The sequence below is a fragment of the Stenotrophomonas sp. GD03654 genome (assembly GCF_029845105.1).
Lineage (GTDB): Bacteria > Pseudomonadota > Gammaproteobacteria > Xanthomonadales > Xanthomonadaceae > Stenotrophomonas > Stenotrophomonas africana.
Map to the genome: position 1 here is coordinate 1 of NZ_JAOCLC010000013.1, position 57,671 is coordinate 57,671.

General features: G+C 66.3%; 45 protein-coding genes, 6 tRNA genes and 1 pseudogene (1 of these 52 running past the window's edge). 33 read left to right on the forward strand and 19 right to left on the reverse strand.

Annotated elements, in window-relative coordinates; translation table 11 throughout:
- Positions 1–136: 136 nt before the first annotated feature.
- Complete coding sequence (locus tag N5J73_RS07250; protein WP_049448765.1) at positions 137–640, forward strand: hypothetical protein; 504 nt, start codon at positions 137–139, stop codon at positions 638–640.
- Positions 641–686: 46 nt separating this feature from the next.
- Positions 687–1,742 (forward strand): suppressor of fused domain protein, encoded by a 1,056-nt coding sequence (locus tag N5J73_RS07255; protein ID WP_049448766.1) that lies wholly within the window; start codon positions 687–689, stop codon positions 1,740–1,742.
- Positions 1,743–1,809: 67 nt separating this feature from the next.
- Here N5J73_RS07255 and N5J73_RS07260 read toward each other — a convergent pair whose 3' ends face one another.
- The 5 genes from N5J73_RS07260 to N5J73_RS07280 form a co-directional block, all read right to left on the reverse strand.
- The gene (locus N5J73_RS07260) at positions 1,810–2,421 is read right to left on the reverse strand and encodes a glutathione S-transferase N-terminal domain-containing protein (RefSeq protein ID WP_049448767.1); all 612 of its coding nucleotides are present in this window, start codon (positions 2,419–2,421) and stop codon (positions 1,810–1,812) included.
- A gap of 84 nt (positions 2,422–2,505) precedes the next feature.
- On the reverse strand, positions 2,506–2,964 hold the full coding sequence (locus N5J73_RS07265) for a cell wall hydrolase (RefSeq protein WP_004154513.1): 459 nt from the start codon (positions 2,962–2,964) through the stop codon (positions 2,506–2,508).
- Positions 2,965–3,262: 298 nt separating this feature from the next.
- Positions 3,263–5,293, reverse strand: coding sequence for an NADPH-dependent 2,4-dienoyl-CoA reductase (locus N5J73_RS07270; protein WP_049448769.1), 2,031 nt, complete (start codon positions 5,291–5,293; stop codon positions 3,263–3,265).
- Between the two features lie 139 nt (positions 5,294–5,432).
- The gene (locus N5J73_RS07275; RefSeq protein ID WP_049448772.1) at positions 5,433–6,065 is read right to left on the reverse strand and encodes a membrane protein; all 633 of its coding nucleotides are present in this window, start codon (positions 6,063–6,065) and stop codon (positions 5,433–5,435) included.
- Positions 6,066–6,251: 186 nt separating this feature from the next.
- Positions 6,252–7,271 (reverse strand): zinc-binding alcohol dehydrogenase family protein, encoded by a 1,020-nt coding sequence (locus N5J73_RS07280; RefSeq protein WP_049448775.1) that lies wholly within the window; start codon positions 7,269–7,271, stop codon positions 6,252–6,254.
- A 357-nt stretch (positions 7,272–7,628) separates the two neighbouring features.
- Between N5J73_RS07280 and N5J73_RS07285 the strand changes: the two genes are divergently transcribed.
- From N5J73_RS07285 to N5J73_RS07300, 4 genes are all read left to right on the forward strand, one after another.
- On the forward strand, positions 7,629–8,717 hold the full coding sequence (locus N5J73_RS07285) for an OmpA family protein (protein WP_049448777.1): 1,089 nt from the start codon (positions 7,629–7,631) through the stop codon (positions 8,715–8,717).
- Positions 8,718–8,935: 218 nt separating this feature from the next.
- Positions 8,936–9,442, forward strand: coding sequence for a hypothetical protein (locus tag N5J73_RS07290; RefSeq protein WP_012510168.1), 507 nt, complete (start codon positions 8,936–8,938; stop codon positions 9,440–9,442).
- 20 nt (positions 9,443–9,462) lie between these two features.
- A complete protein-coding gene (locus N5J73_RS07295) occupies positions 9,463–10,269 on the forward strand; it encodes a pseudouridine synthase (RefSeq protein ID WP_234367987.1) in 807 nt (268 codons plus the stop codon).
- Between the two features lie 86 nt (positions 10,270–10,355).
- Positions 10,356–10,691, forward strand: a complete 336-nt coding sequence (locus N5J73_RS07300; RefSeq protein WP_005412356.1) for a hypothetical protein — start codon at positions 10,356–10,358, stop codon at positions 10,689–10,691.
- Between the two features lie 82 nt (positions 10,692–10,773).
- Here the strand turns inward: N5J73_RS07300 and kbl are convergent, their stop codons facing one another.
- Positions 10,774–11,982 carry a glycine C-acetyltransferase gene (gene kbl, locus N5J73_RS07305; protein ID WP_164078516.1) on the reverse strand — a complete coding sequence of 403 codons (1,209 nt, stop codon included), beginning with the start codon at positions 11,980–11,982 and terminating at the stop codon, positions 10,774–10,776.
- Positions 11,983–12,188: 206 nt separating this feature from the next.
- Between kbl and N5J73_RS07310 the strand changes: the two genes are divergently transcribed.
- A complete protein-coding gene (locus tag N5J73_RS07310) occupies positions 12,189–12,884 on the forward strand; it encodes a TorF family putative porin (RefSeq protein WP_049447296.1) in 696 nt (231 codons plus the stop codon).
- A gap of 195 nt (positions 12,885–13,079) precedes the next feature.
- On the opposite strand, the gene tdh is transcribed toward N5J73_RS07310, so the two are convergent.
- Positions 13,080–14,102, reverse strand: coding sequence for an L-threonine 3-dehydrogenase (gene tdh / locus N5J73_RS07315; RefSeq protein WP_049447308.1), 1,023 nt, complete (start codon positions 14,100–14,102; stop codon positions 13,080–13,082).
- 399 nt (positions 14,103–14,501) lie between these two features.
- Between tdh and N5J73_RS07320 the strand changes: the two genes are divergently transcribed.
- The 7 genes and pseudogenes from N5J73_RS07320 (at position 14,502) to N5J73_RS07350 (ending at position 23,102) form a co-directional block, all read left to right on the forward strand.
- Positions 14,502–16,664: a S46 family peptidase gene (locus tag N5J73_RS07320; RefSeq protein WP_049447298.1), complete on the forward strand. Its 2,163-nt coding sequence runs from the start codon at positions 14,502–14,504 to the stop codon at positions 16,662–16,664.
- A 200-nt stretch (positions 16,665–16,864) separates the two neighbouring features.
- Positions 16,865–17,509: a histidine phosphatase family protein gene (locus tag N5J73_RS07325; RefSeq protein WP_010483945.1), complete on the forward strand. Its 645-nt coding sequence runs from the start codon at positions 16,865–16,867 to the stop codon at positions 17,507–17,509.
- 41 nt (positions 17,510–17,550) lie between these two features.
- Positions 17,551–18,822, forward strand: a complete 1,272-nt coding sequence (folC, locus tag N5J73_RS07330; protein WP_049447300.1) for a bifunctional tetrahydrofolate synthase/dihydrofolate synthase — start codon at positions 17,551–17,553, stop codon at positions 18,820–18,822.
- 81 nt (positions 18,823–18,903) lie between these two features.
- Positions 18,904–19,944, forward strand: a complete 1,041-nt coding sequence (locus tag N5J73_RS07335) for an SPOR domain-containing protein (protein ID WP_049447303.1) — start codon at positions 18,904–18,906, stop codon at positions 19,942–19,944.
- A gap of 46 nt (positions 19,945–19,990) precedes the next feature.
- Positions 19,991–20,771: pseudogene (locus tag N5J73_RS07340) on the forward strand (CvpA family protein).
- A gap of 30 nt (positions 20,772–20,801) precedes the next feature.
- Positions 20,802–22,268: an amidophosphoribosyltransferase gene (purF, locus tag N5J73_RS07345; protein ID WP_012510177.1), complete on the forward strand. Its 1,467-nt coding sequence runs from the start codon at positions 20,802–20,804 to the stop codon at positions 22,266–22,268.
- A gap of 9 nt (positions 22,269–22,277) precedes the next feature.
- Entirely contained in the window at positions 22,278–23,102 is an 825-nt protein-coding gene (locus N5J73_RS07350) for a ferritin-like domain-containing protein (RefSeq protein ID WP_049447306.1), read from the forward strand.
- Positions 23,103–23,170: 68 nt separating this feature from the next.
- Here N5J73_RS07350 and N5J73_RS07355 read toward each other — a convergent pair whose 3' ends face one another.
- On the reverse strand, positions 23,171–24,628 hold the full coding sequence (locus N5J73_RS07355) for a DUF2235 domain-containing protein (RefSeq protein ID WP_049447232.1): 1,458 nt from the start codon (positions 24,626–24,628) through the stop codon (positions 23,171–23,173).
- A 226-nt stretch (positions 24,629–24,854) separates the two neighbouring features.
- Here N5J73_RS07355 and N5J73_RS07360 point away from each other — a divergent pair, with 226 nt between their 5' ends.
- The gene (locus tag N5J73_RS07360) at positions 24,855–26,108 is read left to right on the forward strand and encodes a zinc-dependent metalloprotease (RefSeq protein ID WP_049447230.1); all 1,254 of its coding nucleotides are present in this window, start codon (positions 24,855–24,857) and stop codon (positions 26,106–26,108) included.
- An 87-nt stretch (positions 26,109–26,195) separates the two neighbouring features.
- Here the strand turns inward: N5J73_RS07360 and lpxH are convergent, their stop codons facing one another.
- From lpxH to N5J73_RS07410, 10 genes are all read right to left on the reverse strand, one after another.
- Positions 26,196–26,942 (reverse strand): UDP-2,3-diacylglucosamine diphosphatase, encoded by a 747-nt coding sequence (lpxH, locus tag N5J73_RS07365; RefSeq protein WP_049447228.1) that lies wholly within the window; start codon positions 26,940–26,942, stop codon positions 26,196–26,198.
- Between the two features lie 67 nt (positions 26,943–27,009).
- Entirely contained in the window at positions 27,010–27,549 is a 540-nt protein-coding gene (locus N5J73_RS07370; RefSeq protein WP_049447227.1) for a phosphatase PAP2 family protein, read from the reverse strand.
- Positions 27,530–28,675 (reverse strand): glycosyltransferase family 1 protein, encoded by a 1,146-nt coding sequence (locus N5J73_RS07375; RefSeq protein WP_049447225.1) that lies wholly within the window; start codon positions 28,673–28,675, stop codon positions 27,530–27,532. The genes N5J73_RS07370 and N5J73_RS07375 overlap by 20 nt, the downstream gene beginning before the upstream one ends.
- Positions 28,676–28,819: 144 nt before the next feature.
- Positions 28,820–31,744 (reverse strand): TonB-dependent receptor, encoded by a 2,925-nt coding sequence (locus N5J73_RS07380; protein WP_049447223.1) that lies wholly within the window; start codon positions 31,742–31,744, stop codon positions 28,820–28,822.
- Positions 31,745–32,080: 336 nt separating this feature from the next.
- Positions 32,081–35,047 (reverse strand): TonB-dependent receptor, encoded by a 2,967-nt coding sequence (locus N5J73_RS07385; RefSeq protein ID WP_049447221.1) that lies wholly within the window; start codon positions 35,045–35,047, stop codon positions 32,081–32,083.
- Positions 35,048–35,312: 265 nt separating this feature from the next.
- Positions 35,313–36,839 (reverse strand): exopolyphosphatase, encoded by a 1,527-nt coding sequence (gene ppx, locus N5J73_RS07390; protein ID WP_049447219.1) that lies wholly within the window; start codon positions 36,837–36,839, stop codon positions 35,313–35,315.
- Between the two features lie 437 nt (positions 36,840–37,276).
- Positions 37,277–39,364, reverse strand: a complete 2,088-nt coding sequence (ppk1, locus tag N5J73_RS07395; RefSeq protein ID WP_049447190.1) for a polyphosphate kinase 1 — start codon at positions 39,362–39,364, stop codon at positions 37,277–37,279.
- 4 nt (positions 39,365–39,368) lie between these two features.
- Positions 39,369–40,700 (reverse strand): phosphate regulon sensor histidine kinase PhoR, encoded by a 1,332-nt coding sequence (gene phoR, locus N5J73_RS07400; RefSeq protein WP_049447191.1) that lies wholly within the window; start codon positions 40,698–40,700, stop codon positions 39,369–39,371.
- Between the two features lie 106 nt (positions 40,701–40,806).
- On the reverse strand, positions 40,807–41,496 hold the full coding sequence (gene phoB / locus N5J73_RS07405; RefSeq protein ID WP_005408258.1) for a phosphate regulon transcriptional regulator PhoB: 690 nt from the start codon (positions 41,494–41,496) through the stop codon (positions 40,807–40,809).
- 116 nt (positions 41,497–41,612) lie between these two features.
- Positions 41,613–43,259: a M48 family metalloprotease gene (locus tag N5J73_RS07410; RefSeq protein ID WP_049447192.1), complete on the reverse strand. Its 1,647-nt coding sequence runs from the start codon at positions 43,257–43,259 to the stop codon at positions 41,613–41,615.
- A 142-nt stretch (positions 43,260–43,401) separates the two neighbouring features.
- On the opposite strand from N5J73_RS07410, the gene grxC reads away from it, so the two are divergent.
- From grxC to N5J73_RS07445, 7 genes are all read left to right on the forward strand, one after another.
- Positions 43,402–43,692: a glutaredoxin 3 gene (gene grxC, locus N5J73_RS07415; protein ID WP_049447194.1), complete on the forward strand. Its 291-nt coding sequence runs from the start codon at positions 43,402–43,404 to the stop codon at positions 43,690–43,692.
- The gene (locus N5J73_RS07420) at positions 43,689–44,081 is read left to right on the forward strand and encodes a carboxymuconolactone decarboxylase family protein (RefSeq protein WP_049447196.1); all 393 of its coding nucleotides are present in this window, start codon (positions 43,689–43,691) and stop codon (positions 44,079–44,081) included. Before grxC ends, N5J73_RS07420 begins: the two co-directional genes overlap by 4 nt.
- Positions 44,082–44,620: 539 nt before the next feature.
- Complete coding sequence (locus tag N5J73_RS07425; RefSeq protein ID WP_049447198.1) at positions 44,621–45,625, forward strand: isocitrate dehydrogenase; 1,005 nt, start codon at positions 44,621–44,623, stop codon at positions 45,623–45,625.
- 131 nt (positions 45,626–45,756) lie between these two features.
- Positions 45,757–46,167 carry a hypothetical protein gene (locus tag N5J73_RS07430; RefSeq protein WP_129550570.1) on the forward strand — a complete coding sequence of 137 codons (411 nt, stop codon included), beginning with the start codon at positions 45,757–45,759 and terminating at the stop codon, positions 46,165–46,167.
- Positions 46,168–46,351: 184 nt separating this feature from the next.
- The gene (locus N5J73_RS07435) at positions 46,352–47,095 is read left to right on the forward strand and encodes a cysteine hydrolase (protein ID WP_049447203.1); all 744 of its coding nucleotides are present in this window, start codon (positions 46,352–46,354) and stop codon (positions 47,093–47,095) included.
- A gap of 53 nt (positions 47,096–47,148) precedes the next feature.
- Positions 47,149–48,057 carry a LysR family transcriptional regulator gene (locus N5J73_RS07440; protein ID WP_049447205.1) on the forward strand — a complete coding sequence of 303 codons (909 nt, stop codon included), beginning with the start codon at positions 47,149–47,151 and terminating at the stop codon, positions 48,055–48,057.
- 25 nt (positions 48,058–48,082) lie between these two features.
- A complete protein-coding gene (locus N5J73_RS07445) occupies positions 48,083–48,832 on the forward strand; it encodes a sulfite exporter TauE/SafE family protein (RefSeq protein ID WP_049447206.1) in 750 nt (249 codons plus the stop codon).
- 60 nt (positions 48,833–48,892) lie between these two features.
- Here N5J73_RS07445 and N5J73_RS07450 read toward each other — a convergent pair whose 3' ends face one another.
- Entirely contained in the window at positions 48,893–49,651 is a 759-nt protein-coding gene (locus N5J73_RS07450) for a Bax inhibitor-1/YccA family protein (protein ID WP_021202979.1), read from the reverse strand.
- A 180-nt stretch (positions 49,652–49,831) separates the two neighbouring features.
- Between N5J73_RS07450 and N5J73_RS07455 the strand changes: the two genes are divergently transcribed.
- The 11 genes from N5J73_RS07455 to lon all read left to right on the forward strand — a co-directional run.
- Positions 49,832–49,908: transfer RNA gene (locus N5J73_RS07455), tRNA-Pro, on the forward strand.
- Positions 49,909–49,947: 39 nt separating this feature from the next.
- A tRNA-Arg gene (locus tag N5J73_RS07460) sits at positions 49,948–50,024 on the forward strand.
- A gap of 175 nt (positions 50,025–50,199) precedes the next feature.
- Positions 50,200–50,276: transfer RNA gene (locus N5J73_RS07465), tRNA-His, on the forward strand.
- A gap of 79 nt (positions 50,277–50,355) precedes the next feature.
- Positions 50,356–50,431 (forward strand) — tRNA-Lys (locus N5J73_RS07470).
- Between the two features lie 198 nt (positions 50,432–50,629).
- Positions 50,630–50,705, forward strand: a tRNA-Lys gene (locus N5J73_RS07475).
- A gap of 442 nt (positions 50,706–51,147) precedes the next feature.
- Positions 51,148–51,450, forward strand: a complete 303-nt coding sequence (locus N5J73_RS07480; RefSeq protein ID WP_049448005.1) for a hypothetical protein — start codon at positions 51,148–51,150, stop codon at positions 51,448–51,450.
- Positions 51,451–51,588: 138 nt separating this feature from the next.
- Positions 51,589–51,673: transfer RNA gene (locus tag N5J73_RS07485), tRNA-Leu, on the forward strand.
- Between the two features lie 189 nt (positions 51,674–51,862).
- A complete protein-coding gene (tig, locus tag N5J73_RS07490) occupies positions 51,863–53,158 on the forward strand; it encodes a trigger factor (RefSeq protein WP_049448004.1) in 1,296 nt (431 codons plus the stop codon).
- Between the two features lie 76 nt (positions 53,159–53,234).
- Entirely contained in the window at positions 53,235–53,861 is a 627-nt protein-coding gene (gene clpP / locus N5J73_RS07495) for an ATP-dependent Clp endopeptidase proteolytic subunit ClpP (protein WP_004146318.1), read from the forward strand.
- A gap of 126 nt (positions 53,862–53,987) precedes the next feature.
- Positions 53,988–55,277, forward strand: coding sequence for an ATP-dependent Clp protease ATP-binding subunit ClpX (gene clpX / locus N5J73_RS07500; protein WP_032129320.1), 1,290 nt, complete (start codon positions 53,988–53,990; stop codon positions 55,275–55,277).
- Positions 55,278–55,419: 142 nt separating this feature from the next.
- Positions 55,420–57,671: the 5' portion of an endopeptidase La gene (gene lon / locus N5J73_RS07505; protein WP_049448003.1), read on the forward strand. Its footprint extends 199 nt past the window's final position; only the first 2,252 of its 2,451 coding nucleotides appear in the window; it begins with the start codon at positions 55,420–55,422; the stop codon falls past the right edge of the window.

Below are 57,671 nucleotides of genomic sequence, written 5' to 3' on the forward strand. Positions count from 1 at the left end.
TGCGCTAAGCTCGGCCTGTCATCGACCTGCAATACGCGGCGCGCGCCGGGGAAGGCGCGTGCCGTCCGGGGATGGCACACAGGGGAGCGTGCCCGCCAGGGCGCGCCGGCATTGCGCATCGAGGGAGGGGGAGGCAATGGCATTGCTGCACGCCAAGACGGCTGCTGGCCGTCAGGAAATCGAAGACCGCGGCCGGCGCCTGCCGGCGGCACTGCGTTCGATCCTGCTGATGGTCGACGGCCATCGCGATGACACCGAACTGCGCGGCCTGTTCGAAGGGCTGCGCGCACCACCCGATGCACTGGAGCAGCTGGCCGCACAGGGCCTGATCGAAGTGATCGGTGGAAGCGCAGAGATGACACCGCTGCGTGGCATCAGCACCGGGCGCGAACAGGATCCGGCGCTGTACCAGCAGTTGTACGACGCGATGAGCGAGGCGGTGCGCCGCCACCTGGGCCTGAAGGGCTATTTCATGCAGTTGAAGATCGAACGCTGCACCGATGCGCTGGCGCTGGAGCGCTTGTGCCCGGAACTGCTGGCGGCGGTGGGCAAAGCGCGCAGCCCGGCATTGGCACAGCGCTGGTGGCAGGAAACCCAGTCGGCCGTGCTGAACGCAGGCGATGAGGTCGTGCAGGCCTGAGCCACCGCGTAAAGTGATCGGTTCACTTTCCCACAAGGAGTCCCGCGTGCAGGACGACCACGACGACACCGATACCCCCGGCTGGGACGCGATCAATGCGGCGCTGGCGCCGCTGTATGCCGGGCAGGAACCGCGTCACTTCGGCACCGCGCTGCCGTACACGCTCGGTGGCCAGGATCCGCTCGATGGCATCAGCGTGTACTGGGCAGACGCGCCGGTACCGCATTGGCACTACATCACCTACGGCTTCTCCGAGCTGTACGCCAAGGAGAGCAGCGATGCCGATGTCAGCGGCTATGGTTTCGAGCTGACCTTCCGCCTCGCTGCTGAAGCCGGTGAGCACGCCGGCAGCACGCCGCCAGTGTGGCCGATGAACCTGCTGCAGAACCTGGCGCGCTACGTGTTCAGCAGTGGCAATGTGTTCGAGGATGGCCACCACCTCAATGCCAACGGCCCGATCGCGCTGGAGACCGACACGCGGCTGTGCCATCTGGCTTTCGTTGCCGACCCGCAGTTGCCGGCACGCGACACCACCAATGGCCACCTGCAGTTCCTGCAGCTGGTCGGGCTGACCGATGAAGAGATGGAAGCGGTCAAGCGCTGGTCGACGCGCGGCGTGCTGCAGGCGCTGCAACCGGCGATGCCGCTGTGGATCAGCGACCTGCATCGCGGCAATCTGCTGGAGGATCCGGCACTGGCGGCACAGGTGCAGGCCGGCAGCGAGCGTGAGGGCTCCAGTACCGGCATGTTGTTCATCGAGACACTGGATTGGCGGCAGGAGGCAGGCGTCACCACCCTGGTGCTTGGCGCCGGCCAGGTGGCCAGCGTGTGCGAGCTGCTGCCATTGCGCCTGCGCCACGGCAAATCGCTGGAACTGGTCAGCCGCGAGCGGCAGTGGGAGTTCGTTCCGGCCGGGCGCGGTGAAGGGGGTGACGTCTCCGCCGACAGCGCGCGCTGGGCACTGGACGAGGCGGGACTGCAGGCCCTGGCGGGCGTGCGTGCCGAGCGCGGCATCTACCCGGCGGCGGTGGCGCTGCGCATCGAAGTGGTGCCGACCTACCTGCGAGATGCCAAGGGCGAAGTGATCCGCCAGATCGGTTGATCACGCTGTGGGAACCGAGGGGGCCAGATCCGTTCGCCACGCGAGCGGCTCTGGCCCCAGGGCAGGATCAGGCCAGGCCTTCGGCCTTCAGCGCGGCCTGCACGCCGGCATCGGCATCCATGCGCGCCTTGTAGGCGGCCAGGTTGTCCAGGCCGGACAGGTCGACCTTGGTGCCGGCGGCCCAGCGCAGGGTGATGTAGAAGTACGGATCGGCGAAGCTGCGGAAGCCGGCCAGCCACGGCTTGTCGGCCAGCTGCCTGTCGGCGGTCTCGAACAAGCCACGCAGGCGCTTGTGCGCGGCGGCGCGGATCGCGTCGAACTGGCTCTCATCGGCGATGAACTTGCCCGGAGCGAACAGCGGCGAGAAGGCCGGGTGCACGTCGGAGTTGACGAAGGCCAGCCAGCGGGTGGCTTCGGCACGCTGGCGCGGGCTGCCGTCACCGCCGAGGCCGGCCTGCGGGTAGGTGTCGGCGATATAGCCCATGATCGCGGCGTTCTGCAGCAGCACGAAGTCGCCATCGACCAGTGCGGGGACGGCGCCGGCCGGATTGATCTTGAGGAATTCCGGGCCCTTTAGGGTGTCCTTGTTCAGCAGTTCAACCTCGAACGGCTGGCCGGTCCACTGCAGGGCGATGTGGTCGGCGGTGGAACAGGCACCGGGCTTGCTGTACAGCTTCATGGGAACTCCAGGTGATGCGGGCGGGAAGCGCCCACTATCCCAGAGCCTGGCGGCGGGCGGCAACGCTGCCGCCAGCACGGATCGTTACGACTGGCGCGGCTTGAGGTTCTGCACCTTATAGAAGGTGTGATCGCCGATGGTGGCCACCTGGTAGGCGTTGCGCCAGTTCGGGCTGGCAATGGACAGCGCGGCGAAGTGGCTGGCACCGGGCACGATCTCGCGGCGCTCGCCGGCCGGCAGCGCCCAGTTGCGCTCGGCGTCGAAGGCCACGTTCATCGCCTCGCTCCAGGCCGCATCATTGCCCAGCTGGGTGCCGGGGGAGACGATGGTCGGCGCGAACTGCTTGCGTGCGGTGACCACCTGGCACATCGAGTCGCCCCACAGGCCACTGTCGAGGCGACGCAGGGCGACCTCGGCGACGGCTTGCTGGCCGCGCAGGGTCTGGTCGCGGGCTTCCAGGTAAACGGTGGTGCTCAAACACAATGAATCAGCGGCCGGCTGCGGCAACAACTGCGACAGCCAGAGAATCCAGGCCAGTTTCATATAACTCCTTGCTCCGTGTGGGCCGCACCCTCCAGTTCCAGCCGCGGGGGCGACAGGAGGCGGGGTACGACTTGGCGTCATGGGGAGGCGGCCATCGGGGCCGCCCCGTGGGCAGCCCCAAAAGAAACGATCAATACCGATCGAGGGGGCTGCGCCGGCTCACCGGAAACTGGCTGGTGAGCGGAAAGATGGCGCAAGGTAGGGGGGCATAGCCGAACGCATCGTGAATCGTCCGGCTTGACATTCAGGTTCGGGAGGGGTGACGGAAATCACATTCCGCCCCCCATTCAGGCGCTCATCAGAGCGAGGCGGCGACCCGGCTGCCCTGGTCGATGGCCCGCTTGGCGTCCAGCTCGGCCGCTACATCGGCACCGCCGATCAGCTGCGCGTTGATGCCGGCGGCCTGCAGTTCGGCCTGCAATGCACGGTTCGGTTCCTGCCCGGCGCAGATCACCACATGGTCGACCGGCAGCAGCTGTTCGCTGCCTTCCACGCGGATGCGCAGGCCTTCGTCGTCCACGCCCAGGTACTCGACGCCACCGAGCATGCGCACGCCCTTGGCCTTCAGCGTGGCGCGGTGGATCCAGCCGGTGGTCTTGCCCAGTCGTGCGCCGGGCTTGCCCGGGCTGCGCTGCAGGAGCCACAGTCGCCGCGGGGATGCTTCGACCTCGGGCCGGGCCAACGCACCGCGGGCCTCGAAGCTGCTGTCCACGCCCCATTCGGCCATCCAGCGCTGCGGGTCCAGCGAGGGCGACTCGCCGGCATGGCTGAGGAACTCTCCGACGTCGAAGCCGATGCCGCCGGCGCCGATGATCGCCGCATTGGCGCCCACCGTGACCCGGCCCAGCAGCACGTCCAGGTAGCTGACCACCTTGGCGTGGTCCGCGCCGGGGAAGTCGACCTTGCGCGGGGTGATGCCGGTGGCCAGCACCACCTCGTCGAAGCCGGCCAGGGTGGCGGCATCGGCACGGGTGCCCAAGCGCAGCTGCACACCGGTTTCGGCCAGCTTGTGGCGGAAGTAGCGCAGGGTCTCGTGGAACTCTTCCTTGCCGGGGATGCGCTTGGCCACGTTGAACTGGCCGCCGATCTCGTCGCCGGCGTCGAACAGGGTGACCTGGTGGCCGCGCTCGGCGGCGACGGTGGCACAGGCCAGGCCGGCCGGGCCGGCGCCGACCACGGCGACCTTCTTGGGCGCCGGGGTGGGGCGGTAGACCAGCTCGGTCTCGTGTGCGGCGCGCGGATTGACCAGGCAACTGGCCAGCTTGTTCTCGAATACGTGGTCCAGGCAGGCCTGGTTGCAGGCGATGCAGGTATTGATCGCCTCGGCGCGGCCGGCGCGTGCCTTGTTCGGCCACTGCGGGTCGGCCAGCAGCGGGCGCGCCAACGACACCATGTCGGCGCCGCCATCGGCCAGGATGCGCTCGGCGACCTCTGGCATGTTGATGCGGTTGGTTGCCACCAGCGGCACCTTCACATGCGGCTTGAGCTTGGCGGTGACACCGGCAAAGGCGGCGCGCGGCACCGACGTGGCAATCGTCGGGATACGCGCTTCGTGCCAGCCGATACCGGAATTGATGATCGTCGCGCCGGCGGCCTCGATGGCCTTCGCCTGCTGCACGATCTCTTCCCAGTTGCTGCCGTCCTCCACCAGGTCCACCAGCGACAGGCGGTAGATGATGATGAAGTCCGGGCCACAGGCCTCGCGGATGCGACGCACGATCTCCACCGCGAAGCGCATGCGCTGGCGTGCGTCGCCCCCCCAGGCGTCGGTGCGCTTGTTGGTGCGCGGGGCGATGAACTCGTTGATGAGGTAGCCCTCCGAGCCCATCACTTCGACGCCGTCGTAGCCGGCTTCGCGGGCCAGCTTCGCGCTGCGTGCGTAGTCGGCGATATGCCGTTCGACGCCACTGGCCGAGAGCGCGCGCGGGGTGAACGGGTTGATCGGTGCTTTCAGCTTCGACGGCGCCACCGACAACGGGTGGTAGGCATAGCGGCCGGCATGCAGCAGCTGCAGGCAGATCTTCGCGCCGTGCTGGTGCGCGGCGGCGGTGAGCTGGCGGTGCGGGCGCACTTCCCAGGGCCAGGACAGCTTGCCGCCGAACGGCTTCAACCAGCCCACCACGTTCGGTGCGAAGCCACCGGTGACGATCAGGCCGACGCCGCCCTCGGCGCGCTCGGCGAAGTAGGCGGCCAGGCGCGGGAAGTCGCGGGCGCGATCTTCCAGGCCGGTGTGCATCGAGCCCATCAGCACCCGGTTGCGCAGCTGGGTGAAGCCCAGGTCCAGCGGGGAGAACAGGTGCGGATAGGCGGTTTCGTTGGCTGGCGACATGGTCGATACGCTTGCGTACGGAAGCGCGAAGCGTGCCGCGAAACGGCGGCCGGGGCAAGGGCCGCTGGATCGCGCCTGCGGCGCTGCCCCCGAACTCCGGGGGCGGTAGTGCCGGCCGCTGGCCGACATACGGGGCAGCTCAGGGTGATTGCGGTTGCCGGCCAGCGGCCGGCACTACCGGAGCGGGCCGACCGATCCCGAACCAGCCCAGCGTGATCCCGCACAGCGGGCCGATCAGCAGGGCGAAGGCGAGGGTGCCGAGGCCGACGTTGCCACCCAGCCACCAGCCGAGCAGCAGCACGCTGCCTTCGATCAAGCTGCGTACCTTCCAGATCGGCCAGCCAGTGCGGGCGTGCAGACCGGTCATCAGGCCATCGCGCGGGCCGGGGCCCAGCTTGGCGCCGATGTACAGGCCGGTGGCCAGCGCGACCAGCAGCATGCCGGTGCAGAACATCGCCACCTGCCAGCCGAGGCCGACGGCTGGCGGCAGCAGCCACAGGCCGAACTGCGCGGATGGGCCGATCAGCATCACGTTGAGCACGGTGCCGACGCCCGGCCTCTGGCGCAACGGCCACCACAGCAGCAGCACCAGCGCGCCGATGACGTTGGTGGCCAGGCCGAAGGACAGCGGGGTCTGTGCGGCGATGCCCTGCGACAGCACATCCCACGGCGCCACGCCGATGGCTGCACGGATCATCAGCGATGCTCCGAAGCCGTAGAGGAACAGGCCGGTGATCAGCTGCAGCAGGCGCAAGGGCAGGGCGGTGGGCATGGCACGCTCGGGGGAGGGGAGGATCTGTTTCCACCGTAATCCCGATTCATCCGTCGCCATAGATACAGATGCCGGCCAATACGCTGCCACAGGCGGGATCTGTAGAGCCGAGCCCATGCCCGGCTGGCGGTGCCAGGCAAAGCAGCCGAGCATGGGCTCGGCTCTACGTCGGCGTTCCAGCCTGGCTCAATCGTCCCAGCCCGCCAGTGCCAGCTTGCCAAGCGTGCGCCCGCTGGCCAGGCGCTGATGCGCGATGTCGAGGTTGGTCGCATTGATCGTGCCCAGTACCTCGCTGAGAGTGCCCCGCAGCTGGCCGGCGTCGATCATGCTGGCCGCGCGGCTGAGGATGCGGTGCTGTTCGATGCGGTCGGCGGTGGCGAAGCGCGCGCGCGCGAACATGAATTCCCAGTGGATACCGATGCACTTGGCCTTGTACGGATCTCCGATGCGCAGCGCACCGCGCGGTTCGACGATCAGGCCGACATGGCCCTGCGGCGCCAGCAGCTGGCCCAGTTCATCCCAGTAGTGGTCGGTGTCGGCCAGATTGAGCGCGACATGTACCGCATCGATGCCCAGCGCCTGCAACTGCGCCAGCAGCGGTCGGTTGTGGTCGACCACATGCTGCGCACCCATCTGCCGGCACCAGTCGGCCGAGGACGCGCGGGAGGCGGTGGCGATCACCTCGAAGCCCGCATGGCGGGCCAGCTGGATCGCCATCGATCCGACGCCGCCCGCACCGCCGATCACCAGCAGGTGCTGGCCGGCATGACGACGGTCATCCAACTGCAACGGCATGCGCTGGAACAGCAGTTCCCAGGCGGTGAGCGTGGTCAGCGGCAGGGCGGCCGCTTCAGCGAAATCCAGCGTGGTCGGCTTGCGTGCGACCAGGCGTTCATCCACCCATTGGTACTGCGCATTGCAGCCCGGGCGGGTGACATCGCCGGCGTAATAGACCTCGTCGCCGGAGGCGAACAGGCTGGCCTCTTCGCCGATTGCTTCGACCACGCCGGACGCGTCCCAACCAAGCACGCGGGGCGCCTCGAGCGTGGCCGGATCAGTGGCCGCGCGCTGCTTGCCATCGACGGGGTTGACCGAGACTGCTTCGACCCGGATCAGCAGGTCACGACCGCGTGGAGGCAGGGGTGGGGGCAGCTGGACATCGCGCAGTGCGGGGGCGGATTCACGACTCAGGGCGACAGCTTTCATCTCGGCTCCGGCTGGGTTCGTGGTCTCATCATAAGGTTCCTCACGTTTCTGCAAGCGCGCTGAACTGTCTGAAGCACGCCGTTGCGGAATATGTCGCTTTTCCCGCCTAAACACCGTTAAACCCTTGCAGCGCGAAGGTCTTGCGGATTTTCATCATCCTGTATAGGGTTTCAACGTCGGACCGGTGGAGGGTCGGGCACAACACTTCACATGTTACGGGACTGTTAACATGACCTTCACCCGCCTGAGCATAATGTTCGCGGCGGTGGCGTGCTGAATCGGCTGTCGAACATCGACGCAGTAGTGCTGGCCCATGCCTCTACCGGTTTCATACCCCCGAAATAGGAGCTGTACTCAATGAACAAGAAGATCCTTACTGCCGCGCTGCTGGGTGGTCTGGCTTTCGCCCAGGCTGCCTCCGCGCAGGAGTTCGATGACCGCTGGTACCTGACCGGTTCGGCCGGCTTCAACTTCCAGGACAGCGACCGTCTGACCAATGACGCTCCGTTCGTGACCCTGGGCCTGGGTAAGTTCATCAGCCCGAACTGGTCGCTGGACGGTGAGCTGAACTATCAGAACCCGAACTTCGATTCGAACAAGGACCTGAACTGGTCGCAGTACGGCGTCTCGCTGGACCTGCGTCGCCACTTCATCAAGGAAGGCCGCGGCTGGAATCCGTACATCCTGGGTGGCCTGGGCTACCAGAAGTCGGAAGAGTCCTACCCGTTCGATGCCACCGGCCCGCGCAAGCGTAAGGACGGCAACGCTGCCGCCAAGGTCGGCGTCGGTCTGCAGACCACCTTCGAGAAGCGCGTTGCCGTGCGTGCCGAAGTCGCCTACCGCGCTGACTTCGACGACCAGAGCATTGCTGCACGTGACGAAAGCTGGTTCGGCGACGTGCTGGCTTCGGTCGGCGTCGTGATCCCGCTGGGCCCGGCTCCGGTTGCGGCTGCTCCGGCTCCGGCTCCGGTTGCCCCGAGCTGCGCCGATCTGGATGACGACGGTGACGGCGTCAACAACTGCGACGACAAGTGCCCGAACTCGCAGCCGGGTCAGACCATCGGTCCGGACGGTTGCCCGGTGCCGGTCTCCATCGACCTGAAGGGCGTCAACTTCGACTTCGACAAGTCGAACCTGCGTCCGGACGCCGTGGCGATCCTGAGCGAAGCCACCGAGATCCTGAAGCGTTACCCGGATCTGCGCGTTGAAGTTGCCGGTCACACCGACTCGAAGGGTACCGACGCTTACAACCAGAAGCTGTCGGAGCGTCGTGCTACCGCCGTGTACAACTACCTGACCAAGAACGGCGTTGACGCCGGTCGCCTGGTCGGCCCGATCGGCTACGGCGAGAGCCGTCCGATTGCTCCGAACACCAACCCGGATGGTTCGGACAACCCGGAAGGTCGCGCCAAGAACCGTCGTACCGAGCTGAACGTCCAGAACTAAGTTCTGACGCTCTGCCAGTAAGACACAGCAGGACCCGGCTTCGGCCGGGTCTTGTTGTTTCTGCCGCCGGGAATCTCGAATTTCATGCGTGAGGACAACCGTTCGTCGGGATTTTGTCCGCAAAACCAATGAGTTGCCGTATTCATTGAAAGTGGCGCTTGAAAGCTGACGCGGCATTGCTAAACTCGCCGCGTCACTTCCTTCCGTGGATGTCCCTCATGCTGCGCTCTGCATCGGCCGCCGTTCTGGCGCTGGCCCTGGTTCCCGCCGCCCACGCTGCGGTCGATTGCTCGGTCAACACCAGCGCATCGCCGCTGCCGTTGCCGGCCACGACCATCGCGCCGGTGGCCGACGAGCTGTACATCCGTGGCAATCAGCTGGGCATGCCGGCCGGCGTGCTGAGCGGCAATTACGATCCGTCGCAGTCGCTGGACCAGGTGCTGCAGCGCCTGCGCATCGATGGCTGCCAGAACATCGCCAAGGCCATCCCGAGCGCGCCGGCAGTGAAGCCGAACGACCCGGCGGCCTACAAGCCGCAGACCGAATTCGACAACACGCCCTGGCGCTTCGACATGAGCCAGAACGGCAAGCGCATGACCGCCGAAGAGTTCGACGCCTGGATGAAGGCGCGTGGCGTGCGTGTGGTCAAGGCGCGTCCGGCTCCGGCCGCCACTCCGGCCCCGGCCGAAGCACCGGCTGAGACCAAGCCGGTCGACAAGAAGTAAGCGCCGCGGGGAGCAGAGGCTTGCGCATGCGCCGCCCACCTGCCGCCCCCGCCGCCCGCTCCCACGCATCGCGTGGGCGTGCGACTCCGAATGTCTCCAGTGGCGTGCGCCATGGCCTGGCGCGCGTGCTGTCCAAGGCCGGCGTGTGCTCGCGCAGCGAGGCCGCGCGCTGGATCGCCGAAGGGCGCGTGCGTGTCTCCGGCCGCATCGTGCGTGATCCCGAGTTCCCGATTGGCCAGCCGGCGCCGCCGATCGAGGTCGATGGCCAGCCTATGGGCGCGCCGCAGCGCCTGTACCTGATGCTCAACAAGCCGCGCGGCGTGGTGACCACGGCGCAGGACGAGCGTGGCCGCGACACCGTCTACCGCTGCTTTGATGGTGCCGGTCTGCCATGGATCGCGCCGGTCGGGCGCCTGGACAAGGCCAGCGAAGGGCTGTTGCTGTTCAGCAACGATCCGCAGTGGGCTGCGCGCCTGACCGACCCCCAGACCGGCCCGGACAAGACCTACCACGTGCAGGTGGATGGCCTGCCCGATGACGCCACTCTGGCGGCACTGCAGGCCGGCGTGGAGGACGAGGGCGAGTTCCTCGTTGCCCAGGCCGTGCGCGTGCTGCGCAGTGGCGACAAGACCGCATGGCTGGAGGTGGTCCTCGACGAGGGCCGCAACCGCCATATCCGCCGCCTGTTGGCGGCCTTCGACCTGCAGGTGCTGCGCTTGGTCCGGGTCGCGATCGGTGGGCTGGCGCTCGGCGATCTCGGCAAGGGCCAGTGGCGGATGCTGGAGGTCAGTGACCAGCAGCGGCTGGGGGCCGCTGCACCGGGCTGATCATCGCCCGCGGCCGGCGGTTGCCGGCCACCGTTCCAGGCGTAGGGGGCGCCTGGTTGCTGAATTTCCCGAACGGAGCCTGCCATATGTACCACCCGACCCTCAACCAAACCCTGCGCTGCGCAGGCCTGCTGCTGCCGATGGTGCTGCTGACCGCCTGTGGTGGCCACAAGAAGGTGGCCAAGGCGGAAACGCCGGCCGAGACCCCGGTGGTGGAAGTGAAGACCCCGGAGCTGGATGGCCGCGGCAGCTACCGCTTCCTGATGAGCAACGGCGACAAGAAGATGACTGCCGACGAGTTCGATGCCTGGATGAAGGCCAACGGCATCCGCGTTGCCAAGGGCAACGGCCAGGATGCTGCCGCCAAGCCGGTGGTGGTGGCCAGCAAGGACGAGCCGAAGGGCAAGAAGAAAAAGAAGTGATGCCGGCAGGTGCCGACCTCGGTCGGCACGCCATCAGGCCCGGTAGGTGCCGACCTTGGTCGGCACGCTTTGTCCGTTGGGATCAGCCATTGATCACGCCCAGCTCGACACCGATGCGGGTGAACGCATCGATCGCGCGGTCCAGATGCTCGCGGCTGTGCGCAGCGCTGATCTGGGTGCGGATGCGGGCCTGGCCCTTGGGCACCACCGGGAAGAAGAAGCCGATCGCGTAGATGCCTTCTTCGAGCAGGCGCTCGGCGAACTTCTGCGCCAGCGGTGCGTCGTACAGCATCACCGGGCTGATCGGGTGCACACCCGGCTTCACGTCGAAACCGGCTGCGACCATCTTTTCGCGGAAGTAGCGGGTGTTTTCCACCAGGGTGTCGCGCAGGTCGTCAGCGGCGGCCAGCATCTCGAACGCTTTGATGCCGGCGGCCACCACATGCGGCGGCAGCGAGTTGGAGAACAGGTACGGCCGCGAACGCTGGCGCAGCAGCTCGATCACCTCGGCGCTGGCGCAGGTGAAGCCGCCCAGTGCACCGCCCATGGCTTTGCCCAGGGTGCCGGTGATGATGTCGATCTTCTCCAGCACACCCTTCACTTCGGCCGAACCACGACCGGTGGCACCCAGGAAGCCGGTCGCGTGGCATTCGTCGATGTGCACCAGCGCGTTGTACTTCTTCGCCAGTGCGGTGATTTCGTCCAGCGGGGCGATGAAGCCGTCCATCGAGAACACGCCGTCGGTGGTGATCAGCTTGGTCTTGCAGCCGGCGGCATCGGCGGCCTGCAGCTGGGCTTCCAGGTCGGCCATGTCGCAGTTGGCGTAGCGGAAACGCTTGGCCTTGCAGAGGCGCACACCGTCGATGATCGAAGCATGGTTCAGTGCATCGGAAATGATCGCGTCGTTCTCGCCGAGCAGCGGTTCGAACAGGCCGCCGTTGGCGTCGAAGCAGGCGGCGTACAGGATGGTGTCCTGCTTGCCGAAGAAGTCGGCGATCTGCTTCTCCAGCTGCTTGTGCAGGTCCTGGGTGCCGCAGATGAAGCGCACCGAGGCCATGCCGAAGCCGTGGGTATCCAGCGCATCCTTGGCGGCCTGGATCAGGTCCGGATGGTCGGCCAGGCCCAGGTAGTTGTTGGCACAGAAATTCAGCACCGTGCGGCCGTCCTCGAGGGTGATCTCGGCCGACTGCGGGCTGGTGATGATCCGCTCGGACTTGAACAGGCCCTGGGCGCGGATGGCGTCCAGTTCCTCGGCGTAGTGGCGGGTCAGGGCGGAGGAGGCGTCGGTCATGGCGTGGGCACGGCTCTGAACGGGGAAACCGCTGATTCTACCGGGCATCACCGCTTGCCGACCGGCCTGATCGGGGCATCGCCACGGCCGGCACATGTTGCATCGCAATAGCAAACTGGTTAAGAATTCGTGAACCGGAGCTGTCCCGCTCCGGCCGCTACGCCCGCTCCCCGCCTTCCACGCCACCGCCCCCACCGGAGACGCTCATGAAGCACGCCCGTGCCTGCCTCGCCATTGCCGCTGCCCTGACCCTGGCCGCCCCGTTCGCCGCCAGCGCCCAGGACAATGAATCTCCGTACAGCTGGAACGTCACCGCCGTTTCCGATTACCTGTTCCGTGGTGTGTCGCAGACCGATGAGGATCCGACCCTGCAGGCCGGCTTCACCTACACCAGCCCGGTCGGCCTGTATGCCGGCGTATGGGGCTCGGGCGTCGACTTCGGTGCCGGCGATCCGAAGACCGAGATCGACTACCTGATCGGCTACGGCGTGGACGTGACCGAGCGCGTCAACTTCGACGTGCTGTTGAACCGTTACACCTACCTCAAGTCCAGCCACCAGAACTACAACGAGCTGATCACCACCACTACGCTGGATGACACCTACAAGCTGACGGTGGCCTACACCAACGATGTCTGGAACAGCAGCACCGATGGCTGGTACTTCGGCCTGGGCGGCAGCTGGGGCCTGCCGAAGGACTTCACCCTGAATGCCAACGTCGGTCGCAGCACCTTCGAGGACGGCATCGCCAAGGACTACACCGACTGGAACGTCGGCGTCGCGCGCCAGTTCGGCCTGTTCAACGTCGGCCTGGGCTACTACGGCACCGACGGCAACGGCCGCGACAACTCCGGCAAGCTGGCCCACAGCCGGGTGATGCTGAGCGTCGCCGTAGGCAAGTAACGCCGCAGGCGTTACGGTAGGTGCCAGGCTTGCCTGGCACGCTTTACGAAAAAGGCGCCCATCGGGCGCCTTTTTCCGTCCCGCGGTGTTCTTGATCCCATCTGGGGAAGAGCCCCCTTGTTGTTCAAGGGGGCGCGCCGCAGGCGCGGGGATAAGGAAACCTGCACGGATTCAACGTGGCGAAGCCACGATGAATCAATTCCAGCTGAGGACCACCTTGCCGGCCTTGCCTTCTTCCATCAGGTCGAAGCCCTTCTGGAAGTCGTCGATCGGCAGCTGGTGGGTCATCACCTTGCCCAGCGGGAAACCGGACAGCACCAGCTGGGTCATCTTGTACCAGGTCTCGTACATCTTGCGGCCGTAGATGCCCTGCACGGTCAGGCCCTTGAAGATGATCTTGTCCCAGTCGCAGCCGGCGCCCTTGGGCATGATGCCGAGCATGGCGATCTTGCCGCCGTGGTACATGCAGTCGAGCATGTCGTTGAACGCACGCGGGTTGCCGCTCATTTCCAGGCCCACGTCGAAGCCCTCCATGTGCAGTTCCTTCATCACGTCCTTCAACGAGGTGTTGGCGACGTTGACCACGCGGGTGGCGCCCATGTCGGCGGCCAGCTTCAGGCGGAAATCGTTGACGTCCGTGACCACCACGTTGCGCGCACCGATGTGCTTGCAGATGCCGGCGGCGATGATGCCGATCGGGCCGGCACCGGTGATCAGCACGTCCTCGCCGATCACGTTGAACTCCAGCGCACAGTGCGCGGCGTTGCCGTACGGGTCGAAGAACGCAGCCAGCTCCGACGGGATCTGGTCCGGGATCGGCCACAGGTTGCTGGCCGGCATCACCATGTATTCGGCGAAGGCGCCGTTGACGTTGACGCCGATGCCGACGGTGTTGGGGCACAGGTGCGGGCGGCCGCCACGGCAGTTGCGGCAGTGGCCGCAGACGATGTGGCCTTCGGCCGAGACGCGCTGGCCGATCTCATAGCCGGTTACGCCCGGGCCGATTTCGGCGACGCGACCGACGAATTCGTGGCCAATGGTCAGGCCCGGCTTGATGGTGCGCTGGCTCCACTCGTCCCACAGGTAGATGTGCAGGTCGGTACCGCAGATCGCGGTCTTCTCCAGCTTGATCAGGACCTCGTTCGGGCCCGGGGTCGGCACCGGAACTTCTTCCAGCCAGATGCCCTTGGCCGCTTCGCGCTTGACCAGGGCCTTCATCGTTTGCTGCGCCATCGGGGTGGAACTCATCAGGGGGAAAGCGCGGATTATAGGGTGCCGCGCGGATTTCCCATGTTGCGCTGCGGGTGCAGTGGTGGAACGAAAGGCGTGCGCCGGCGGGCGTTTCGAACGTACTGCGAACAGCGGCGCCTCCCTGATCCGGGAAAGGGGGCGTGGTCACCCTGGCCGGGACACGCAAAAGCCCATCCATGGTGCTCGATGGCGCCATCCATGGCGCCAACGGTCCCGTCCAGGGTGACCACGCCCCCTCTGGACGATTTCCGTGTGCGCGGCCGACGTGCGCGTGGCAGAGCAAGAAGCAGGCCCATGACTTCCGGGGTTCGGGCCGGGGCAGGGCCGCGGGCTACAATCGAGGGTTCCACTACCAGGGGCCGCTCCATGCGCTCGAACCTGCTTGCATTTTCCATCGTCGCCAGCCTCGGGCTGGCCCAGGTCGCCCATGCCGCTGAAGGCATGTGGGTGCCGCAGCAGCTGCCGGAAATCGCCGGCCCGCTGCAGAAGGCCGGCCTGAAGCTGTCTCCGGAACAGCTGTCCAACCTGACCGGCGACCCGATGGGCGCGGTCGTCGCCCTTGGCGGCTGCACCGCCAGCTTCGTCTCGCCGCAGGGCCTGGTGGTCACCAACCACCACTGCGCTTATGGCGCCATCCAGCTGAATTCGACCGCGCAGAAGAACCTGATCAAGGACGGCTTCAACGCGCCGACCCTGAAGGACGAACTGAGCGCCGGCCCGAACGCTCGCGTGTTCGTGCTTGACCAGATCACCGACGTCACCGCCCAGGCCAAGGCCGCCATTGCCGGCGCCGGCAACGACCCGCTGGCCCGCAGCCGCGCGCTGGACGCCTTCGACAAGGCCCAGGTCGCCGCCTGTGAAGCCGATGCCGGCTTCCGCTGCCGCCTGTACAGCTTCTCCGGCGGCAACACCTACCGCCTGTTCCGCAACATGGAAATCAAGGACGTGCGCCTGGTCTACGCGCCCCCGGGCAGCGTCGGCAAGTTCGGCGGCGACGTCGACAACTGGATGTGGCCGCGCCACACCGGCGATTTCTCGTTCTACCGCGCCTACGTGGGCAAGGACGGCAAGCCGGCCGCCTTCGCCGCCGACAATGTGCCGTACCAGCCCAAGCACTTCCTGAAGTTCGCCGACCAGCCGCTGGGCGCCGACGACTTCGTGATGGTGGCCGGCTACCCGGGCCGTACCAACCGTTATGCCCTGGCTGGTGAGTTCAACGAAACCGCCAGCTTCACCTACCCGACCATCGCCAAGCACTACAACGCGGTGCTGAAGATGATCGCCGACGCCGGCAAGGCCGACGCCGACGTCAAGGTGAAGTACGCCGCCACCGCCGCCAGCATGAACAACGTGGCCAAGAACTACCTGGGCCAGCTGGAAGGCTTCAAGCGCATCGACGCCGCTGGCCAGAAGCAGGCCGAGGAAGCCGCCGTGCTGGCGTGGCTGAAGAAGCAGGGCGTTGCCGGCAAGCCGGCCCTGGCCGCACACGCGCAGCTGCTCAAGCATCTGGATAGCAGCAAGTCGACCCGCGAGCGCGACCTGTTCGTCGGTCAGTTCAACAACACCTCGGCCGTTGGCGCAGCGATCAGCCTGTACCGCCTGTCGATCGAGCGCAGCAAGCCGGATGCCGAACGCGAAGCCGGTTACCAGGAACGCGACCTGACCACCATCGAAGGTGGCCTGAAGCAGATGGACCGTCGCTACGTGGCGAAGATGGACCAGCAGCTGCAGACCTACTGGCTGGACCAGTACGTGGCTCTGCCGGCCGCACAGCGCGACAACGAAGTGCTGAACAAGTGGCTGGCCGGCAGCGACGCCGCTGCGGTGAAGTCGCTGGTGAGCAAGCTGTCGGGCACCGAGCTGGGCAGCCTGGACAACCGGCTGAAGTGGTTCAAGGCCGACCGTGCCGCGTTTGAAGCCAGCAGCGATCCGGCCATCCAGTATGCCGTGGCCGTCATGCCGGCACTGCTGAAGCAGGAAGAGCAGAAGAAGATCCGCGAAGGCGAATCGCTGACCGCACGTCCGCTGTACCTGCAGGCCGTGGCCGACTACAAGAAGAGCCAGGGTGAGTTCGTCTACCCGGACGCCAACCTGTCGCTGCGCATCACCTTCGGCAACGTCATGGGCTATGGCAAGGACGGCGTGACGTACACCCCGTTCACCACCCTGGAAGGCGTGGCGGCGAAGGAAACCGGCGAAGATCCGTTCGATTCGCCGAAGGCGCTGCTCGATGCGGTCAAGGCCAAGCGTTACGGTGGCCTGGAAGACAAGCGCATTGGTTCGGTGCCGGTGAACTTCCTGTCCAACCTGGACATCACCGGCGGCAACTCCGGCTCGCCGGTGCTGGACGCCAACGGCAAGCTGGTTGGCCTGGCCTTCGATGGCAACTGGGAATCGGTCAGCTCCAACTGGGTGTTCGACCCGGTGATGACCCGCATGATCGCCGTCGACAGCCGCTACATGCAGTGGATCATGCAGGAAGTGGCGCCGGCGCCGCAGCTGCTGAAGGAACTGAACCTGGCGAAATAAACCAGTTGCGGTAGTGCCGGCCGCTGGCCGGCAACCTCGACCAGACAGCCGGAGTTTCCAAAACCCCGCGACGCACGTCGCGGGGTTTTTTCATGCCCGGCCCGGCCGGGTGCGCCGAACAGGTATCATCCCTGTTCCGCGGACTTCACAGGATGTGAACGAAACGCGGAAACCTCCTCCCCCCAGGACCCCTTGCACGCATGCGCATCCTGCTTGCCCGTCACGGCGAAACGCCGTGGAACGCCGAAGGCCGCTACCAGGGCCAGATCGATATTCCGCTTTCGCCGATCGGTGAAGCCCAGGCCCAGGCACTGGGCGCCCGCCTGGCCTCGGTGGACATCACCCGTGCCGTCGCCTCGCCGCTGTCGCGCGCGCAGCGCACCGCGCAGCTGGCGCTCGGCGCCGCCCGCGCCGACATGCTGCTGACCGAGCCGGAGCTGCAGGAAATCGCCCACGGCGAATGGGAAGGGCTGCTGGCCAGCGAAATCAACGAGAAGGATCCTTCGCGGCTGCAGGCCTGGCGCGAGGAGCCGGATACGGTGCTGATGCCCGGCGGCGAATCGCTGCGCCTGGTGCTGGAGCGCAGCTGGCGCGGCCTGGCCCGCGCCACCGAAGGCCTCGGCGAGCACGACACTCTGCTGGTGGTTGCGCACGATGCGGTCAACCGCGTGATCCTGTGCAAGGTGCTGGGCCTGCCGATTTCCCGCCTGTGGACCTTCCGTCAGGCACCGACCACGCTCAACCTGCTCGAAGGCGCCGATCTGGACAGCCTGGAAGTGGTGCGCCTGAACGACTGCGCCCACCACACGCCGTTCTTCGGCGAAGCCAAGCACCGCGCACTCTGACCCGCCACACCGAACCACCTGTACCTGTTGGAAGCACTGCCGTGACGAACACCCCGACCACCCTGGCCGATTGGCTGGATTACATTGAACGCCAGCACCCGGCGACCATCGACATGGGCCTGGAGCGCGTGCGCGCCGTGGCCACGGCGATGGGTCTTGGCGCGCCGGCCGGGCGCACCATCGTGGTCGGTGGCACCAACGGCAAGGGCTCCACTGTCGCCTTCATCGAGGCCATCGGCCGTGCTGCCGGTTGGAAGGTCGGCGCGTACACGTCGCCGCACCTGCTGCGCTACAACGAGCGCGTGCGCATCGACGGGCAGGACGTGGACGATGCGGCGCTGGTCGCCGCGTTCAACGCCATCGAGGCCGCGCGTGGCGAGATCACGCTGACCTATTTCGAGTACGGCACGCTGGCTGCGCTGCAGCTGTTCGCCGACGCCGGGCTGGACCTGGCGGTGCTGGAAGTGGGCCTGGGCGGCCGCCTCGATGCAGTCAACATCGTCGATGCCGACGTGGCGGTGATCACCACCGTCGACATCGACCATGCCGAGTGGCTGGGCGAGGACCGCGAAGCGATCGGCGCCGAGAAGGCCGGCATCATCCGTGGCTGGAAGCCGGTGATCCTGGGCGAGACCGATCCGCCGTCCAGCGTGCTGGCGCGTGCCTATCTGGTGGGTGCCAACGCGATCCGCGGCGGCAGCGACTATTTCTACGAACCGATCGATGCCCAGCGCTGGCGCTGGCGGGATGTCGGCCTGCGCATGGAGCTGCCGACCCCGGCGCTGGCCGGCCCGATCCAGCTGGCCAATGCGGGCGCCGCCATCGCCGCTCTGCGCGCGCTGGACAAGCCGGTGCCGCGTGCGGCGTGGGCCGCCGGGATCGCGGCAGCGCGCATTTCCGGCCGCATGCAGGCATTCGAACGGGATGGCGTGCAGATCCGTGTGGACGTGGGCCACAACCCGCAGGCGGCGGGCCAGCTGGCGCGTGCGCTGAAGGCCGAAGTGTCAGCCGGCCGCACCCTGGCGGTGTACGCCGCGCTGCAGGACAAGGACGCGGTGGGCGTGGTGCAGGCGCTGCAGGATGTGGTGGGCGAGTGGACCCTGGCCGGGCTGGATGGCGCGCGTGGGCAGAGCGCCGCCCAGCTGCAGGCGCGCCTGACCGGCACGGCGGCGGCCAAGGCGCCGCTGGCCGACACCGTCGAACAGGCACTGGCGCAGGTGCTGGCCCAGGCCGAGCGCGGCGACCGCGTGCTGGTATTCGGCTCGTTCCATACCGCCGCTGCAGCCCTGCAATGGCTGCAGGGCGACGCCTGATCCGCGTTCAGCCAACGCCGACGCCGTCCGGTCCGGCACCCGTATAATCGACGGCAACCTCCGGACAGTTGCCTGCCTCACGTGGATACGCCTCTGAAACAGCGTCTGATTGGTGCCATCGTGCTGGTGGCGCTGGCCGTGATTTTCCTGCCGATGCTGGTCAAGGGACCCGCACCCGACAGCGGTGTGGCCAATGTGCCGATCGCCGCGCCGGATGCGCCCGCCGATGGCCAGTTCGAAACCCGCGAATTGCCGCTGGTCGCCCCGGCAGGCGGTGCCACCGGCCTGCAGACCGGTCAGGCCAAGCCGCTGCAGGACGCGGCCACGCCGGCCACCCCGCCGACCGTGGATACTTCGCCGGCAGTCGCTGCCGGCAACTATGCGGTCACCTTCGGTGCCTACGGCAGCAAGGCCGATGCCGATGCCGTGATCGCCTACCTGAAGCGTTCGCAGCTGCCGGGCTTCACTGAAACCGCCACCATCAACGGCCGTCAGGCATGGCGTGTGCGGGTCGGGCCGTATGCCGACCGTGCCCAGGCCGAGGCGGCCCGCCTGCAGGCGGTGAAGATCCGTGCGGATGTGAAGGCCGAAGTGATCACCCTGGATGCGTCGGCTGGCAGCAGTGCTCCCGTCGCGGCTACCCCGGCACCGGTTGCGCCGAGCGCCAGTACCCCGTCCGCAGCGACTGCGCCCTCGGCCAGCAGCAACCCGGTGCGCAGCGAAAGCCTGCCGCCGAGTACGCCGGTCGCGACCGCTCCGGCAGCCAAGCCCGAGCCGCCGAAGCCGGCGCCGAAGCCCGAAACCCCGAAGCCCGAGCCGAAGCCGGAGACCACCGCCAGCAAGCCGGCAACGGCCCCGGCCACGCCGGCAGCGCCGGCTGCCAGCGGCGTCGGCTTTGCTGTGCAGCTGGGCGCGTTCGGCCAGGCCAACGATGCCAATGCCCTGCGCGACAAGGTCCGCGCCGCCGGCTTCAGCGCTTTCGTCGAACAGGTGCGCACCGAAAAGGGCACCCTGCATCGCGTCCGCGTCGGGCCGGTGGCCAACCGCGGCGATGCCGAGCAGCTGAAGGCGCAGGTTGCCGCCAAGGTCGGCGTGGCCGGCATGGTGCGACCGCACCCATGACCCACGCGCAGCCTCGTTGCCAGCGCCGCCGAAGGAGCGGGGCGCCATGATCGACGTGGTGCTGCTGATCGTGATCGCCGCCTCGACCCTGCTGGGGATGCTGCGCGGCTTCGTGGGAATCGTCATCGGCACCCTGTCGTGGCTGCTGGCCGCGTGGGCTGCCTTCGCCTTCGGCAATGATGCCGCCCATTGGTGGGCCGCCCCGGCGGCCCCCGGTGGCGAACACTTCGTCGGTGGCTACCTGGGGGTCGGTATCGGCGTGATGATCGTGGTCGCGGTGATCGGCATGGTCATCAAGGCCCTGGTCCACCGCAGCATGCTGACCAGCCTGGACCGCCTGCTGGGCGGGGTGCTGGGCGCCGTGCGGGGCGGCCTGATCGCCGCGATCCTGCTGCTGCTGGGCAGTTTCACCCCGTTGACCGCCGAGCCCTCGTGGCAGCGCTCTGCGGTGCGCCCGCTGCTGAACCCCACGGTGGCCTGGATGAACAGCAAACTGCCGCACTGGGAGGTTCCCGGGGCCGATCTGCTGCCCAAGGCCTTGCCGACCGACGCCCTGTCCCCATCTGCATTGATGGCGTTGGGCAAGAACACAGGCGCCGGGTTGGGAAAGCCGGGCGCGGCAGGCGATAATGGCATCCTCAACCAGGTAGTGGCAGGCAGCGGATGGCTGCGGCCTGCGAAAGCGGAACAGGGCGACTCCTACGATCCGGCCGAAGTGCGCCCGGACGCTCCTGCACTGCCGGACAGTATCGAGCCGGGCGATCCGGCCAACGTCGACCGCAGGCGCGGCGACCACTAAAGGCCAGGCACGGCCACCTTCCTTGTAACTGGGCACCGCCCAGCGGAGACCTCGCACCATGTGTGGCATCGTCGGAATCGTCGGCAACCAGAACGTCGCCGGGCAGTTGTATGACGGCTTGACCGTCCTCCAGCATCGCGGCCAGGACGCGGCAGGCATCGCCACCGTCAACGGCAGCCGCCTGCGGGTGCAGAAGGCCACCGGCCTGGTCCGCGATGTGTTCGATGCCCGCACCATGTCCACACTGGAAGGCAGCGTCGGCATCGCCCATGTGCGCTACCCGACCGCCGGTTCGGAAGGCATGGACGAGGCGCAGCCGTTCTACGTCAATTCGCCGTACGGCATCGCGCTGGCCCACAACGGCAACCTGATCAATACCGAAGCCCTGCGCCAGCAGGTGTTCGAGCAGGACCGCCGCAATGTCAACACCGATTCGGACAGCGAAGTGCTGCTGAACGTGTTCGCCTACGAACTGGAACAGCAGCGCCAGCTGAGCCCGGAAGCCGCGATCCGCGCGGTGGCCGGCGTGCACCGCCGCTGCAAGGGTGGCTATGCGGTGGTCAGCGTGGTGCTGGGCCTGGGCCTGGTCGCCTTCCGCGACCCGCACGGCATCCGTCCGCTGGTGCTGGGCAAGCGCAGCCACGCCGAGGGCGATGAGTACATCGTGGCCTCCGAGTCGGCCGCGCTGGACGTGCTGGGCTTCCAGCGCGTGCGTGACGTGCAGCCGGGCGAAGCGCTGGTGATCACCGCGCGTGGCGAGCTGTTCTCGGAGATCTGTGCCGAGCCGGCCGAGCACACCCCGTGCATCTTCGAGTACGTGTACTTCGCACGCCCGGATTCGATGATCGACAACGTGTCGGTGCACAAGGCGCGCATGCGCATGGGCATCAAGCTGGGCGAGAAGATCCTGCGCCTGCGCCCGGACCACGACATCGACACCATCATCCCGATCCCGGATACCTCGCGCGACGCTGCGCTTGAGATCTCCAACGTGCTCGGGGTGAAGTACCGCGAGGGCTTCATCAAGAACCGCTACATCGGCCGCACCTTCATCATGCCGGGGCAGGGCGAGCGCGTGAAGTCGGTGCGCCGCAAGCTCAACCCGATCCATCTGGAGTTCCGCAACCGTGTGGTGCTGCTGGTGGACGACTCGATCGTGCGCGGCACCACCAGCCAGCAGATCGTGCAGATGGCCCGTGATGCAGGCGCGCGCAAGGTCTACCTGGCCAGCGCGGCGCCGCCGGTGCGCTACCCGAACATCTACGGCATCGACATGCCGGCGGCCGAAGAGCTGGTCGCGCACAACCGCACCGTGGAAGAGATCGAAGCCCACCTGGGCTGCGACTGGCTGATCTACCAGGATCTGGAAGACATGGAAGCAGCGGTGAGCGAGGGCAATCCGGCGCTGCGCAACTTCGATTCGTCCTGCTTCAACGGCCACTACCCGACCGGTATCGAGCCGGGCTACTTTGAGCGCATCCAGCAGTTGCGTTCGGACGACGCCAAGCACAAGCGCCGCGCCTGAGGTCCAGGCGTGGTTGACGTGCCCGACGTTGGTGGCGACCTGCTGCGCGCTGCGCAGCAGTGCCTGGCCGAAGCCGACCCGCTGCGCAAGGTGGTGCTGACCCAGGCCTATGCCGCCGCGTTCCGTGCCGGCCGCCTGAAGGTGGCGGGCGATGCACCGCCGCCAGAGCCGATCCGCATGCCGGGCCGGCCGCCGCAGCTGGTACTGGTGCATCCGCGCGAAGTGCCGCGGCGCGGACTGGGTGGGGTGGAAGGGCGTGCCGCCTTCATCCACGCCATCGCCCACATCGAACTCAATGCGATCGACCTGGCCTGGGATGCGGTGTATCGCTTCCGTGGCCTGCCGCCAGCGTTCCATGCCGACTGGGTCAGCTGTGCCGACGACGAATCGCGGCACTTCATGCTGCTGCGCGAGCGTCTGCAGGCGCATGGCCACGACTATGCTGATTTCCCCGCGCACAACGGCCTATGGGAAATGTGCGAAAAGACGGCGCACGATGGTCTGGCACGCATGGCGCTGGTGCCGCGCGTGCTGGAGGCGCGCGGCCTGGACGTGACACCGGGCATGATCGAGAAGCTGCGCAATGTCGGCGATGGCGAGACCGCCGACGTACTGGAAGTGATCCTGCGCGAAGAAGTGGCGCACGTTGCCGCCGGCTCGCGCTGGTACCGCTGGTACTGCGATCGCGCCGGCGTCGAGCCGCGCGCACGTTTCAAGGAACTGCTGGTGGAGTACGCCGGCGGCTACCTGCATGGACCGTTCAACATCGAAGCGCGCCTGCTGGCCGGCTTTGATGAGGATGAGCTCGCCAACCTGGTTGAACAGGCCGGTTGAAGAAAAGGGGACGGAGGGGATTAAGTCGTTTGTGCCACAAACGACTTAATCCCCTCCGTCCCCTTTTTTCAGGCGTTCGGCAACACCACGCGCTTGCCATCCACCGTCGGCCGGTTGATGTAGAACAGGCCTGGACCCGGGCGGTACGGCAGTTCGCTGACGCCGGCATCGGCGGCGTAGGTCAGTGCGGTGTCGCCCAGTGCATCGAAGTTCCAGTGCGCCGACTGCATCAGGTAGCGCCGCCGCAGCAGCGCCTCCTGTGTCTGCGTCAGCGGCTGCCCGGCCACCAGGCGCCGTGCGATCGGCTGCAGGGCGGACGGCAGCTCCCAGCCGGGCACTTCGGTTGCATTGGCAGTCCATTGCAGGCCGGCATCGATGGCCTGCTGCTGCATCACCTGCAGTGCGATCAGCTGGTAACGCCAGTCGATGCGCCGACGCAGCACCACCGCGGCGGTCACATACAGCACCGGTGACAACAGCACGCTGCGGCTGCCGGCGCGACGCTGCTGTTGCCATTGGTGCCAGACATCCACCCAGATTTCCTTTTCGTCCACGCCCAACTGCTGGCGCCAGCGTTCGGCATCGGCCTGCGTTTCGGCGTAGGCCGTGGTGGTCTTCAGCATCGCCAGCGGCGGGATCTGGTAGTCGGCAACGGCGGGGCGGCGCAGTTGCTGGCGGCGTGGGCGGCTGAGCAGCTTGGGGCCTTCTTCCAACTGGTTGTAGCCGCCCCCGATGTTGGCGTGCACACCGGGCAGGGCGATCTCGGTGAATGGCGGCGCCACGCTCGTCAGCGGATAGTGCTGGCGATGTTCATCGCGCGCGGTGAGCTGCACTACGCGGGAGGCGATGCCACTGCGCAGAGCCAGTTGTGGCTGTTCATCAGCGCGGCCGCCATTGACCGCGACCACGGTGTCGAACAGACCCATGAAGCGAAGCACCGGCGTGGCAGGTGCGAAGTCGGTTGCACAGCCAAGGCCTGAGACCTGCAGCAGCTGGCGCCAGTGCGCGCTGTCCCAGTCCTGCAGCTGGTTGGCGATGTCACGTGCCGCGGCAGCGCCTCGCGAAAACCCGAACAGATCCAGCTGCACGCCACGCAGCGGCTGCCGCCAGCGCGTGGACAGTTCCGCTAGCGCGGCCGGCAACAGCAGCTGCAGCGCGCGCTGCACTTTCGCCCGCACGCCGCTGGCACCGATACCGAAGGCCAGCCCGATCAGATCGTCGTCGGCGTCATCGCGGGTACCCACGCCTTCCACGTAGATCGACAGCGAAGGCGTGGCCATCGCATCGCGGCGGCTGTCCGGATACAGCTGCTGCAGGCGGGCGATGTTGGTCAGGCCGTTGTCGTAGCTGCTGGTCAGCCGGCTCTGGTAGGTCGAATCGTCATCCGCGCGCAGCTGCGCTGGGCGTGGTTGCGGCAGCTGGGGTCGACCACGCGCCAGGTTGTGTGCGTTGTTGCGGGTGCCATCGAAGAACAGGCCGATCCGCAGCAAGCCGACATCTTCGTCCATGTCCTGCGATGGTGCCATGTGCATGTCCCGTCGTGGCTGTGTCACGGTAGCGCGAAAGCGGTGTATTGGCGAAGTGTAGTGACGCTTTTGACCTTACTTAACGCAAACGCGGTGGATCACAGTTCCTGATTTTCATTCCCATCCTCTATTGAATTCACACGGCCCGCGCAGGCCATATGGCCAAACCCGGCAAACCCCGGGCGTGCTGCATCAACGCTGTTCACATCATTCAAGGAGCGACGCAATGTTGTCCAGATCGATTGGCAAAGCGGCAGGTGGCGTGGTGTTGGGTTTGTCGGTGGCAGCGGCCGCGCACGCGGCACCGTTGTTCGAGCCGGTGACGGTCATCAGCCGGGCATCGGCCAACAGTGAGCCCGCGCTGGGCAAGCTGCTGGCCACCCCGTCCACGGCGACGGTACAGGAGGTGCGTGTCGATGCTGCTGCCACCGCGCAGCCGCAGCTGGAGTTCGAACTGCTTGGCCAGCGCGTGCAGGCGGCGCGCAGCAAGGTTGAAGCACTGCCTGATGGCGGCAGTATCTGGTACGGCCAGTTCCGCTCACCCTCGGACAAGCTGACCGCCGCCACGTCCAATGGCCAGGACGATCCGGGCAATTCGCTGATCCTGGTGCGCTCGGGCAACACCATCACCGGTTCGATCCGCAAGGACGGCAAGCTGTATCGCCTGCGCCCGCTGGGCAACCGCCATGTACTGGTGGAAGTGGATGAATCGCGGATGCCTGCCGATCATCCGGCCGACTACAACCAGCTGCCGAAAATCCCGATGGGCAACAACGATCGCATCGGCATCGCGCAGGCCTCGTCCGGTAGCCCGGCCACCATCCGCGTGCTGGTGGTTGCGACCAATGCAGCGGTAACGGCTTATGGCGGCAACATGCAGTCGCTGGTGCAGCTGGCGGTGGCCGAATCCAACCAGGGTTATGTCAACAGCAACGTCGGCATCACCATGGAACTGGCCCGCTACGAGACCACCAACTACACCGAATCGGGCAGCTTCGATACTGATCTCGCGCGCTTCCGTGGCACCAGCGACGGCTACATGGACAGCATCCACACCAGTCGAAACACCTACACGGCAGACGTGGGCGTGCTGCTGATCAACAACACGGCGTACTGCGGCCTGGCGTCGGGGATCGGCTCGACGGCGTCGACGGCGTTCGCTGCGGTGTACTGGGATTGCGCAACCGGCTATTACTCGTTCGCGCACGAGATCGGCCATCTGCAGAGCGCGCGGCATGACATCGCCACCGACTCGAGCACCTCGCCCTACGCCTATGGCCACGGCTATCGCTACGAGCCAGCCACCGGCACCGGTTGGCGCACGATCATGGCCTACAACTGCACCCGTAGCTGCCCGCGCCTGAACTACTGGTCCAACCCGAACATCAGCTACAACGGCATCCCGATGGGCAATGCCAGTACCGCCGACAACCAGCGCGTGCTGGTCAATACCAAGGCCACCATCGCGGCCTTCCGCTGAGGCCAAGTGCCGACCAGCGGCGGCGTCTACCCGGGTGTGTGCACCTGCCCTGGTAGACGCCAACCTTGGTCGGCACCCTGCGATCCATCATTGGCGCGCGAGCGTATCCAGCGACCAGCCGCCGGCATCCACGCGCAGCACCGATCCCTGCTCGTACCAGTCGCCCAGCACGATGCGGTTGCAGGTGCGGCCACCGGCCTGCAGCGTGTGCACCGCCGGGCGATGGGTGTGGCCGTGGATCATGGTGTCCACGCCATGGCGCACGAAGGTGGCATCGACTTCGGCCGGAGCCACATCGGTCACGGTCTCGAACTGCGCACGATCGCCCTGCTTCATTTCCGACTGGCGAGCCTGGCTGGCGTCGCGTGCCTTCTGCGCGAAGGCGATGCGCGCGGCCAGCGGCTGCGACAGGAACTGCGCCTGGAACACCGGGTCGCGCGTCTGTGCACGAAACTGCTGGTAGGGGATGTCGTCCGTGCACAGCAGGTCACCGTGCTGCAGCAGCACCGGGCGACCGTACAGGTCAATCACGCATGGGTCGGGCAGGATGCGCAGGCCGGCACGGCGCGCATAGTCTTCACCGAGCAGGAAGTCGCGGTTGCCGCGGATGAAGTACACCGGCACGCCGCTGTCGGAGAGTACCTTCAGTGCGTCGGCCACCGCATCGGCGGCAGGCGAGGGCGTGTCGTCGCCGATCCAGGCTTCGAACAGGTCGCCGAGGATGTACAGCGCATCGGCGCCGGGCGCCTGTTCGCGCAGGAAGCGCAGGAACAGGTCGGTGATCTCCGGACGGCTGGGGTCCAGATGCAGGTCGGAAATGAACAACGTCGTCATACGGGCATTCTAGGGCATCCACCGCCGGGCATGGCCCGGCGCTACCGGAGGGATCTGACCCCGGGGGTCACACCGGCAGCGGCAACCAAGCCAGGCTGGCCGACGCCAGCAGCACCGCGATGCCCGTCGCGGCCAATACGTCGCTGGGATAATGCAGGCCCAGCACCACGCGCGACAGTGCGACGCCGGCGGTGAACGGCACCAGCAGCGGAGCCAGCCACGGGTAGTAGGCCAGTGCCACGATGGTGAACGACACCGCGTGCAGAGTGTGCCCGGAGGGGAAGCTGAACTCGTCCAGCGGTGCCACCCACGCGCGGATGCGCAGGTCGGCCGCATACGGGCGCGGGCGCCGGGTCCAGCGCTTGAGGCCCTTGTACAGCAGCAACGCGGCCAGACCGGTGGCGGCCATGTGCACCGACGCGCGCAGGCCGTCGAAGCCATCGAGCAGCACCAGCGCGCCCATCAGCACATACCAGAACACGCCATCACCGAGCCGGCTGATGACAGCGAACAGGCGACGCACGCGGCGGCGGCGACAGTAGTGGTTGGCCCGCCGGCACAGGCGTGCTTCGCGGTCGGCCAGCAGTTCAAGCGGCGTGGTGCGCATGGCCGCTCCTCCGCGACTGCGCCAGTTCGGCCAGCAGGGCATCGAATTCCGCCACCACCTGCTGCGGATGCAGGCGCTTCATCGCGCGTGCGGCATTGCTGCCCAGCGTCTGGCGCTGCGCGTCATCGGCGGCCAGCTGCACGGCCGCTTCGATGAACTGCTCATCGGTGTCCACCGCCGCGCCATTTTCGCCATTGCGCAGGTACTCGCGGGCAGCGCCATAGTCGAAGGCCACGGTTGCCACGCCACTGGCCATGCTTTCGAGGGTCACGTTGCCGAAGGTCTCGCTGCGGCTGGGGAACAGGAACAGGTCGCCGCTGGCGAAATGCCGGGCAAGCGCGTCACCCCGCTGGATGCCGCAGAAGATGAAGTCGGGGTTTTCATGCGCCAGTTTTTCGCGCGCAGGGCCATCACCCACCCACACGAAGCGGGCCTTGGGACGGATCTGCTGCAGGCGGCGGAATGCCTTCACCGCCAGGCCAAGGTTCTTTTCCGCGGCGATGCGGCCGACGTAGATCGCCACCAGGCCGTTGCCGTCCACACCCCACTCCTCGCGCAGCGCCGGATCACGGCGGCTCGGATCGAACTGCTGGCTGTCGACCGCACGTGCCAGCAGGCGTACGCGTTCGAAACCCTGTTCACCGAGGAACTGCTGCAGTTCGCGGGTGGGCACCAGGGTTGCATCGGCCTGGTTGTGGAAGCGACGCATCCAGCGCATCGCGGCCGCCTGCAGCCAGGCCACACCGTAGTCGGGTAGGTATTCGTCGAAGCGGGTGTGGAAGCCACTGGCCACCGGAATGCCGAGGCGCCGTGCAGTGCGCACGGCCGACCAGCCCAGCGGGCCTTCGGTGGCGACATAGACGGCATCCGGGCGTTGCTGCTGCCAATGGCGGCCGAGCCGGATCGGGGCCGGCAGCCCGAAGCGCAGGCCGGGGTAACGCGGCAGGGCGGCGCCGGGAACCAACAGGGTGCCCGCTGCAGAGTCCAGCGCTTCACTGGCCTGTCGCGGGCGGATCAGGTCGATCTCGTGGCCGGAGTTGCGCAGTCCCTGTTCCAGCCCCTGCACGGTCAGGGCAACGCCGTTCACTTCCGGCGGGTAGGTCTCGGTGACGATGGCATAGCGCATGGCGGGCCTCCGGGTTTCCGGCATGCTCGGTGCTGGCGATGTAGCCGATATGACCGCTTTGCGACCGCCGGATGACGCGCCCCCGGGCCATGCGCCACCACGGCCCCGGAGGGCCGTGATGGGCAATGCTGGCAGGGCGGTGGATCAGAAGCGCTGCTGGTATTTCATGTAGATGAAACGGCCGATGTCGAAGCCGCCGTAGTAGGAGAAGTTGGAGCTCGGCTGGCTGTACATGACCGGTCCCTGGCGACCGAACACGTTGTTGGCGCCGATCGAGACGGTCGCATCCCACGGCAGGCTGTAACGCGCCTGCACGTCGTGGAAGGTGACCGATCCGCGACGGTTGTAATCACGCGTGCCGCTGAACCACGGTGCGCGCTGGTCGGGGTGCGAACACTCGTTCGGATACTCATCAACGCCCAGGCAGCGCTCCTTGACCGCAGAGAAGTAACGCAGGCCCCAGGTCAGACCGAGGTTGCCACGTTCCCAGCCCAGCGATGCGTTGGAGCGCACGCGGAAGCCGATGCCATCGTCGGTGGCGATGCCATTGCTGGGAACCGGCGGCACATCCGCCTCGTTGGTGGTGCGCTCCACCGCGGCAACCACATAGGTGGTTTTCCAGTCTGCGCTCAGCGTGCCCCAAGGCGTTTCGACCTTGTGGCCGACCTCCAGGTCATAGCCTTCGGCCTGGCGGAAGCCACTGTTGCGACTGCCGTACCTGAGCTTGTTGACGATGCCCAGCTCCGGGTCACGGGTGAAGCTGCTGCAGCGCTCGGCAATGCCCAGTTCGTAGCAGTCGCGGAGGATGGCGTTGGGATGGTCGGAGACGATGGTGTTCTCAATGCGGATCTTCCACCAGTCCAGCGCAATGTGCAGCCCTTCAGCGAATGTCGGGCTCCAGACCAGGCCCAGGGTGCGGCTGGTCGAGGTTTCCGGCTTCAGGTCGGGATTGGAGCCGTTGGTGAAGGGCACCGGCGTCTGCCCGCTGCTGCCGGTGATCGGTTCGTTGCCCTGGCCGAGCTGGCGGTAACTTTCCGCGTTGGTGATGTCGGCAGCGCAGCGGGCACGCACCTCCGGGCTGCTGGCGGCCGCGCCGTACACGCTGTCGCAGGGATCGCGGAAGCCGGTGGTGAAGGTTTCCGAGCCGCCGCCGTAGAGGTTGGAGATGGTCGGTGCACGGAAGCCCTGCGCCCAGGTACCACGGACCAGCAGCTGATCGATCGGCTTCCAGCTGAAGCCGAACTTGCTGTTGAGGGTTCCGCCGAAGGTGGAATAGTCCGAGTAGCGCGTCGCTGCATTGAGCGTCAGCTCGCGCGCACCGGCGAGGTCGCGCAGCACCGGCACGCTCAGCTCCAGATAGGCCTCGTCGACGCGGTAGCCACCGCCGGTGGGGCCTGCGGCGAGGTTGGTGGTGGCCCCGGTCTGCGCCAGCGCGTCGGGAATGAAACGACCGTCCTCGCGGCGGCTCTCGGCGCCCACGGCAAAGCCCAGTTCCCCTGCGGGCAGTGTGGCGAGGCTTCCACTGAGACTGGCGAACAGGCTGCGGGTGGTGGTGCGGCCACGAGTGAGTTCTTCGGGGAACAACCAGTCCTGCAGTTCCTTGTTGCCGGTCAGGCCATAGGGATCATCCTGGCCATACGGCACCAGCGGATTCCACGGCTTGCAGCCGGCAATCGGTGCTCCCGGGGTGCCGCATTCAACCTTGCCGGTTTCCGGGTTGAAGAACGAGGGGCCAGTGGCATCGGCCACGCGCTGCTTGTGCAGGTTGCCGGTGGCACGCTGGGTCAGCTCGCTGCGGTTGTACTGGTAGCCGGTTTCCCAGTCGAAATCCCGGCCGCCGAGTTCGAAGCTGCCTTCAAAGGCAGCAACGCCCTGCCAGGTGGTCAGTTCGCTGGTGCTGACCCGCGGAACCTCCCAGGTGCGGCGGTTCCAGTGCACATCGCTGGGGTTGCCATAGCCGTGGTGGCTGCCGAACGGGTTGAACCAGCTGTCGGCGGACATCGGCGTGATGCCGGCTGCGCCGGACTGGAACGGATAGCCGGCGACCTGGCGCGTAGTGGTGCGCCGGTTGTAGGACAGCTGGGTATTGAAGCGGACCTGGTCGTTCAGATCCACGCGCGCGTCGACGAAGATCGAGTCACGCTTGATCGGCGTCTGCAGGTGCATCTGCTCGTTGCTGTTGCTGACATCACCGGTGAACGGCGTGTTGTCACTGAGGTGGAAACTGTCCGGCCCGCCCGGCTGGCTGCCGCGATCGAGCGAATAGCTGCAGCCACGGGCGCTGCTGCAGCCCGGGCCCCTGAAGCCGACGATGCGCCCCCACTGGCCGACCGTGGTCCAGCCATCGTCCGGATGGCGGTCGGTATAGGTGTAGGCGCTGAAGCCGCGGTCCTTCGCCCACACACCCTTTTCTTCGACGTGCTCGGCCGCGACGCTGATCGAGGCGCGGTCATTCGACCAGCCGGCAACCACGTCGTACTGGGTACGGGCGCCATCGCCTTCGCTGTACTGGCCGTGGTAGACGCTGGCGGTGACACCTTCAACGTTGCGGCGGGTGATGATGTTGACCACGCCGGCCATCGCGTCGGCGCCGTAGATGGCCGAGGCGCCGTCCTTGAGCACTTCCATGCGCTCGACGGCGGCTGCGGGAATGCTGGAAATGTCCTGGTACCCGCTGGTGGTCATGCCCAGGCGCTTGCCGTTGACCAGCACCAGGGTGCGCTGTGCACCGAGGCCGCGCATGTTCACATAGCTGCCGCCCGCGGCTTCGCCCGCACTGAGCGGGCTGGCACGGCTCAAGGCCGGGCTGCCGGTTGCGGTCAGGTTCTGCAGGATGTCGGCAACGGAGTTGAAGCCCTGCCGCTCGATGTCGGCGCGGCTGATGGTCAGCACCGGCTGTGCGGTTTCCAGATCGACCTGGCGGATGCGCGAGCCGGTGATCTCGATGCGGTCCAGCGTGGTGGCTTCTGGTGCCTGCTGGGCGAGTGCCGGTGTGGCCAGTGCTGCGGTTGCCGTCATCGTCAGTGCACGACGGATCGCCAACCCCAGTTCGGGAATACGGATGGTCATGGGTCTCTCTCTCGGTCTTCGAAGTCTTCGGAACACAGCCAGGCGGGGCTGCGTCAATCCCACCGCGATGGTGGACGTTCGAACCTAGTGAAGACCGGTGCGGAGACGTATGGGGAAACGACGAAAGCACCATAGACAGTCGTGACGCTTCTGCACAAAGCAGAAGTAAATCAATCGATTGCTCCAAGCAGTGGCAGTGCAGCAAAAGCAGCGCAGAGGACCGTGCCTCTGATTGAACGCCTCAAGGTCAATGTGGAAAGCGACAGTCTGCGCGGGGCAGAAAAAAACCACGGCCCCGAAGGGCCGTGGTCGTCGAGATTCCGCAGTGCGGATGGATCAGAAGCGCTGCTGGTACTTCATGTACATGAAACGACCGATGTCGTAGCCACCGTAGTAGGAGAACGACGAGTTCGGCTTGCTGTACATCACCGGAGCTTCCTTGCCGAACACATTGTTCGCGCCCACCGAAACGGTGGCATCCCACGGCAGGTTGTAGCGGAACTGCACGTCGTGGAAGGTCACCGCACCGCGCTCGTTGTAAGCGGTCGGCGACTTCAGCCACGGAGCCAGGAAGGTCGGATCGGAGCACTCGTCCGCATACCGCGAGGCGTTGAGGCAGCGCTCCTTCACACCGGAGTAGTAGCGTGCCGTCCAGCTGACGCCGAAGTCACCCACGTCCCAGCCCAGCACCAGGTTCGAGCGCACGCGGAACGCAAGGCTGGTGGCGGTGCCGATGGTGTTGGCAACGCCGTTGATCGGCGTGATCGCTTCGCGGACATCATTGGTGGAGCGGTAGACGTTCTTGCTCACATAGGTGCTGGTCCAGCCCGCGCTCAGCTTGCCGTAGCTGGTGTCGACGCGGTAGCTGACATCCAGGTCATAACCTTCGGTCTCGGCGAAGCCGGCGTTGCGGTTGCCGAACTTCAGGCCGGTGACGATGCCGTTGGACGGGTCGCGGGTGAAGCGGCTGCAGCGCGATTCAATGCCCTGCTCATAGCAGTCCCTCAGGATCTGGTTCGGGCTGTCACCGACGATGGTGTTGTCGATGCGGATCTTCCACCAGTCCAGCGCCACGTTGAAGTTGCTGATGAAGGTCGGGCTCCACACCAGGCCCAGCGTCTTGCTGGTCGAGGTTTCCGGAACCAGCAGCGGGTTCGAGCCGGACACGAACGGCGTCGGGGTCGCATCCTGCGCCGTCGTTACCGGCGTGTTGCCCTGCTTCAGCTGGCGGAAGTTGGCGGCATCGGCGATGTCACGCGCGCAGCGCGAGCGGACTTCGGCACTGCCCTTGGCCGAGCCGAACACGGTGTCGCACGGATCGCTGAACTGCGCGAAGGTTTCCGAACCGCCACCGTACAGATCGTTGATGGTCGGTGCGCGGAAGCCTTCCGCCCAGGTACCACGGACCAGCAACTGGTCGATCGGCTTCCACTTGAAGCCGAACTTGCTGTTGAGCGTGTTGCCGAAGGTGTTGTACTTGGAATAGCGGGTGGCGGCATTGAAGCTCAGCTCGCGCGCGCCGGGCAGGTCGGCCAGCACCGGCACGTTGAGCTCCAGATAGGCTTCCTTCACGTTGTAGCTGCCACCGGTCGGGCCCGCGGCCAGGTTGGTGGTGGCGCCGGTCTGGGCCAGGGCATCGGGCGTGTAGCGGCCGTCTTCCTTGCGGCTTTCCACGCCGAAAGCGAAGCCCAGGTCGCCGGCCGGCAGGGTCATGATGCTGCCGGACAGGTTGGCGAACGCGTTCTTGGTGGTGGTGCGGCCGGTGGTGTGCTCCGCCGGGAACAGCCAGGCCATCAGCGCTTCATTGCCGGTCAGTCCGTTGGGATCGGTCTTGCCGTAAGGCACCAGCGGATTCCACGGCATGCAGCCGTCGATCACCGCACCCGGACGGCCGCACACCACTTTGCCGGTGGCCGGATCCAGGAACGACGGACCCACGGCGTCACGCACGCGCTTCTTGTGCAGGTTTCCGGTAGCGGTGGCGGTCAGCTCGTTGCGGTTGTACTGGTAGCCCACGTCCCAATCGAAGTAGCGCTGACCGATCTCGAACGTGCCATCCAGCGACACTACCGCGCGGTAGGTCTTCAGTTCGCTGGTGCTCACGCGCGGGATTTCCCAGGTGCGGCGGTTCCAGGCCACATCGGTTGGCTTGGCATAGCCGTGCTGGTTGCCGAACGGATTGAAGTAGCTGTCCTTGGACATCAGGCCGGTGGCGGTCGGGTCACCCGAGATCGACACCGAGCTGGACTGCAGCGGGTAGCCTGCAATCTGGCGCTCTGCCGAACGCTTGTTGTAGCCGAATTCGGTGCGCAGGTTGACCTGGTCGGTGATCTTGAAGCGACCGTCGAAGTACACCGAATCACGCTTGAGCGGATACATGACGTGCATCTGTTCGTTGGCGTTGCTGACGTCGCCGGTGAACGGAGTCGCGTCGGTCAGGTGGTAGTTGGCCGGGTTGGTCGGGTCGGCGCCGCGGTTGAGCGAGTAGCCGCAACCCTGGCTGGTGTTGGTGCAGCCGGGGCCACCCTTCAGGCCGGTCACCTGGCCCCACTGGCTCAGCGTGGTCCAGTTGGAGGCATCGTCCGGGTGGCGGTCGCTCACGCCGTACTTGCTGAACCAGCGGTCCTTGGCCCAGACGCTCTTTTCTTCGGAATGTTCCAGTGCCAGGGTCAGCGAAACGCGGTCATTGCTCCAGCCGCCGACCACGTCGAAGCGGTCACGGGCGCCGTCGCCTTCGCTGTACTGGCCGTGGTAGACGTTGGCGGTCACGCCGTTGACGTTGGAACGGGTGATGATGTTGATCACGCCCGCCATCGCGTCGGAGCCGTAGATGGCCGACGCGCCGTCCTTCAGCACTTCGATGCGCTCCACCGCCGACACCGGCAGCGAGGACACGTCCTGCAGGCCCGAGGTGCTGATGCCCAGGCGCTTGCCGTTGACCAGCACCAGGGTGCGCTGCGCACCCAGGTTGCGCATGTCGATGTAGGTGCCGCCGGTGTTTTCGCCCGAGCTCAGTGCGTTGGCGCGGCTGATCGCCGGGCTGCCCATGGCGGTGACGTTCTGCAGGATGTCGGCCACCGAGCTGAAGCCCTGGCGCTCGATGTCCACGCGGGTCATTGCCAGCACCGGCTGGGAGGTCTCCACATCGACCTGGCGGATGCGCGAACCGGTGATTTCGATGCGATCCAGATTGGTCGGCGATGCGCTGCCGTTGTCCTGGGCGAAGGCCGGCAGCGCGGCCAGGGCGGTGGTCGTCACCAGGGCGTGGGCAATGGCCTTGCCCAACACGGTACGTGAAGTCATTACGTTCTCTCTCTCTCAAAGACGTAGGGAGATGCCCAAAAAAGCACCCAATTGCCCAGCGGAAATGCGCCGGCGACCCAATACTAGTCTCGGTAGTTAAGAGTTTGTAAATAGACTATGTCGAAATAATTCACCACGTATCGTTGATGTGATGAAAATGTGAAGGAAATCGCGGGGTTGCAGATAACCTGGTCTATAACGACGACGGGTTGATGCTGCGGTGCAGCGCGGATTGCGCGCGGGCCGGGCGTCGTCCCGGTCCGGATCAGGCCACGAACGGCCGGAACTGGATGCCCAACCCTGCAATGCCGTCGGTCTCGCCGATCAGGTCCGCGCGCAGCAGAGGGCGGGCATCGATGAAGGCCTGCGGCACAATCAGCGACAGGCGGTTGTCGTCGGCGGTCAGTTCCAGCGCCGGCAGCGGGGCGTCCTCATGGGCGCGATTGAGCAGCACCGCCAGCCGCAGCAGGGCGGCCAACCGGCGTGCGGTCAGCAGCAGGCGCTCGGGCAGGGCGTCGAAGGCGGTCTTGGTCACGCTGCGACGGTGGCTGCGCACCAGGGCGGCCAGCATCTGCTGTTCCTGCCGCGAGAAGCCGGCGATATCCGAGTGCTCCAGCACATAGCTGCCATGCACGTGGTAGCCGCTGTGGGCAATCATCAGGCCCAGTTCGTGCAGGCGCGCAGCCCAGCCGAGCATGCGCGCGTCGTCGGCATCGAGCCGCCAGCGTTCCTGCACCTGCTCCAGCAGTGACAGGGCGGTGTCCTGGACGCGATCGGCCTGCACGGTATCGATGCCGTAGCGCTGGCTGAGCGCCGCCACCGATTCATCGCGCAGGTCGTTCTCGCCAGCGCGGCCGACGATGTCGTACAGGATGCCTTCGCGCATCGCTGCCTTGCTGACCAGCAGCTTCTGCAGGCCCAGCGCCTGGAAGGCGGCCTCCAGCACCAGGATGCCGCCGGCGATGATCGGACGACGGTCGCTGGACAGGCCCGGCAGCTGGATGTCGTCGATCTTCTTTGCCTTCAGCAGTTCGTCGCGCAGTTGCGGCAGCGCCTCGGCGGTGATCGCGCCCTTGCTCAGCTTCATCGTCGCGCAGATCTCGCTGATCGCCTTGTGCGTGCCCGATGAGCCCAGGGCTTCCTGCCAGCCCAGCGCGCGGTACTTGCTGGCGAAGGGCTGGAACTCGCGGCCGATCTCGGCCAGCGCATCCTTCCAGCGCTTCTTGCTCAGCTTGCCGCCGGGGAAGAAGCGTCGGGTGCTGGCGATGCAGCCGGCCTGAAGGCTTTCGCGCTCCAGGGTCTGCATGCCCATGCCAATGATGAATTCGGTGGAGCCGCCGCCGATGTCGATCACCAGCCGGCGCTGGCCGGGCTTGGGCGGTTGCGCGTGGGCCACGCCCAGGTAGATCAGGCGCGCTTCCTCGCGACCGCTGACCACTTCGATGGCATGCCCCAGTGCGGTTTCGGCTGGAACCAGGAACGACTGCGGCGAGCGCAGCTGGCGCACGGTGTTGGTGGCCAGTGCGCGTACCCGGTGCGGCGGCACGTTGCGGATGCGCTGGCCGAAGCGGGCCAGGCATTCCAGCGCGCGCTGCCGCGCGGCGGAGGAGAGCCCACCTTTGCCGTCCAGGCCATCGGCCATGCGCACGGTCTCGCGCAGGCGGTCGATCACCCGCAGCTGGCCGAGCGTGTAGCGCGCGATGACCATGTGGAAACTATTGGAGCCAAGGTCGATGGCGGCCAGCAGGTCGCCATCCTGCAATGCGGGCGGAGTCGTGGTGGTATGCGGCATGGACGAATGTTAGCCGAAGGGGCGGTGTGCTCGTCACCGCGCGGCCTTCACATTTTGTGGGGGGAGTGCGGCAGGGCTGCGCCCTGCACCCGCAGAGGCAACGTCAACGTCAACGTCAAAAGCGGGGTATCCGTGGGATGGCGGGGTGGGTCCGCTTGCGGGGGACGGCGCAAGTACGTCCATGTAGCCTCGGTCGCGCTTGCTCGTGTGCGCTGTCGTGCGCACACGGCAAGACCGGGGTTGGGCGTCCTGCCCAACCCGCCCGAGGCATGCCTCGGGCCCATGGCGTTCACGCCCCCGCAACCGGACCCACCCCGCCTTCGACAGAATTCCGCTGCTGTTGGTAGGTGCCGACCGTTGGTCGGCACTGATCCAGTCCCGACTAGAATCGGTGCCTACCGCTCCTGGTAGGTGTCGACCTTGGTCGACACACCGGGTTACAGCCCCTGCATCAATGCCATCTGAGCAGAATGCGGGGCTTCGTCGTGGGCCGGGGCACGCTTGTGGTAGATGCCGTCGGCATCCAGTTCCCAGGCGTTGAGGTTGTCGTCCAGATAGTTCTGCAGGACTTCGCGGTAAACCCGCTTGGCCAGTTCCGGATCGAGGATCGGGAAGCAGGTCTCGACACGGCGCAGCAGGTTGCGCTCCAACCAGTCGGCGCTGGCACAGTACATCTCCGGTGCCCCGTCGTTGCCGAACCAGTAGACGCGGCTGTGTTCCAGGAAGCGGCCGACGATCGAGCGCACGCGGATGTTGTCCGACACGCCCGGCACGCCCGGGCGCAGGGTGCAGGCGCCGCGGATGATCAGGTCGATCTGCACGCCGGCCTGCGAGGCGGCGTACAGCGCGCGCACCACCTGTGGTTCGTTCAAGGCATTCATCTTGGCGATGATGCGCGCTGGGCGGCCGGCGGTGGCGATGCGCGTTTCGCGCTCGATGCGACCGAGGATGCCGGTGTGCAGGGTGAAGGGCGACTGCAGCAGGCGCTTGAGCTTCATCTTCGAGGCCAGCCCGGACAGCTGCTGGAACAACAGGTGCACGTCGTTGCCGATGTCCGCGTCGGCGGTGATCAGGCTGATGTCGGTGTACGCGCGGGCGGTACCGCTGTGGTAGTTGCCGGTGCCCAGGTGCACGTAGCGGCGCAGCTTGCGGCCTTCGCGGCGCACGATCAGCAGCATCTTGGCGTGGGTCTTGTAGCCGACCACGCCGTACACCACCTGCACGCCGGCTTCCTGCAGGCGATCGGCCAGGCCCAGGTTGGCTTCTTCGTCGAAGCGTGCGCGCAGCTCGACCACCACGGTCACGTCCTTGCCGTTGCGCGCGGCTTGGATCAGGGCATCGACAATCAGCGAATCCTTGCCGGTGCGGTACAGGGTCTGCTTGATCGCCAGCACGTTGGGGTCGATCGCCGCCTGCCGGATCAGGTCCAGCACCGCCGTGAAGGCATCGAACGGGTGGTGCAGCAGCAGGTCCTGGCGCGCCGCGGTCTCGAAGATGCCGTCGCTGTCGCGCAGCGTGCGCGGGGTCATCGGCGGGTATTTCAGGTCCGGCTGCGCGATCAGGTCGTACAGCTGGATGATGCGGTTGAGGTTGACCGGGCCGTCGATGCGGTACACCGCGTTCTCGGTCAGGCCGAAGTTCTGCAGCAGGGTGCGCACGATGTCGCGCGGCATGTCCTGCGCGATTTCCAGGCGCACCGCCGGCCGGTAGCCACGGTCGACCAGTTCGTCGCGCAGTGCCAGCGCCAGGTTTTCCACTTCTTCCTCGTCCACCACCAGCTCTGAGTTGCGGGTGACGCGGAACTGGTAGGCACCCTGGACTTCCATGCCCGGGAACAGCTCATCGACAAAGGTCGACAGCACCGAGGACAGGAACACGAAGTTCTGCGGGCCGCCGAGCTTCTCCGGCAGCTGGATGATGCGCGGCAGCGAGCGCGGTGCACGCACGATCGCCAGATGGCCGGCGCGGCCGAAGGCATCGGTGCCCTTCAGCACCACCACGATGTTCAGTGATTTGTTGAGGATCTTCGGGAACGGATGCACCGGGTCCAGGCCCAGCGGCGACAGCACCGGCATGATCTCGTTGCGGAAATAGGCGCGCAGCCAGCGCCTCTGCCGATCGGTCCAGGAATGGCGACCGAGCACGCCGATGCCGGCCTCCATCAGCGCCGGGCGCAGCGTCTCGTTCCAGCAGCGGTACTGCTGGTCCACCAGTTCGGCGGCGCGGTCGTGGATGGCATTGAGGATGGCCTGCGGGCTCATCCCGTCCGGCGCGGGCGGCAGGCCGAATTCCTGCGCATGGCGCACGGCGGCAGCACGGATCTCGAAGAACTCGTCGAGGTTGGTGCAGGAGATGCACATGAAGCGCAGGCGCTCCAGCAGCGGCACCTGCGGGTCCATCGCCTGCGCCAGCACGCGGAAGTTGAAATCCAGCTGCGACAGTTCGCGGTTGATGTAGAGCGCCGGGTCGCGCAACGGATCGTTGTCCGGGCTCACGGGGAGGGGGAGGGATCCGAGGCTGCTCATGGCGTCAATCTTCGATGGAAGTCAGGGGGGCGGACTCGCGCGGGCGCACGTGGTCGGCATCGAAATGGCAGGAGAACACCGAGCCCTTGCCGACCTCGCTTTCAATCTCCAGCCGCGCGTGGTGCAGGCCGAGGATGTGCTTGACGATGGACAGGCCCAGGCCGGTACCGCCGCTTTCGCGGGAACGACTGCTGGAGACACGGTAGAAACGTTCGGTCAGGCGTGGCAGGTGGGTGGCCGGGATGCCGTAGCCGGAATCGCGCACCGCCAGCACCGCGCCATCGCCTTCGCGGCGGAACTCGACCGCGATGCGGCCGCCGGCGGGCGTGTAGCGCACTGCATTGGTGACCAGGTTGGAGAAGGCGCTGTGCAGCTCCTTGGTCGATCCCTGCAGGTCAATGCCGGCCAGGTCGTCGATGCTGATCTGGTGGCGGCCCTGGCTGTGCGCTTCGGCTTCGCGGCGCAGGGTGGCCAGCATCGGCTGCATGGCCACGGTCTCTTCTTCGCTGTGTTCCTGCGATTCGAGGCGTGACAGCGTCAGCAGGTCCTCCACCAGCTGGGCCATGCGCTGGCTCTGCTTGCGCATTTCTTCCAGCATTGGTCCGGTGCCCGGGAAATCCTCCGGGTCCATCATGTCCAGGTAGCCGTGGACCACGGTGAGCGGCGTACGCAGCTCGTGTGAAACGTTGGCCACGAAATCGCGGCGCACCTGTTCCAGGCGCAGCAGCTTGCTGACGTCGCGGGCGATCAGCAGCCAGTAGTCCGACGAATAGGGAATCAGGCGCAGGTTAAGGCGGATCGCCGGATCGACCGGCGAAGGCACATCAAGGATCGGCTCGGCATTGCGGCCACCGGCCAGCCAGTGCGCCAGCGGCATCGGCTGCAGGCGCTCGACCAGGGCTTCGCCAAGGTCGCCCGGATGATGCAGGCCAAGCAGGGCGGTGGCCGCTTCGTTGAACCACTGCACGCGCTGGCTGTTGCGGTCCAGTACCACCACGGCATCGGGCAGCGCGGCGGCAGCAGCGCGGTAGCTGCGCAGCATGTCCAGCAGGCGGCGCTTGCGCACGCGCATTTCCACCTGGTTGCGGTACAGCAGGCGGTCCAACTCGTTCCAGACGCCGGTGCCTTCCTCGGCGGTGTCCCAGCGCTGGCGTGCGGTCAGCCGGCGCAGAACGCTGCGCAGGCGCCAGTAGTGCCAGGCCAGGGTGGCCAGCGCGCCCAGTGCGATGCACAGCCACAGATGCCCCGAGAGCCACCCCACCAGTCCGGCGAACAGCAGTACCGCGGCAACGGTGGCCAGGGTCTTCAACCAGGCAGAGCGGATGTGGCGGGGCATTGCGATCTCGTCGTTGAGGTGCGGCGGTTCACTGGGGTGAACCGAGGGTTATAGCAGAGTTGCCGGCGCCGGCACCCGCGGGTGCGTGGCGCCGGCACGACGAGACTCAGGTGGCGGTGGAGAAGCGGTAGCCGGCGCCGCGCACGGTCTGCACCATGTTTTCGGCGTTGAACGGCTCCAGCGTTTTGCGCAGGCGGCGGATGTGCACGTCGATGGTGCGCTCCTCCACGTACACGCTGCCGCCCCACACATGGTCCAGCAGCTGGGCGCGGGTGTAGACGCGCTCGGGGTGGGTCATGAAGAAGTGCAGCAGGCGGTATTCGGTCGGGCCGATCGGCACCGGCTGGTCGTTGGCGAACACGCGATGCGCGGCGCCGTCGATGCGGATCGGGCCGACCGCCACGCTGCCGTCCTCGTCGTCCTCGCGGGCGCGGCGCATGACCGCACGGATGCGGGCCAGCAGTTCGCGCGCCGAGAACGGCTTGACCACGTAATCGTCTACACCGGCCTCGAGGCCGCCGACGCGGTCGTTTTCCTCGCCACGGGCGGTCAGCATGATGATCGGCACTTCGCGGGTCAGGGTTTCCTTGCGCCAGCGGCGGGCCAGGTCCAGGCCGCTGGTGCCGGGCAGCATCCAGTCCAGCAGGATCAGATCGGGAACCCGGTCGGCGATCGCGGTCTGGGCCTCACGGGCATCGCCGGCGTGGACCGGTTCGTAATCGCCCTTGCGAAGGGCGAAGGCGACCATTTCACGGATCGCGGGCTCGTCATCGACGATCAGGATGCGTTTCTGCACGAGGACACCGTAGGGCTCGGTTACTGGAGTGGTGCCAGTAGACTACGGTTTGATGACATGTTTGTGACTACCGGGCCGGAACCGGCATGGATTGCCATCGACCGGTCATGCAGCGCTCAGCGGCGGTCCAGATCCGGGTCCTGCACGCCCTGGCGGCGCAGTTCCAGCACGGTGGGCGTGATCGCTTCGATGCGTGCGTCCACCCGGGCCCGGCCGACATAGTCCAGTGCCGGGTTGCGCTTGAGCGCCTGCAGCTGCATCAGCGATTGTTCCGGGCGGCCGCTGAGGAAGGCCGCCTCGGCATAGGCTTCGCTGGCGCGCACGCTGTCACCGGCCAGTTCGCTGGCGCGGGCGTACCGCTGCTGGAAGACCGGATCGTTACCACTTTGCGACAACAGCGGCCGCAGCATCGCCTGCGCACGCTGGCCGGCCTCGCGGGTGCCCTGTTCGTTCAGGATCTCGGCATAGGTCAGTGCCACCGGACGGCTGTTGGGGTGCTCGCGCAGCAACTGTTCGAAACGGCTGTTGGCCTGCGCGCCCAGTCCGGCACGCGATTCGGCCTCGCCCAGCCCCAGTGCCAGCCACAGGTTGTCCGGTCGGGTCTGCAGCAGGCTGGCCAGGGTCTGCCGGGCCTGCGTGGCGCCGCTGCGGCCGCCGCGCATGATCGCCAGGGCCTGGCCGTAGCGCTGGGCTTCGTTCAGGCCATCCTTCTGCCGCTTGGCCAGATCGGCATACTCGCGTTCCAGTTCAGGGGTGGAATCAGCGCTGAGCACACGCAGGCGCTCGCGCGCCCAGTCGAAGTCACCGCTGGCGCCGCGGGCGAGCTGGCCCATCGGAATGCGCAGCACGCTGCTGGGCAGCAGCGGGTTGTTTCCGCGCAGCATCGGCTCGGCCAGGCTCGGGTCGGCCGGATCGACCCGCTCCCTGCGCTCGCCACTGGGGGTGCTGGTGGTCAGCAGCACCGTGTCCTTCTTCATCTGCTCGGCGCGGGCCTTGGCCTCGCTGATGCGGGTGATGTTGACCGGATGGGTCCGCAGGAACTCGGGCACGCTGTAGCCGCCCTCGTTGCCGCGCATCGCCGAGGCCATCCGCTCGAAGAAGCCGGCCATGGCATCCACGTCGTAGCCGCTGCGCGACAGGGTGCGGATGCCGAGGCGGTCGGCCTCGGACTCGTTGGAGCGGGTGTAGTTGATCTGCCGCTGCTGCATCAGGCCCATGCCGGAGCTGATCGCGGCCATCGTCGCGTTGCCGGAGGAGGTGCTGTTGCTGGCCTGCGCGGCCACCACCGCCGCCAGCATGCCGAGCAGGATCGGGATCTGGTCGCGTTGGGCACGCTCGACCCCGCGCAGCACGTGCTGCTGGGTGACGTGGGCGATTTCGTGGGACAGCACCGCAGCCACCTCGTCCTCGCGCTCGGCGGTCAGCACCAGGCCGGCATTGACCCCGATGTAGCCGCCCAGCGTGGCGAAGGCGTTGATCTGGCGGTCCTTCATCACGAAGAAGGTGTAGGGCTGGCGCGGCTGGTCGCTGTTGGAGCCGAGGCGGGTGCCCATGGTCTGCAGCCAGTCGTTGACCAGCGGATCGTCCAGCAGGTAGCCATAGTTGCGCAGCTCGCGCAGCATCATCGCGCCGTATTCGGCTTGCCGGGCCGGAGTCAGCAGCTCGCCGGCCGACGAGCCGATGTCGGGCAGCTTCTCCTGGGCCTGGGCCAGCGGCATGGCCAGGGCCAGGGTGACGGCGGTAGTCAGCAGCAGGGCTCGCAAGCAGGAGGTCCTCGGGCGGGGCGCGCCAAGCGTGGCAGGTCAGGGGGCAACCATTCGTTAATCCACAGTGTTGCGGCCGTGGCGTGGAATTTCCAGCGCACCGGTACCATATGTAGACCGTCGATCCATCGTGGAGTTTCCCGTGACAGCCCAGACCGCCGGCGGTGCCCCCGCCATCACCCTCTATTCCACCGCCGTCTGCCCGTACTGCGTGGCCGCCAAGAACTTCCTGAAGAGCAAGGGCCAGCAGTGGACCGAGGTCCGCATCGACCTGGACCCGGCCGAGCGCGAGAAGATGATCGCGCTGACCCGCCGCACCAGCGTGCCACAGATCTTCGTCGGCGACGTCCATGTGGGCGGCTACGACGACATGATGGCCCTGCACCGTGAAGGCAAGCTCGAGCCGCTGCTGGCCGGGCAGGGCCAGGCATGAGCGCGGTCGACGACGGCAGCAGGGATCGCATTGCCGAGTTCACCGATTTCCGCAAGCGCATGAACGAGCGCATCCTGGGCGAGCCGAACCAGGTGGTGCGCCGCTTCTTCGCGCTGGATACGCAGACCTACCAGGCCGGCGCGCTGGACGTGAAGACCAAGGAGCTGCTGGGGCTGGTGGCCTCGATGGTGCTGCGCTGCGACGACTGCATCAGCTACCACGTGGCCCAGTGCAAGGACGCCGGCGTGACCCGCGAGGAGTTCTTCGAGACCTTCTCGGTCGGCCTGGTGGTCGGCGGCTCGATTGTGATCCCGCACCTGCGCCGCGCGGTCGACTTCCTCGACCAGCTTGAAGGTGGCGCCGCCGCCCCGGCAGCGCACGAGCACTGAGGGTAGTGCCGGCCGCTGGCCGGCAACCCGGCCATGCCGGGTTCAGGCGATGCCGGCCAGCGGCCGGCACTACCGGACCTGCAAGGGGGCCTTCTTCGCAATCCAACAGTCCAGGAGCCCCCTTGTTGTTCAAGGGGGCGCGCCGACAGGCGCAGGGTTAAGGCGGTATGCGCGGGCAAAACCACAGAGCGGTTTGCTCAAGGGGGCGCGCCGACAGGCGCGGGGATAAGGTGGGATGCGCGGGCAATTCTGCCTGAGCCGGGAAGCGGGCCCTTGCTTGCCTTCCTGGCATTACCCGACCTGCGGGGGCCTTCCCCGTGATCCAACAGCCCAGGAGCCCCTTCTTGTTGAAGGGGCGCGCCGACAGGCGGGGGTAGAGGAGAAATGCGCGGGCAATTATGTCTTGGCCGGGGCCGGGACCATCGTCTACTTGGGCAGCCGCCCCCGGCTAAGGCATAATTGCCGGTGAAACTTCCTTTGCGCCGGCGTTTCCGGGCACGTCCGGACGGCGTTTTTCCCCCTGTTCGGAACATCGATCAATGACGCAGAAAATTACGGTCATCCGCGGCGACGGCATTGGCCCGGAAATCATGGACGCCACCCTGTTCGTGCTCGACCAGCTCAAGACTGGCCTGGAGTACGAAGACGCCGACGCCGGCCTGGTGGCCCTGGAAAAGCACGGCGACCTGATGCCGGCGGTGACCCTGGAATCGATCGCGCGCAACAAGGTTGCGCTGAAGAGCCCGCTGACCACTCCGGTTGGTGGTGGCTTCACCTCGATCAACGTCAGCCTGCGCCGCCACTTCGACCTGTACGCCAACGTGCGTCCGGCCCACACCTTCCCGAACACCAAGTCGCGTTTCGACAACGTCGACCTGATCACCGTTCGTGAGAACACCGAAGGTGCGTACCTGGCCGAGGGCCAGGAAGTGTCGGCCGACGGCGAGACCGCCTTCTCCGGCACCCGCATCTCCCGCAAGGGCTCCGAGCGCATCGTGCGCTACGCCTTCGAGCTGGCCAAGAGCACCGGCCGCAAGAAGGTCACTGCCGTGCACAAGGCCAACATCATCAAGTCGACCTCGGGCCTGTTCCTGAACGTCGCCCGTGAAGTGGCCGCGCAGTACCCGGACATCGAATTCCAGGAAATGATCGTCGACAACTGCTGCATGCAGCTGGTGATGCGTCCGGAACAGTTCGACGTGATCGTCACCACCAACCTCTTCGGCGACATCATCTCCGACCTGTGCGCCGGCCTCGTTGGCGGCCTGGGCCTGGCCCCGGGTGCCAACATCGGCAAGGACGCGGCGATCTTCGAAGCCGTGCACGGCACCGCGCCGGACATCGCCGGCCAGGGCAAGGCCAATCCGTGCGCGCTGCTGCTGGCCGCCGCGCAGATGCTGGACCATGTCGGCCAGCCGGAAAACGCCGAGCGCCTGCGCAAGGCCATCGTGGCGACCATGGAGGCCAAGGATTCGCTGACCGGCGACCTGGGCGGTACCGGCACCACCATGAGCTTTGCCCAGGCCATCGCCAGCCGCCTGTAAGCGGCCGGCGTTCCGGCTGGAGATCGTCTCAGGCGATGTCCGTCCGGGCCTGCAAGCGTTGAAGACGGGCCGTCCATGTACGGCCCGTCTGCGTTTTGAGCTGCGCGTTTTTCACCGAGAGGGTTTTATGGATGCCTGAGACGGCTGTGTGGATCCTGGTGGCTGCTGCCGTTTACGTTCTGGGCGTAGCCATCTACTTCGTCTTCTACTGGCCATGGTCCCGTTCGCAGCGCGCGCTGCGCCGCCTGCGCAGGGAGGGGGTACCCGTTCGCAGCATGCGGCGGTCCGAGGAGCGCGTACTGCAGTTGATCGAGTTTCCGGCAGGGGCGCCGGTTCTCCTGCTGGAAGGGGCCTGCGCGGAATTCGTTATCAGGAGCGTCAATGCGCCTGCCCGCCATGTCCAGACCTTGGCTGGCGTTCCGGTGAAGTATCCGGCCGGCCTGCAGCATGCCGTGCGCGCCGGTAGCAATACCGCCGAAGTCGTGCTCGGGCGCGAGTACGCGATGATCGTACGGCTCAATGGAGCAAAGCTGACCCAGTAGCGTCGAGCCATGCTCGACTGCGCTTTCACAGCCCCGGACGAAAAGCAAAAGCAGTCGAGCATGGCTCGATTCTACAAGAGCGGTCTGTGCAGGATTCGCACAGATCATGTGCTGCTACATGGCTGGTTCGTGCGCCAACTGCTCCGCATCCTGTGGCCACTTTCCACTGCACAGGCGTCGCTCCATGAATCTCACCACCTTCGGCCTGGCCGGCCTGATCGGCATGGCCACCACTGCGTCGGTCGCTGCTGTCGAGCCGGCCCATCCCACCATCCGCCACCTGGCGGGCGCGCCGGTCGCGGCCTCGCTGGATGCGGCGAAGACCGCCGTGCTGGTGATCGACTTCCAGAACGAGTACTTCGATGCCAAGGCCGCACCGGGCTTTGCCGGTGGCCGCATGGTCATTCCCGATGGCGTGGCCGCACTGCGCCAAGCCAAGCGGGTGGTCGAGTTCGCCGATGCCCACGGCATCCGCGTGATCCATGTGCAGCACGTGTTGCCGGCCGGCGCACCGTTGTTCGCGCAGGGCAGCGTCAATGCCGCCTTCCATCGCGACCTGCAGCCGCGCAAGGGTGAGACCGTGGTGCAGAAGGACAACGTCAGCGTGTTCGCTGGCAACTCGGCCGCGGTGCTCGACACCGTGCTGAAGGATGCGGGTATCGACACGCTGATCGTCACCGGCCTGCAGACCCATGCCTGTGTGGCCGGTGCTGCGCGCGACGCGGCGGCGACTCCGCGCGGCTACCGGGTGATCGTATCGTCCGATGCCAGCGCCAGCCGCGACCTGGACCTCGCCGGTGGCCAGCGCATCGATCATCGCGCGCTGCATGACGCCTCGCTGGCGCAGATCGAAGACGCCTTCGGTGATGTCATGAGCACCGACGCGATCCTGGCGCTGCCGGTGCGCAAGGCCAGCGACGGCGCTTGATAAGCTGATGGGGCCCGCATGCCGTGGGCCCCGCCACGTGGAGCCACTTGCCGATGGATCACTTCGCCGCCCTGCGTGCGCTGCGCGCCATCGTCGACGCAGGCAGCTTCACTGCGGCTGCCGAGCGCCTGGGTACCACCCACTCGGCGATGTCACGGCAGCTGCGGCAGCTGGAAGAGCATCTGCAGGTGCGGCTGCTCGATCGCAACAGCCGCCGGCTGTCACTGACCGAAGCCGGTCGCGATTACTACCGCGAGGCGGCAGCGCTGCTGGATCGCCTGCAGGAAGCAGATGATCGCGTGCGTGCCGGGCAGGCGCAGCCCAGTGGCCTCGTACGTATCAGCGTGCCGCAGGTCGTGGCCAGCCAGGAGCTGCCGCATTGGCTGCCGTCGTTCCTTCAGCGCTACCCGCAGGTCGCGCTTGACCTGTCGGCCGATGATCAACTGGTCGATGTCGTCGGTGGTGGCTTCGACCTGGCGCTGCGTATCGCGGCCTCGTTGCCGGACAGCCAGCTGGTTGCGCGCGAACTGGCCAGCTGTCCGCGCATCCTGGTCGCGGCGCCGGCCTACCTGGCGCGTCATGGCCTGCCGCGTCAGGCATCGGATCTCGCGCAGCACACGCTGCTGGGCTTCAGTCCCACGCCGTCAATGCCGCACTGGCAGCTGCAAGGGCCGCACGGTGCCACCGCAAGCATCGAGGCGGGGCAGCGCCTGCGCGTGGACGCCACGCCGGCGCTGTACGCCGCCGCGCTGGCCGGGATGGGCATCAGCCTGTTCACTGCGCTGACCGTGCAGGAGGACCTGCGCGCCGGCCGCCTGATACGTGTGCTGCCCGCCTGGCACGCAGGACAGCGGCGTTACTTCGCGCTTTATCCGCATGCGCGGGCGCTGGCGCCGAAGGTGCGTGCGCTGGTCGAGCACCTCGCGGCGCACTACGCTGCGCAGGTGGGCGCGGCAGGGTAGTCGCGCGACAGCAACCGAGGTGGTGATGGAGTCGGTGTATCTGCTGGTCGCGCTGGGCGCGATCGTCGCCGGATTCGTGCAGGGCCTGTCCGGCTTCGCCTTTGGCATGGTGGCGATGTCGTTCTGGGCGTGGGGACTGGAGCCACGGCTGGCGGCGACGTTGTCGGTGTTTGGTGCGCTGGTCGGGCAGCTGGTCGCGGTGTTCACCGTGCGTCGCGGATTCAACCTGCGCCTGCTGCTGCCCTTCGTGCTGGGCGGGCTGGCCGGCATTCCGCTGGGCGTGTTGGTGTTGCCGCAGCTGGACATGGACTGGTTCAAGGCGCTGCTGGGCGGCTTCCTGGCGCTGTGGTGCCCGGTGATGCTGATGGCGCGTTCGTTGCCGCCGATCACCATCGGAGGGCGCGTGGGTGACGCCATTGCCGGTATGGCCGGTGGTGTGCTCAGTGGCATCGGTGGCTTCGCCGGGCCGGTGCCGACGTTGTGGAGCACGCTGCGCGGCTTCGGCAAGGACGAACAGCGCGCGGTCATCCAGAACTTCAACCTGGCGATGCTGGCGGTGACCATGGCCACCTATGTCGGCAGCGGCCTGGTGAGCCGGCAGATGTTGCCGTACTTCGCCATCGTGGCACCGGCCATGCTGGTGCCGACCCTGCTGGGTGCGCGGGTCTACATCGGCATCAGCGAGGCACGCTTCCGGCAGGTCGTGCTGGGCCTGCTGACCGTGTCAGGCATCGCGTTGCTGGCTTCGTCGCTGCCGGTGCTGCTGGCGCGCTGAGGGAGGAACGAAAAAGGGCGCCACGAGAGGCGCCCTTTGTCGTCTATGGCATGTTGCGACTCAGCGCTGCTGGATCTTTGACAGCAGGCGCAGGAACTCCACGTACAGCCAGACCAGGGTCACCATCAGGCCGAATGCGCCATACCACTCCATGTACTTCGGTGCTCGCTGGGCGACACCGGTCTCGATGAAGTCGAAGTCCAGCACCAGATTCAGCGCGGCCACGACCACCACGAACAGGCTGAAGGCGATGCCCAGCCAGCCGGAGTCATGGATCACCGGCACGTTGATGTTGAAGAAGCCCAGCACGAACGACGCCAGGTAGAGCAGGGCGATGCCGCCGGTGGCCGCGATCACGCCCAGCTTGAAGTTCTCGGTGGCCTTGATCAGGCCACTGCGGTACGCGAACAGCAGCGCGAACAGGGTGCCGAAGGTCAGCAGGACGGCCTGGAACACGATGCCCGGGAACTTGGCGTTGAACACGGCCGAGATGGCGCCGAGGAACAGGCCTTCCACCAGCGCGTACATCGGCGCGGTGACCGGCGACCATTCCTTCTTGAAGACGGTGATCAGCGCCAGCACCAGGCCGCCGATGGCGCCGCCCATGGCATACAGCTTGGCCCCGGCCATGACCTGGCCGTAGTCGTCGATGGTCTGGTTCCAGGCGAACGCGGCCGTCAGCACGGTCAACAGCAGCAGGAAGCCGGTCTTGTTGACGGTGCCGTTGAGGGTCATTGCCTGGTCGGGGCTGGTCACCACCGAGCCGCTGGCGAGGTCGAGGAAGGTCGACTCGGAAAGAGCCGGGTTGCCGCTGCGCATGCGTGTTCTCCGTGCGAATAAGGGGCTGGACGGCCATCCGGCCGATGACCGGGAGCATAGCCGATGGTTGCGCGTGGTGCCGTGTCAGGCGTTGGGTGCGAGTCGCCCGCGTTGACAGTTCATGATGCGCTTGGCCACAATGACCAGCTCCCCGGGCCTGGCCCGAGGGGATTGCAAGACCGGGGTATAGCGCAGTCTGGTAGCGCGCCTGCTTTGGGAGCAGGATGTCGGGGGTTCGAATCCCTCTACCCCGACCAATCCCACATCACGTCGGATTGGACGCCGTTCCGGTTCGGGCGCCCGTAGCTCAACTGGATAGAGCACCGGCCTTCTAAGCCGGCGGTTACAGGTTCGATTCCTGTCGGGCGCGCCATCGGCGAGCACCGGGATCGCATCGGCGGATGTGAAGAAGTGCTTGCAAAAGGGTAAAGACTCCACCAGAATATCGGACTCGCTTCGGCGGACCGGAACTTCGGTGACAGTCCCCCCGGGCAAAGGTTTGAAGTTCCAGTGCCGGTGGTCTTGGCGGTGGAGCGAAAGTTTCAGTGGTGGCTGTAGCTCAGTTGGTTAGAGTACCGGATTGTGATTCCGGTGGTCGGGGGTTCGAATCCCCTCAGCCACCCCACTGATTCAACCGCATCGGCGCAGCCGAAACGGTATTGCAATAAACAGAAAGCACGCTACAATGTGCGTCTGAGTTTTACGGGCCGTTAGCTCAGTTGGTAGAGCAGTTGACTCTTAATCAATAGGTCCAAGGTTCGAATCCTTGACGGCCCACCAAGACAGAAGCCAGCTGGTACGCCAGGTGGCTTTTTTCTTATAAGTGTGACCCTTTGGTTTCATTGGATCACCGACTGCAGAAATCCCGCCTGGCGTGGGTCTGCAGTGGCAGCGGGATCGCGGTACTGGTTTCAACGACGTTGAAAAAAGTGCTTGCACCCTCCGAGCGGATCGGGTCATAATTCGCGCCCCGATTTCGGGCTGTTAGCTCAGTTGGTAGAGCAGTTGACTCTTAATCAATAGGTCCAAGGTTCGAATCCTTGACAGCCCACCAGACGAAAGCCACTTGGTCAGCCAGGTGGCTTTTTTCTTGCCTGATCTCTGGGTGGCGTCTGCAGATACCAGCGGTGTTGGCTGGAGTGGAGCCCCCTTGAGTCAAGGGGGCGCGGCGAAGCCGCGGGGATGTGGGGGCCGGTGAAGTGGGGCCCTCGCTTTGCCATGCAAAGCGTGGGGCTGCGGCGCGAATGCGCAGCAGCTTCCCCTTGGTTCGCCAAGTGGCTTTTTTCTTGCTTGTTTGCCGGGTTGCGCTTCAACCACGCATGGCGTGGATCTACTGAAGCGGCGCATTGCGCGGATCTACTGAAGCGATGCTGAAATCAGGGGCATACGCGTCATCAGTGTTTTCAATGCTGTGCGCTGCTTCTCACCGTGTCGCGTCCTGTATCGCACCCAATGGACCTTCCGCGCCGATGGCGCATGCACGAAGGAAGAAGTTGATGGCCGATATCAATCGACTGTGCCGGACGGTGTGGGTTCTTTCCGCGTTGGTGGCGCTGACGGCCTGCGCGCCTGGCAGTGATCCGGCGAAGACTGTCGAGCGCGATGCGGGCGTCGATGCCGTTCCGGCGCGCCCGATCGCCGGAGTCGCGCAGCCGGCGTCGCCGGTGGAGGGTGGGGCCGCTCCCGAGGCTGTGGAGCTGCGTAGCACCGACGATGGTGGCGTGGACATCCGCAAGGCGGATGTGGCGGCCGGGCAGGGCGCTGACGCACCTGCACCCCCTGCCGAAGCGAAACACTGAGTCGTTGCCGTCCCGAACGGTCGCACGACCTTCGGGATGGCCTTTGGCGCGGACGATGTGCCCGCTGTCATGTTCAGTTTTGTGCAGGCCTTCCGATTCCAGCCGGCGCCTGCGACAATGAACGCCTGAGCCGGCCACGCGAAAGTGGCGGAATTGGTAGACGCCCTGGATTTAGGTTCCAGTGCCGCAAGGCGTGGGGGTTCGAGTCCCCCCTTTCGCACCAGTGCCGGCCTGTCCCCGCCCTGATCGGGCCATCTGCGCCCCCTTGACCGGCACGCGCTGGCAGTGCAGGCCGAATTGGGCGAAACTAAAGGGCTGCGGCAAGCAGGCGCGTCCCAGACGTCGTGTCCTTACAACCGTTTCATCCCAATCATCGAGCCGGGGGCGTGGGCCGCCGGTGGCAGGAGTCAACATGCAAGCTTCGATCGAATCCACCGGCAACCTGGAACGCCGCCTGAGCTTCTCGCTGCCGGAAGAGCGTCTGCAGAGCCACATCGTCGGCCGCCTGGGCGAAATCGCCCGCACCACCCGCATCAAGGGTTTCCGTCCGGGCAAGGTGCCGGCCAAGGTGATCGAGCAGCGCTTCGGCGCGCAGGTCCGTGGTGAGGCGCTGGACGGCCTGCTGCGCGAAACCTTCGATGCCGCCGTGCGCGAGCACGACCTGCGCATCGTGGGCAGCCCGCGCATCGACAAGGGCGACGAGGGTGAGTTCTCCTTCGTGGCCACCGTGGAAGTGGTGCCGGACTTCGGCGATATCGACGTCAGCAAGCTGACCGTCGTGCGCCACAGCGCCGAAATCACCGACGCCGACATCGACCAGATGATCGAGAACCTGCAGAACCAGCGTCGTACCTGGGCCCCGGTCAGCCGCGGCGCACAGGACGGTGATCTGGTCGCGGTGGAAACCTGGTCGCAGGCCGGCGAAGAGCGCCTGCCGGCCGAGGGCACCGAGAAGGGTTCGATCGTGCTGGGCCAGGGCATGATGTTCGAAACCATCGAAAAGGGCCTGGTCGGCCTGGCCAAGGGCGAAGAGAAGACCCTGGACGTCGAGTTCCCGGCTGACTGGCGCGTGCCGGTGCTGGCCGGCAAGACCGTGCAGGTCACCGTCAAGGTTGCCGAAGTGTCCGAGCCGGTCGTGCCGGCAGTCGACGAAGCCTTCATCAAGAGCTTCGGCGTGAAGGGTGGCGATGTGGAGCAGTTCCGCAGCGACATCCGCGCCAACCTGGAGCGCGAGCTGAAGGGCGCCCTGATGAACCGCCTGCGCCGCGAAGTGGGCGAGCAGCTGATCGCTGCTTACTCCTCGGTGGAAATGCCGCCGCGCCTGGTCGAGAACGAAGCCCGCGCCATGCTGGCCCAGCAGGTCGAGCAGATCCGCCGCAACGGCCAGAATGTTGGTGAGATCCCGGCCGATGCCCACGAAGGCTTCAAGGACGCCGCCGCCAAGCGCGTGCTGGTCGGCCTGCTGGTCGGTGAAGTGGCCCGCATCAACGACCTGCGCCTGGAAGCCAAGCGCCTGAACGAAACGATGCGCCTGATCGCTTCCACCTACGAAGAGCCGGAACAGGTCATTGAGATGTACCGCAACGACCCCCAGCTGATGTCTGGCCTGCAGAACCGTGTGATGGAAGAGCAGGTGATCGACTGGATCGCCGAGCGTGCCCAGCACACCGAAGAGAAGCTGTCGTTCCAGGACGCGATCCGCCAGTAAGCCCGGGCGGATCACCGGATGCCCCGCGCCTTTGCCGGCGCGGGGTTGTAGCCCCCCAAGATAGGTACCTCACGTAATGGACAACCGAACCAAAGCCCTGAACCTGGTTCCGATGGTGGTCGAGCAGACCAGCCGCGGCGAGCGTGCCTACGACATCTATTCGCGCCTGTTGAAGGAGCGCCTGATCTTCCTCGTGGGCCCGATCGACGATCACATGGCCAACGTGGTGGTGGCGCAGTTGCTGTTCCTGGAATCGGAAAACCCGGAAAAGGACATCAACATCTACATCAACTCGCCAGGTGGCGTGGTCACCGCCGGCATGGCGATCTACGACACCATGCAGTACATCAAGCCGAATGTGAGCACCACCTGCATCGGCCAGGCCGCCTCGATGGGCGCCCTGCTGCTGGCCGCGGGCGAAGCCGGCAAGCGCTATGCGCTGCCGAACTCGCGCGTGATGATCCACCAGCCGTTGGGCGGCTACCAGGGCCAGGCCACCGATATCGACATCCACGCACGTGAGATCCTGACCCTGCGTTCGCGCCTGAACGAGGTGCTGGCCAAGCACACCGGCCAGTCGCTGGAGACCATCGCGCGCGATACCGAGCGCGACAACTTCAAGAGCGCCTTCGAGGCGCAGGCCTACGGTCTGGTCGACCAGGTCCTGGAGCGTCGCCCGGATGAGTCGATCCAGGCCGGTTGATCGGCCTTCACGGGGCCATGGAGGCCCCGTTCCTGCAGGGTCGGGCGGGACTGGTGTCCCCTCGGCCCTGTGCTATTCTCGAATCGAACCCCCGTTCAGCGGGTGGGGTAACTGGGTAAGCGAAGCATGAGCGAAGACCGCCAAGGTCGTTCCACGGACACCGGCAAGATCCTCTACTGCTCTTTCTGCGGCAAGAGCCAGCATGAAGTGCGCAAGCTGATTGCGGGTCCGAGCGTGTTCATCTGTGATGAATGCGTGGAGCTGTGCAACGACATCATCCGTGAGGAACTTGAGGAAAAGGCGCAGTCGGCGCGCAGTTCGCTGCCGAAGCCGCGCGAGATCCTCGAAGTCCTCGACCAGTACGTGATCGGCCAGAACCGCGCCAAGCGCACCCTGGCCGTGGCCGTGTACAACCACTACAAGCGCATCGAGAGCCGGCAGAAGAACGACGACGTCGAACTGGCGAAGTCGAACATCCTGCTGGTCGGCCCGACCGGTTCGGGCAAGACGCTGCTGGCCGAGACCCTGGCCCGCCTGCTCAACGTGCCGTTCACCATGGCCGACGCCACCACGCTGACCGAAGCCGGTTACGTGGGCGAGGACGTGGAGAACATCATCCAGAAGCTGCTGCAGAAGTGCGACTACGACGTCGAGAAGGCGCAGCAGGGCATCGTCTACATCGATGAAATCGACAAGATCTCGCGCAAGAGCGAGAACCCGTCGATCACCCGCGATGTGTCCGGCGAAGGCGTGCAGCAGGCCCTGCTGAAGCTGATCGAAGGCACCGTGGCCAGCGTTCCGCCGCAGGGCGGCCGCAAGCACCCGCAGCAGGAATTCCTGCAGGTGGACACCAAGAACATCCTGTTCATCTGCGGCGGCGCGTTCGCCGGGCTGGACAAGGTGATCCAGGCCCGTTCCACCGACGTCGGCAGCATCGGCTTCGGCGCCAAGGTGAAGAGCAGCGAGCGCAAGCAGGAAGTGGGCAAGGTGCTGGCTGAAGTCGAGCCGGAAGACCTGATCAAGTTCGGCCTGATCCCCGAGTTCGTCGGCCGCCTGCCGGTGGTGGCGACCCTGGAGGAGCTGGACGAGCCGGCCCTGATCAGGATCCTGACCGAGCCGAAGAACGCCATCACCAAGCAGTTCAAGAAGCTGTTCGAGATGGAGAACGTCGAGCTGGAGTTCCGCCCGGACGCGTTGTCGGCCATTGCCCGCAAGGCGCTCAAGCGCAAGACCGGTGCCCGCGGCCTGCGCACCATCGTCGAATCGGTCCTGCTGGACACCATGTACGACCTGCCGTCGCAGGAAAACGTCAGCAAGGTGGTGGTGGACGAGTCGGTGATCGAGCACAAGTCCGAGCCGTACCTGATCTATCAGACCCCGGCGGCTCCTGAACAGAAGGCCGCAGGCGCCGAGTGATCCTTCCAGGTTGTTGATTGGAAAGGATTTTCAAGGAATGCCTTGCATCTGAAAGCCGATGGCCCCATAACGGGGCCATCGGCTTTTTTTGTCTCCGGAAGATGCCCTCCCGGAGGCGGTTTTCCCCTTCCCTGGAGCCCCCATGGCCCGTTCCCCAAGTGAAACCCTCGACCTGCCGGTCCTGCCGCTGCGCGACGTAGTGGTGTTCCCGCACATGGTCATCCCGCTGTTCGTCGGCCGTGACAAGTCCATGCACGCGCTCGAACAGGCAATGGAATCGGACAAGCGCATCCTGCTGCTGGCGCAGAAGTCGGCCGAGACCGATGACCCGCATGCGGCCGACCTCTACCAGGTCGGTACACTGGCGCAGGTGCTGCAGCTGCTGAAGCTGCCCGACGGCACCATCAAGGTGCTGGTCGAAGGCCTGTCGCGCGTACAGGTCACCCACGTCGACGAGCGTAACGGCTCGCTGCACGGCCAGGCCGTGGAGATCGACGCCACCGACGAGCGCGAAGCACGTGAGGTCGAGGCGATCGCCCGCTCGCTGATGTCGCTGTTCGAGCAGTACGTGAAGACCAACCGCAAGCTGCCGCCGGAGCTGCTGCAGACGCTGTCGGGCATCGATGAGCCGGCGCGCCTGGCCGACACCATCGCCGCGCACATCAGCGTGCGCCTGGCTGACAAGCAGCGCCTGCTGGAAACGCTGGCCGTGGGCGACCGCCTGGAGATGCTGGTCGGCCTGGTCGATGGCGAGATCGACGTGCAGCAGATGGAGAAGCGCATCCGCGGCCGCGTGAAGTCGCAGATGGAGAAGAGCCAGCGCGAGTACTACCTCAACGAACAGATGAAGGCCATCCAGAAGGAACTGGGTGACCTGGACGACGCGCCGGGCGAGCTGGAAGAGCTGGCCCGCAAGATCGCCGAAGCCGGCATGCCGAAGGCCGTTGAAGCCAAGGCGCGCAACGAACTGAACAAGCTCAAGCAGATGTCGCCGATGTCGGCCGAAGCGGCGGTCGTGCGCAACTACCTGGAGTGGTTGCTGGGCGTGCCGTGGAAGAAGCGCAGCAAGGTGCGCAAGGACCTGAAGGTCGCGCAGGACACCCTCGATGCCGATCACTACGGCCTGGAGAAGGTCAAGGAACGCATCCTTGAATATCTGGCGGTGCAGTCGCGCGTGAAGCAGATGAAGGGCCCGATCCTGTGCCTGGTCGGACCGCCGGGCGTGGGCAAGACCTCGCTGGGCCAGTCCATCGCCAAGGCCACCAACCGCAAGTTCGTGCGCATGTCGCTGGGCGGCGTGCGCGACGAGGCCGAGATCCGTGGCCACCGCCGCACCTATGTCGGTTCGATGCCGGGCCGCATCGTGCAGAACCTCAACAAGGTCGGCAGCAAGAACCCGCTGTTCGTGCTGGACGAGATCGACAAGATGTCGATGGACTTCCGTGGCGATCCGTCTTCGGCGCTGCTGGAAGTGCTCGATCCGGAGCAGAACAACGCGTTCAACGACCACTACCTGGAAGTGGACCTGGACCTGTCCGAAGTGATGTTCGTGGCCACCTCGAACTCGCTCAACATTCCGGGCCCGCTGCTGGACCGCATGGAAGTGATCCGCATCCCCGGCTACACCGAGGATGAGAAGCTCAACATCGCCACCCGTTACCTGGTGCCGAAGCAGATCAAGGCCAACGGCCTGCAGCCGGAAGAACTGGAGATCGGCAGTGATGCGATCCAGGACATCGTGCGCTACTACACGCGCGAATCGGGCGTGCGCAACCTGGAACGCGAGATCGCCAAGATCTGCCGCAAGGTGGTGAAGGAGATCGCGCTGGCCGGCCCGCAGCCGGCGGCGAAGGCGAAGAAGGGTGCGAAGAAGAAGGCGCTGGTGAGCGTGTCCAGCAAGAACCTGGACAAGTACCTGGGCGTGCGTCGTTTCGACTTCGGCCGCGCCGAGGAAGAGAACGAGATCGGTCTGGTCACCGGCCTGGCCTGGACCGAAGTCGGTGGCGACCTGTTGCAGATCGAATCGACGCTGGTGCCGGGCAAGGGCCAGCTGATCCTGACCGGCCAGCTCGGCAACGTGATGAAGGAATCGGCATCGGCGGCGCTGTCGGTGGTGCGTTCGCGCGCGGTCGGCTTCGGCATCGACAGCGACTTCCTGCAGAAGCACGACGTGCACCTGCACGTGCCCGATGGTGCCACCCCGAAGGATGGCCCGAGTGCCGGCGCGGCGATGGTCACTTCGCTGGTGTCGATGCTGACCAAGGTGCCGGTGCGTGCCGATGTGGCCATGACCGGCGAAATCACCCTGCGCGGTCGTGTCACCGCCATCGGTGGCTTGAAGGAGAAGCTGCTGGCCGCACTGCGCGGCGGCATCCGCACGGTCATCATCCCGGA

Coding starts and splice junctions, on each gene's coding strand:
- N5J73_RS07250 (WP_049448765.1), top strand. CDS start 137: ATGGCATTGCTGCACGCCAAGACGGCTGCTGGCCGTCAGGAAATCGAA.
- N5J73_RS07260 (WP_049448767.1), bottom strand. CDS start 2,421: ATGAAGCTGTACAGCAAGCCCGGTGCCTGTTCCACCGCCGACCACATC.
- N5J73_RS07265 (WP_004154513.1), bottom strand. CDS start 2,964: ATGAAACTGGCCTGGATTCTCTGGCTGTCGCAGTTGTTGCCGCAGCCG.
- N5J73_RS07270 (WP_049448769.1), bottom strand. CDS start 5,293: ATGTCGCCAGCCAACGAAACCGCCTATCCGCACCTGTTCTCCCCGCTG.
- N5J73_RS07275 (WP_049448772.1), bottom strand. CDS start 6,065: ATGCCCACCGCCCTGCCCTTGCGCCTGCTGCAGCTGATCACCGGCCTG.
- N5J73_RS07280 (WP_049448775.1), bottom strand. CDS start 7,271: ATGAAAGCTGTCGCCCTGAGTCGTGAATCCGCCCCCGCACTGCGCGAT.
- N5J73_RS07285 (WP_049448777.1), top strand. CDS start 7,629: ATGAACAAGAAGATCCTTACTGCCGCGCTGCTGGGTGGTCTGGCTTTC.
- N5J73_RS07290 (WP_012510168.1), top strand. CDS start 8,936: ATGCTGCGCTCTGCATCGGCCGCCGTTCTGGCGCTGGCCCTGGTTCCC.
- N5J73_RS07300 (WP_005412356.1), top strand. CDS start 10,356: ATGTACCACCCGACCCTCAACCAAACCCTGCGCTGCGCAGGCCTGCTG.
- kbl (WP_164078516.1), bottom strand. CDS start 11,982: ATGACCGACGCCTCCTCCGCCCTGACCCGCCACTACGCCGAGGAACTG.
- N5J73_RS07310 (WP_049447296.1), top strand. CDS start 12,189: ATGAAGCACGCCCGTGCCTGCCTCGCCATTGCCGCTGCCCTGACCCTG.
- tdh (WP_049447308.1), bottom strand. CDS start 14,102: ATGAAGGCCCTGGTCAAGCGCGAAGCGGCCAAGGGCATCTGGCTGGAA.
- N5J73_RS07320 (WP_049447298.1), top strand. CDS start 14,502: ATGCGCTCGAACCTGCTTGCATTTTCCATCGTCGCCAGCCTCGGGCTG.
- N5J73_RS07325 (WP_010483945.1), top strand. CDS start 16,865: ATGCGCATCCTGCTTGCCCGTCACGGCGAAACGCCGTGGAACGCCGAA.
- purF (WP_012510177.1), top strand. CDS start 20,802: ATGTGTGGCATCGTCGGAATCGTCGGCAACCAGAACGTCGCCGGGCAG.
- N5J73_RS07355 (WP_049447232.1), bottom strand. CDS start 24,628: ATGGCACCATCGCAGGACATGGACGAAGATGTCGGCTTGCTGCGGATC.
- N5J73_RS07360 (WP_049447230.1), top strand. CDS start 24,855: ATGTTGTCCAGATCGATTGGCAAAGCGGCAGGTGGCGTGGTGTTGGGT.
- lpxH (WP_049447228.1), bottom strand. CDS start 26,942: ATGACGACGTTGTTCATTTCCGACCTGCATCTGGACCCCAGCCGTCCG.
- N5J73_RS07370 (WP_049447227.1), bottom strand. CDS start 27,549: ATGCGCACCACGCCGCTTGAACTGCTGGCCGACCGCGAAGCACGCCTG.
- N5J73_RS07375 (WP_049447225.1), bottom strand. CDS start 28,675: ATGCGCTATGCCATCGTCACCGAGACCTACCCGCCGGAAGTGAACGGC.
- N5J73_RS07380 (WP_049447223.1), bottom strand. CDS start 31,744: ATGACCATCCGTATTCCCGAACTGGGGTTGGCGATCCGTCGTGCACTG.
- N5J73_RS07385 (WP_049447221.1), bottom strand. CDS start 35,047: ATGACTTCACGTACCGTGTTGGGCAAGGCCATTGCCCACGCCCTGGTG.
- ppx (WP_049447219.1), bottom strand. CDS start 36,839: ATGCCGCATACCACCACGACTCCGCCCGCATTGCAGGATGGCGACCTG.
- ppk1 (WP_049447190.1), bottom strand. CDS start 39,364: ATGAGCAGCCTCGGATCCCTCCCCCTCCCCGTGAGCCCGGACAACGAT.
- phoR (WP_049447191.1), bottom strand. CDS start 40,700: ATGCCCCGCCACATCCGCTCTGCCTGGTTGAAGACCCTGGCCACCGTT.
- N5J73_RS07420 (WP_049447196.1), top strand. CDS start 43,689: ATGAGCGCGGTCGACGACGGCAGCAGGGATCGCATTGCCGAGTTCACC.
- N5J73_RS07425 (WP_049447198.1), top strand. CDS start 44,621: ATGACGCAGAAAATTACGGTCATCCGCGGCGACGGCATTGGCCCGGAA.
- N5J73_RS07430 (WP_129550570.1), top strand. CDS start 45,757: ATGCCTGAGACGGCTGTGTGGATCCTGGTGGCTGCTGCCGTTTACGTT.
- N5J73_RS07435 (WP_049447203.1), top strand. CDS start 46,352: ATGAATCTCACCACCTTCGGCCTGGCCGGCCTGATCGGCATGGCCACC.
- N5J73_RS07440 (WP_049447205.1), top strand. CDS start 47,149: ATGGATCACTTCGCCGCCCTGCGTGCGCTGCGCGCCATCGTCGACGCA.
- N5J73_RS07445 (WP_049447206.1), top strand. CDS start 48,083: ATGGAGTCGGTGTATCTGCTGGTCGCGCTGGGCGCGATCGTCGCCGGA.
- N5J73_RS07450 (WP_021202979.1), bottom strand. CDS start 49,651: ATGCGCAGCGGCAACCCGGCTCTTTCCGAGTCGACCTTCCTCGACCTC.
- N5J73_RS07480 (WP_049448005.1), top strand. CDS start 51,148: ATGGCCGATATCAATCGACTGTGCCGGACGGTGTGGGTTCTTTCCGCG.
- tig (WP_049448004.1), top strand. CDS start 51,863: ATGCAAGCTTCGATCGAATCCACCGGCAACCTGGAACGCCGCCTGAGC.
- clpP (WP_004146318.1), top strand. CDS start 53,235: ATGGACAACCGAACCAAAGCCCTGAACCTGGTTCCGATGGTGGTCGAG.
- clpX (WP_032129320.1), top strand. CDS start 53,988: ATGAGCGAAGACCGCCAAGGTCGTTCCACGGACACCGGCAAGATCCTC.